Source organism: Brenneria sp. hezel4-2-4 (genome assembly GCF_013155275.1).
Lineage (GTDB): Bacteria > Pseudomonadota > Gammaproteobacteria > Enterobacterales > Enterobacteriaceae > Brenneria.
Genome location: NZ_JABJXS010000004.1, coordinates 288,357 through 346,027, shown reverse-complemented (window position 1 = coordinate 346,027; position 57,671 = coordinate 288,357). Strand labels below are relative to the sequence as shown.

Annotated in this window: 47 protein-coding genes (2 of these 47 cut by a window edge); 28 read left to right on the top strand and 19 right to left on the bottom strand. The window is 55.3% G+C overall.

Annotated features, from left to right (window positions below; genetic code table 11):
* Positions 1-270 carry the beginning of an LPS export ABC transporter permease LptG gene (lptG, locus tag HOY33_RS11275; RefSeq protein WP_172290303.1) on the bottom strand. The gene continues 801 nt to the left of window position 1, outside the view, so only the first 270 of its 1,071 coding nucleotides appear in the window; the start codon lies at positions 268-270; its stop codon lies beyond the left edge, outside the window.
* Positions 270-1,370, bottom strand: coding sequence for an LPS export ABC transporter permease LptF (lptF, locus tag HOY33_RS11270; protein ID WP_172290302.1), 1,101 nt, complete (start codon positions 1,368-1,370; stop codon positions 270-272). Before lptF ends, lptG begins: the two co-directional genes overlap by 1 nt.
* A gap of 280 nt (positions 1,371-1,650) precedes the next feature.
* Here lptF and pepA point away from each other — a divergent pair, with 280 nt between their 5' ends.
* The 5 genes from pepA (at position 1,651) to exbD (ending at position 8,363) form a co-directional block, all read left to right on the top strand.
* Complete coding sequence (gene pepA / locus HOY33_RS11265; RefSeq protein WP_172290301.1) at positions 1,651-3,162, top strand: leucyl aminopeptidase; 1,512 nt, start codon at positions 1,651-1,653, stop codon at positions 3,160-3,162.
* Between the two features lie 87 nt (positions 3,163-3,249).
* On the top strand, positions 3,250-3,699 hold the full coding sequence (locus HOY33_RS11260; RefSeq protein ID WP_172290300.1) for a DNA polymerase III subunit chi: 450 nt from the start codon (positions 3,250-3,252) through the stop codon (positions 3,697-3,699).
* Between the two features lie 12 nt (positions 3,700-3,711).
* Positions 3,712-6,567, top strand: coding sequence for a valine--tRNA ligase (locus HOY33_RS11255; RefSeq protein ID WP_172290299.1), 2,856 nt, complete (start codon positions 3,712-3,714; stop codon positions 6,565-6,567).
* A 338-nt stretch (positions 6,568-6,905) separates the two neighbouring features.
* Positions 6,906-7,937, top strand: coding sequence for a tol-pal system-associated acyl-CoA thioesterase (exbB, locus tag HOY33_RS11250; RefSeq protein ID WP_172290298.1), 1,032 nt, complete (start codon positions 6,906-6,908; stop codon positions 7,935-7,937).
* Between the two features lie 3 nt (positions 7,938-7,940).
* On the top strand, positions 7,941-8,363 hold the full coding sequence (gene exbD / locus HOY33_RS11245) for a TonB system transport protein ExbD (RefSeq protein WP_172290297.1): 423 nt from the start codon (positions 7,941-7,943) through the stop codon (positions 8,361-8,363).
* Between the two features lie 42 nt (positions 8,364-8,405).
* On the opposite strand, the gene HOY33_RS11240 is transcribed toward exbD, so the two are convergent.
* The 5 genes from HOY33_RS11240 to HOY33_RS11220 form a co-directional block, all read right to left on the bottom strand.
* Positions 8,406-9,425, bottom strand: coding sequence for a substrate-binding domain-containing protein (locus HOY33_RS11240; RefSeq protein WP_172290296.1), 1,020 nt, complete (start codon positions 9,423-9,425; stop codon positions 8,406-8,408).
* A gap of 31 nt (positions 9,426-9,456) precedes the next feature.
* Entirely contained in the window at positions 9,457-10,866 is a 1,410-nt protein-coding gene (locus tag HOY33_RS11235) for a sucrose-6-phosphate hydrolase (protein ID WP_172290295.1), read from the bottom strand.
* Entirely contained in the window at positions 10,866-12,236 is a 1,371-nt protein-coding gene (locus HOY33_RS11230; protein ID WP_172290294.1) for a sucrose-specific PTS transporter subunit IIBC, read from the bottom strand. The genes HOY33_RS11235 and HOY33_RS11230 overlap by 1 nt, the downstream gene beginning before the upstream one ends.
* An 87-nt stretch (positions 12,237-12,323) precedes the next feature.
* Positions 12,324-13,856, bottom strand: a complete 1,533-nt coding sequence (locus HOY33_RS11225; protein ID WP_172290293.1) for a carbohydrate porin — start codon at positions 13,854-13,856, stop codon at positions 12,324-12,326.
* 285 nt (positions 13,857-14,141) lie between these two features.
* A complete protein-coding gene (locus HOY33_RS11220) occupies positions 14,142-15,077 on the bottom strand; it encodes an aminoimidazole riboside kinase (protein ID WP_172290292.1) in 936 nt (311 codons plus the stop codon).
* 263 nt (positions 15,078-15,340) lie between these two features.
* Between HOY33_RS11220 and HOY33_RS20750 the strand changes: the two genes are divergently transcribed.
* The 5 genes from HOY33_RS20750 to HOY33_RS11200 all read left to right on the top strand — a co-directional run bounded on the left by HOY33_RS20750 (position 15,341) and on the right by HOY33_RS11200 (position 19,843).
* Positions 15,341-15,469, top strand: a complete 129-nt coding sequence (locus HOY33_RS20750; protein ID WP_256380227.1) for a hypothetical protein — start codon at positions 15,341-15,343, stop codon at positions 15,467-15,469.
* Positions 15,470-15,471: 2 nt separating this feature from the next.
* Positions 15,472-16,167, top strand: coding sequence for a polymer-forming cytoskeletal protein (locus HOY33_RS11215; protein ID WP_330527966.1), 696 nt, complete (start codon positions 15,472-15,474; stop codon positions 16,165-16,167).
* 209 nt (positions 16,168-16,376) lie between these two features.
* Positions 16,377-18,524, top strand: coding sequence for a YgiQ family radical SAM protein (locus HOY33_RS11210; RefSeq protein ID WP_172290291.1), 2,148 nt, complete (start codon positions 16,377-16,379; stop codon positions 18,522-18,524).
* A 186-nt stretch (positions 18,525-18,710) separates the two neighbouring features.
* Positions 18,711-19,175 carry a YhbP family protein gene (locus HOY33_RS11205; protein WP_172290290.1) on the top strand — a complete coding sequence of 155 codons (465 nt, stop codon included), beginning with the start codon at positions 18,711-18,713 and terminating at the stop codon, positions 19,173-19,175.
* A gap of 14 nt (positions 19,176-19,189) precedes the next feature.
* Positions 19,190-19,843, top strand: a complete 654-nt coding sequence (locus HOY33_RS11200; RefSeq protein ID WP_172290289.1) for an NAD(P)H-binding protein — start codon at positions 19,190-19,192, stop codon at positions 19,841-19,843.
* Between the two features lie 41 nt (positions 19,844-19,884).
* Here HOY33_RS11200 and nrdG read toward each other — a convergent pair whose 3' ends face one another.
* Both nrdG and nrdD read right to left on the bottom strand, forming a co-directional pair.
* Complete coding sequence (nrdG, locus tag HOY33_RS11195; RefSeq protein WP_172290288.1) at positions 19,885-20,349, bottom strand: anaerobic ribonucleoside-triphosphate reductase-activating protein; 465 nt, start codon at positions 20,347-20,349, stop codon at positions 19,885-19,887.
* Positions 20,350-20,406: 57 nt separating this feature from the next.
* Positions 20,407-22,545, bottom strand: a complete 2,139-nt coding sequence (gene nrdD, locus HOY33_RS11190; protein ID WP_172290287.1) for an anaerobic ribonucleoside-triphosphate reductase — start codon at positions 22,543-22,545, stop codon at positions 20,407-20,409.
* Positions 22,546-22,915: 370 nt separating this feature from the next.
* Here nrdD and HOY33_RS11185 point away from each other — a divergent pair, with 370 nt between their 5' ends.
* The 5 genes from HOY33_RS11185 (at position 22,916) to HOY33_RS11165 (ending at position 28,911) form a co-directional block, all read left to right on the top strand.
* Positions 22,916-23,821, top strand: a complete 906-nt coding sequence (locus HOY33_RS11185) for a homocysteine S-methyltransferase family protein (protein ID WP_172290286.1) — start codon at positions 22,916-22,918, stop codon at positions 23,819-23,821.
* A gap of 83 nt (positions 23,822-23,904) precedes the next feature.
* On the top strand, positions 23,905-25,449 hold the full coding sequence (locus HOY33_RS11180; protein WP_172290285.1) for an ABC transporter substrate-binding protein: 1,545 nt from the start codon (positions 23,905-23,907) through the stop codon (positions 25,447-25,449).
* Between the two features lie 14 nt (positions 25,450-25,463).
* Positions 25,464-26,450 (top strand): ABC transporter permease, encoded by a 987-nt coding sequence (locus HOY33_RS11175; RefSeq protein WP_172290428.1) that lies wholly within the window; start codon positions 25,464-25,466, stop codon positions 26,448-26,450.
* A gap of 63 nt (positions 26,451-26,513) precedes the next feature.
* Positions 26,514-27,335, top strand: coding sequence for an ABC transporter permease (locus HOY33_RS11170; RefSeq protein WP_172290284.1), 822 nt, complete (start codon positions 26,514-26,516; stop codon positions 27,333-27,335).
* Positions 27,328-28,911 (top strand): ABC transporter ATP-binding protein, encoded by a 1,584-nt coding sequence (locus HOY33_RS11165; protein ID WP_172290283.1) that lies wholly within the window; start codon positions 27,328-27,330, stop codon positions 28,909-28,911. Before HOY33_RS11170 ends, HOY33_RS11165 begins: the two co-directional genes overlap by 8 nt.
* Positions 28,912-28,914: 3 nt before the next feature.
* Here the strand turns inward: HOY33_RS11165 and HOY33_RS11160 are convergent, their stop codons facing one another.
* The 7 genes from HOY33_RS11160 to pyrB all read right to left on the bottom strand — a co-directional run bounded on the left by HOY33_RS11160 (position 28,915) and on the right by pyrB (position 35,008).
* Positions 28,915-29,652: a proteasome-type protease gene (locus HOY33_RS11160; protein WP_172290282.1), complete on the bottom strand. Its 738-nt coding sequence runs from the start codon at positions 29,650-29,652 to the stop codon at positions 28,915-28,917.
* Between the two features lie 22 nt (positions 29,653-29,674).
* Entirely contained in the window at positions 29,675-30,499 is an 825-nt protein-coding gene (locus HOY33_RS11155) for a transglutaminase family protein (protein ID WP_172290281.1), read from the bottom strand.
* Positions 30,496-31,425 (bottom strand): alpha-E domain-containing protein, encoded by a 930-nt coding sequence (locus HOY33_RS11150; RefSeq protein ID WP_172290280.1) that lies wholly within the window; start codon positions 31,423-31,425, stop codon positions 30,496-30,498. Before HOY33_RS11150 ends, HOY33_RS11155 begins: the two co-directional genes overlap by 4 nt.
* A complete protein-coding gene (locus HOY33_RS11145) occupies positions 31,419-32,858 on the bottom strand; it encodes a circularly permuted type 2 ATP-grasp protein (RefSeq protein ID WP_172290279.1) in 1,440 nt (479 codons plus the stop codon). Before HOY33_RS11145 ends, HOY33_RS11150 begins: the two co-directional genes overlap by 7 nt.
* 234 nt (positions 32,859-33,092) lie before the next feature.
* Positions 33,093-33,479 (bottom strand): 2-iminobutanoate/2-iminopropanoate deaminase, encoded by a 387-nt coding sequence (gene ridA / locus HOY33_RS11140; RefSeq protein ID WP_172290278.1) that lies wholly within the window; start codon positions 33,477-33,479, stop codon positions 33,093-33,095.
* Between the two features lie 113 nt (positions 33,480-33,592).
* Positions 33,593-34,057, bottom strand: a complete 465-nt coding sequence (gene pyrI / locus HOY33_RS11135) for an aspartate carbamoyltransferase regulatory subunit (protein ID WP_172290277.1) — start codon at positions 34,055-34,057, stop codon at positions 33,593-33,595.
* 15 nt (positions 34,058-34,072) lie between these two features.
* The gene (gene pyrB, locus HOY33_RS11130) at positions 34,073-35,008 is read right to left on the bottom strand and encodes an aspartate carbamoyltransferase (protein ID WP_172290276.1); all 936 of its coding nucleotides are present in this window, start codon (positions 35,006-35,008) and stop codon (positions 34,073-34,075) included.
* 467 nt (positions 35,009-35,475) lie between these two features.
* On the opposite strand from pyrB, the gene HOY33_RS11125 reads away from it, so the two are divergent.
* Positions 35,476-35,943 carry a YhcH/YjgK/YiaL family protein gene (locus HOY33_RS11125; protein WP_172290275.1) on the top strand — a complete coding sequence of 156 codons (468 nt, stop codon included), beginning with the start codon at positions 35,476-35,478 and terminating at the stop codon, positions 35,941-35,943.
* A gap of 45 nt (positions 35,944-35,988) precedes the next feature.
* On the opposite strand, the gene argF is transcribed toward HOY33_RS11125, so the two are convergent.
* On the bottom strand, positions 35,989-36,996 hold the full coding sequence (gene argF, locus HOY33_RS11120; RefSeq protein WP_172290274.1) for an ornithine carbamoyltransferase: 1,008 nt from the start codon (positions 36,994-36,996) through the stop codon (positions 35,989-35,991).
* A complete protein-coding gene (locus tag HOY33_RS20810) occupies positions 36,980-37,066 on the bottom strand; it encodes a hypothetical protein (protein ID WP_371734385.1) in 87 nt (28 codons plus the stop codon). The genes argF and HOY33_RS20810 overlap by 17 nt, the downstream gene beginning before the upstream one ends.
* Before the next feature lie 92 nt (positions 37,067-37,158).
* Here HOY33_RS20810 and rraB point away from each other — a divergent pair, with 92 nt between their 5' ends.
* Positions 37,159-37,584 (top strand): ribonuclease E inhibitor RraB, encoded by a 426-nt coding sequence (gene rraB, locus HOY33_RS11115; RefSeq protein ID WP_172290273.1) that lies wholly within the window; start codon positions 37,159-37,161, stop codon positions 37,582-37,584.
* Positions 37,585-37,663: 79 nt separating this feature from the next.
* On the opposite strand, the gene HOY33_RS11110 is transcribed toward rraB, so the two are convergent.
* Positions 37,664-38,167 carry a GNAT family N-acetyltransferase gene (locus HOY33_RS11110; RefSeq protein ID WP_172290272.1) on the bottom strand — a complete coding sequence of 168 codons (504 nt, stop codon included), beginning with the start codon at positions 38,165-38,167 and terminating at the stop codon, positions 37,664-37,666.
* 224 nt (positions 38,168-38,391) lie between these two features.
* Between HOY33_RS11110 and HOY33_RS11105 the strand changes: the two genes are divergently transcribed.
* From HOY33_RS11105 to HOY33_RS11055, 11 genes are all read left to right on the top strand, one after another.
* On the top strand, positions 38,392-40,170 hold the full coding sequence (locus HOY33_RS11105; protein WP_172290427.1) for a ShlB/FhaC/HecB family hemolysin secretion/activation protein: 1,779 nt from the start codon (positions 38,392-38,394) through the stop codon (positions 40,168-40,170).
* 42 nt (positions 40,171-40,212) lie between these two features.
* Complete coding sequence (locus tag HOY33_RS11100) at positions 40,213-47,232, top strand: hemagglutinin repeat-containing protein (RefSeq protein WP_172290271.1); 7,020 nt, start codon at positions 40,213-40,215, stop codon at positions 47,230-47,232.
* Between the two features lie 390 nt (positions 47,233-47,622).
* Positions 47,623-48,813 (top strand): VENN motif pre-toxin domain-containing protein, encoded by a 1,191-nt coding sequence (locus tag HOY33_RS11095; protein ID WP_330527955.1) that lies wholly within the window; start codon positions 47,623-47,625, stop codon positions 48,811-48,813.
* Between the two features lie 283 nt (positions 48,814-49,096).
* A complete protein-coding gene (locus HOY33_RS11090) occupies positions 49,097-49,294 on the top strand; it encodes a hypothetical protein (RefSeq protein ID WP_216660474.1) in 198 nt (65 codons plus the stop codon).
* A gap of 303 nt (positions 49,295-49,597) precedes the next feature.
* Positions 49,598-50,665 (top strand): alpha/beta fold hydrolase, encoded by a 1,068-nt coding sequence (locus HOY33_RS11085; RefSeq protein WP_172290270.1) that lies wholly within the window; start codon positions 49,598-49,600, stop codon positions 50,663-50,665.
* Positions 50,666-50,830: 165 nt separating this feature from the next.
* Entirely contained in the window at positions 50,831-52,444 is a 1,614-nt protein-coding gene (locus tag HOY33_RS11080) for a methyl-accepting chemotaxis protein (protein WP_172290269.1), read from the top strand.
* Positions 52,445-52,864: 420 nt separating this feature from the next.
* Positions 52,865-54,466 carry a nickel ABC transporter substrate-binding protein gene (gene nikA, locus HOY33_RS11075; RefSeq protein ID WP_172290268.1) on the top strand — a complete coding sequence of 534 codons (1,602 nt, stop codon included), beginning with the start codon at positions 52,865-52,867 and terminating at the stop codon, positions 54,464-54,466.
* Between the two features lie 126 nt (positions 54,467-54,592).
* Positions 54,593-55,525: a nickel/cobalt ABC transporter permease gene (opp1B, locus tag HOY33_RS11070; RefSeq protein WP_172290267.1), complete on the top strand. Its 933-nt coding sequence runs from the start codon at positions 54,593-54,595 to the stop codon at positions 55,523-55,525.
* 1 nt (position 55,526) lies between these two features.
* Positions 55,527-56,354: a nickel/cobalt ABC transporter permease gene (gene opp1C, locus HOY33_RS11065; RefSeq protein WP_172290266.1), complete on the top strand. Its 828-nt coding sequence runs from the start codon at positions 55,527-55,529 to the stop codon at positions 56,352-56,354.
* A complete protein-coding gene (locus HOY33_RS11060; RefSeq protein ID WP_172290265.1) occupies positions 56,354-57,214 on the top strand; it encodes an ABC transporter ATP-binding protein in 861 nt (286 codons plus the stop codon). The genes opp1C and HOY33_RS11060 overlap by 1 nt, the downstream gene beginning before the upstream one ends.
* On the top strand, positions 57,198-57,671 hold the 5' portion of the coding sequence (locus HOY33_RS11055) for an ABC transporter ATP-binding protein (protein ID WP_172290264.1). It continues 306 nt past the right edge of the window; the window shows 474 of its 780 coding nt (coding positions 1-474); its start codon is at positions 57,198-57,200; its stop codon lies beyond the right edge, outside the window. The genes HOY33_RS11060 and HOY33_RS11055 overlap by 17 nt, the downstream gene beginning before the upstream one ends.

Genomic DNA, 57,671 nt, shown 5'->3' with positions numbered 1-57,671 from the left:
CATCACCACCAGCTCACTGCGGGTGGCCAGCGTTCCGAGACCCAGCAAAGCACCGAGCAGCGCGGCCATTGGGAAGAAGATTTCAATGTCTTTGGGTACGCTGAGCAACGTATAAAGCCCGGCGCCGAATGCCGAATAGCCGCCTTGTCCGACCTTACGTAACTGATCGACAAACTTGATGATGCCGGACAGGGATACCAGCATGAAGAGGGTCATCATGATGGTATTGAAAATGGTTTTACCGATATAGCGGTCCAGTACGCCAAACATCAGGCCGCTCCTTGTAATTTAAGACGGGCGCGCACTCTGCGCAGCGGAACGCTGTCCCATAGGTTGAGCGCCACCGCAATGCCGAAATACACCAGGTTCGTCAGCCAGATCCAAAGCATGGGATCTATTTTTCCTTTGCTGGCGTTGGAGCGCAGCGAGCTTTGCAGCAGGAAGAAAATCAGATATAGCAGCATCGCCGGCAGCATGCTCAACACACGCCCTTGCCGCGGGTTGACCGCGCTCAGCGGAACCACCATCAGCGCCATGATGAATACCGATACAATCAGCGTTAAACGCCAGTGAAACTCGGCCCGCGCGTCATGCTCGTTCGAATGCCACAGCGCCCGAATACTCATCTGTTCAACATCGCTGCTATCAAGCGTCACCGTTTGGTGACCAATCACCGCCTGATAGTTGGTGAAGTCCGTGATACGGAAATCGCGTAACAGCGCGGTTCCTTCATAGCGGGAACCGTTATCCAGCGTCACCACCTGCGAGCCTTCGCTATTCTGCGTGACGTGTCCGCGATCGGCCACCACCACGGAAGGCCGAGCGTTTCCGCTGGGCCGCAACTGCGCCAGAAACACGTGTTCAAACTCCTGACCGCTGACGTTGCCGACAAACAGCACCGCGTTGCCGCCCTGAGCCGACTGAAACTGTCCTTCGACCAATGTTGCCATGCCGGGGTTGGCTTTTGCTTCCGCCAGCACCACTTCCTGATGCCGAGAAGACCAGGGGCTGACCCACAGCACGTTGATGGTCGCTATTGCGGCCGTCAGCAGCGCCAGCGCCAGCGCGGCTTTTAGCAGCACGCGTTTTCCCAGCCCGCAGGCATGCATCACCGTGATCTCGCTTTCTGCATACAGACGGCCAAATGTCATCAATAACCCAAGAAACAGGCTTAACGGCAAAATGAGCTGGATCATCTCCGGCACGCCTAATCCCAGCAGGGAGATAACCAAATTTGTCGGGATCTCGCCGTCAACGGCGGCACCCAGTATCCGCACTAATTTCTGGCAAAAGAAAATCAGCAACAGAATGAAAAGGATGGCCAATTGGCTTTTAAATGTTTCCCGTACCAGATATCGAATGATGATCACGCTTAATTACGCCTGTGAAAACTTGTCTTTTTGCAGGAAAATAGATAGTTTCTTCGCTAACTCGCCATTTATACTCATTTGTGGCAACCTCGTAGCTAAAACTGTATTACAACATACTGTGTTTAGGCTGTTGTATCAGAACCTGCTTATAGTCACCAAAACAGATTCGTTACGTCGTCAAGATTAACACAGGTATGTTAACGCAACGGCGGGAAAGTATTACGGAGTGGAACATTCTAGCCGTTGATCCCGCCTTTGTCTTTAAGATTCAGGAGAGTACATGGAGTTCAGCGTAAAAAGCGGTAGCCCGGAAAAACAACGCAGTGCATGCATTGTCGTCGGCGTGTTTGAACCGCGTCGCCTGTCCCCAATTGCCGAGCAGCTCGATAAAATCAGCGACGGCTATATCAGCGCGTTGCTGCGCCGCGGTGAATTAGAAGGCAAAGTGGGGCAATCATTGTTATTGCACCATGTACCCAACATTCTTTCAGAACGTATTTTGCTGATTGGCTGCGGCAAAGAGCGCGAGCTTGATGAGCGTCAATACAAACAGGTTATTCAGAAAACCATCAACGCGCTGAATGAAACCGGTTCAATGGAAGCGGTCTGTTTTCTGACCGAACTGCACGTCAAAGGGCGAAATACCTATTGGAAAGTGCGCCAGGCCGTCGAAACCGCGAAAGAATCGCTCTATACCTTTGATCAGCTCAAGAGCAACAAAGTCGAACTGCGCCGTCCGCTGCGTAAAATGGTGTTCAACGTGCCGACGCGTCGCGAACTGACCAGCGGCGAGCGCGCTATTCAGCACGGTCTGGCGATTGCCGCCGGTATCAAGGCGGCGAAAGATCTTGGCAATATGCCGCCCAATATCTGTAACGCCGCCTATCTGGCGTCGCAGGCGCGCCAACTGGCCGATACCTACAGCCAGAATATTATCACCCGCGTGATTGGCGAACAGCAGATGAAAGAGCTGGGCATGAATGCGTATCTGGCGGTCGGTCAGGGGTCTCAGAATGAATCGCTGATGTCCGTCATCGAATATAAAGGCGATCCGTCGGCGGACGCCCGGCCGATTGTGCTGGTCGGTAAAGGCCTGACGTTTGACTCCGGCGGCGTGTCCATCAAGCCTGCCGACAGTATGGATGAAATGAAATACGACATGTGCGGCGCCGCCACGGTTTACGGCGTTATGCGCATGGCCGCGGAACTGGCGCTGCCGCTGAATATTATCGGCGTGTTGGCGGGCTGTGAAAATATGGTCGACGGGCGATCTTACCGTCCGGGCGATGTGCTGACCACCATGTCGGGGCAGACGGTGGAAGTGCTGAATACCGATGCGGAAGGCCGTCTGGTGCTGTGTGATACCTTGACCTACGTTGAGCGTTATGAGCCGGATGTGGTCATCGACATTGCGACGCTGACCGGCGCCTGCGTGATTGCGCTCGGCCATCACATCACCGGATTGATGGCGAACCATAATCCGCTGGCGCATGAGCTGCTGAGCGCTTCCGAACAATCTGGCGACCGCGCCTGGCGTTTACCGCTGACCGATGAGTTCCAGGAACAGCTGGAATCCAATTTCGCCGATATGGCAAACATTGGCGGCCGTCCCGGCGGCGCCATTACCGCCGGCTGTTTCCTGTCGCGCTTTACGCGTAAGTATAGCTGGGCGCATCTGGATATCGCCGGTACGGCCTGGCGTTCAGGCAAAGCCAAGGGCGCTACCGGTCGCCCGGTGGCGCTGTTGTCGCAGTTCCTGCTTAATCGTGCCGGTCTGAACGACGTAGAATGATGGCAATCTGTCAGGCGCGGTAAGCGGCGTCTGAATAAACCTGCAATAACGGGCCGGGTTTTCCGGCCTTTATCAATAGTGTAGATAATGAAAAACGCAACGTTCTATCTTCTTGAACACGATAGCAGAAGCGGTGAGCTTAGCGCCTTTGAGGCGCTGGCCTGCTCGCTGGCGGCAGAACGTTGGCGCGCGGGAAAGCGCGTGTTGATTGCCTGTGAGAATGAGCAGCAGGCTGTCCGGCTGGATGAAGCGCTGTGGCAACGCGATCCCCATTCGTTCGTTCCGCATAATCTGGCGGGCGAGGGGCCGCGCCAGGGGGCGCCGGTCGAACTGGCCTGGCCCGAGCGGCGGGGAAATGCCCCGCGGGATCTGCTGATCAGCCTGTTGCCGCATTTCGCGGATTTTGCCACCGCTTTCCATGAAGTGATAGACTTTGTCCCTTACGAAGAATCCCTGAAACAGTTGGCGCGCGACCGCTATAAGGCCTATCGCAGCGTCGGCTTTCAATTGACTACGGCCAAGCCGCCAACTCACTGAATTTTGAGCATAATGGAAACGAAATATAACCCGCAAGATATCGAGCAGCCGCTTTACGAGCGCTGGGAAGAACAAGGCTATTTCAAGCCGAACGGCGACGCGAGCCAGGGAAGCTTCAGTATCATGATCCCGCCGCCCAACGTCACCGGCAGTTTGCATATGGGTCATGCTTTTCAGCAAACCATTATGGATACGCTGATCCGCTATCAGCGTATGCAGGGGAAAAATACGCTGTGGCAGGCGGGTACCGATCACGCCGGCATCGCCACCCAGATGGTGGTTGAGCGCAAGATCGCGGCGGAAGAGGGCAAAACCCGCCATGATTACGGCCGGGACGCGTTTATCGATAAAATCTGGCAGTGGAAAGCCGAGTCTGGCGGCACCATTACCCGTCAGATGCGTCGTCTGGGTAACTCCGTCGACTGGGAGCGTGAGCGTTTCACCATGGACGAAGGGTTGTCCAACGCGGTGAAAGAAGTGTTTGTGCGCCTTTATAAAGAGGATCTGATTTATCGCGGCAAACGTCTGGTGAACTGGGACCCGAAACTGCGCACCGCGATTTCCGATCTGGAGGTTGAAAACCGTGATGTAAAAGGTTCCATGTGGCACCTGCGCTATCCGCTGGCCGACGGCGTTAAAACCGCCGAAGGCAAAGATTATCTGGTGGTCGCCACCACCCGTCCTGAAACCATGCTGGGCGATACCGGCGTGGCGGTAAACCCGGAAGATCCGCGTTATAAAGACCTGATTGGCAAAGACGTGATCCTGCCGTTGGTTAACCGCCGTATCAAAATCGTCGGTGACGAACACGCCGATATGGAAAAAGGCACCGGCTGCGTGAAAATTACGCCGGCGCACGATTTCAACGACTACGAAGTGGGCAAACGCCATCAGCTTCCGATGATCAATATTCTGACGTTTGACGGCGATATTCGTCAGGAAACTGAAGTATTTGATACCAACGGCGAAGCCAGTACCGCTTACGGCCGCGATATCCCGGAATCCTTCCGTGGTCTGGAGCGTTTTGCCGCGCGTAAAGCCGTGGTGGCGGCATTCGATGAGCTTGGCCTGCTGGAAGAAATCAAGGCCCACGATTTGACCGTTCCCTACGGCGATCGCGGCGGCGTGGTGATTGAACCGATGCTTACTGACCAGTGGTATGTGCGCACGGCGCCGCTGGCAAAAGTAGCGATCGAGGCCGTCGAACAGGGTGAAATCCAGTTCGTGCCCAAGCAGTACGAAAATATGTACTTCAGCTGGATGCGCGACATTCAGGACTGGTGTATCTCCCGTCAGCTATGGTGGGGCCACCGTATCCCGGCCTGGTATGACGCCGACGGCAATGTCTATGTCGGCCGTGATGAGGCGGAAGCTCGTCGTGAAAATAATCTGTCTGACGATGTCGCGCTGAATCAGGACGAAGATGTACTGGATACCTGGTTCTCGTCCGGTCTGTGGACGTTCTCCACGCTGGGTTGGCCGGAACAGACGCCGGAGTTGAAAGCGTTCCATCCCAGCAGCGTGATGGTCAGCGGTTTCGACATCATCTTCTTCTGGATTGCCCGCATGATCATGCTGACCATGCACTTTATCAAAGATGAAAACGGCAAGCCGCAGGTTCCGTTCCACACCGTATATATGACAGGTCTGATCCGTGACGAGGAAGGCCAGAAAATGTCGAAATCCAAAGGGAACGTGATTGACCCGCTGGATATGGTGGACGGCATTTCTTTAGACGCGCTGCTGGAAAAACGTACCGGCAATATGATGCAGCCTCAACTGGCGGAGAAAATCCGTAAGCGCACCGAGAAGCAGTTCCCGAACGGCATTGAGCCGCACGGTACGGACGCGCTGCGTTTTACGCTGGCGGCGCTGGCATCCACCGGTCGCGATATCAACTGGGACATGAAGCGCCTGGAAGGCTATCGCAACTTCTGTAACAAGCTGTGGAACGCCAGCCGTTTCGTGCTGATGAATACCGAAGATCAGGATTGTGGTTTCAACGACGGGGAAAAAGTACTGTCGCTGGCCGATCGCTGGATCCTGGCTGAATTCAACCGCACGGTGAAAGCCTATCGCGAAGCGCTGGACAGCTATCGTTTCGATATCGCCGCCAACATTCTGTACGAATTCACCTGGAACCAGTTCTGTGACTGGTATCTGGAGCTGGCGAAGCCGGTGATGAATGGCGGAACGGAAGCGGAACTGCGCGGCACGCGCCATACGCTGGTGAACGTGCTGGAAGCGCTGCTGCGTCTTGCGCACCCGATCATTCCGTTTATCACGGAAACCATCTGGCAACGGGTGAAAGTGCTGAAAGGCATTACCGCCGATACGATAATGTTGCAGCCTTTCCCTGAGTACGATGCGGCACAGGAAGATACGCAGGCGCTGAACGATCTCGAATGGATCAAGCAGACGATTATTGCCGTGCGTAACATCCGTGCGGAAATGAACATTGCCCCGGGTAAACCGCTGGCAGTGTTGCTGCGCGATGCCAGCGCCGAAGCCCGGCGTCGGGTAGAAGAGAACCGCAGCTTTATCCAGACGCTGGCGCGTCTGGAAAGCATTACGCTGCTGCCGGCGGGTGATAAAGGCCCGGTTTCCGTGACCAAACTGGTCGAAGGGGCTGAGCTGTTGATCCCAATGGCCGGTCTGGTCGATAAGGCCGCGGAGCTGGATCGTCTGGCGAAGGAAGTGGCCAGAATCGAAGCTGAAATCGGCCGCATCGAAAGCAAACTGTCCAACGAAGGTTTTGTGGGACGCGCTCCGGAAGCCGTGGTTGCCAAAGAGCGTGAAAAACTGGATGGCTATTTCGTTGCCAAAGCGAAATTGCTGGAACAGCAGGCGACGATCGCGGCGCTGTAATTCCTTATCTGGATTGATGATTTTCTTATCGTCCTGGTCAGATAAAACGCCCGATGCATTGCATCGGGCGTTTTTTATCCGCATATAAATACCACCTCCTATGCCGGCGGATTTGATGCCTCAGGGCATTTTCTGTGCTGCCGACAAGCTTGTTCTCTCCTTTATGTATGCCCTTATTTCTGATGCAAACGAGGTAGCAGATCGTGCGTAAGTACGAAAAAAAATACTTCAACAACTATAAATAATAATGAGAATAACTATCAATTCGCTCAGGGTTTGATATTATTTCAGGCTGATTTCTTGTGTCATTAGTGATGGATTAACGGTGGAGGCACAGCGTGAATACGGCTGTCAGTAACATTAATCAACAGGTGTCATCAGCCTGGCAAAAAAAACGTAGCGCGTTCAGCGTATTTTCCGGTAGCGTGCTGGTTATTCTGCTTTTGACTGCCGGACTCAGTGGAAATGCGTTTGCAGCGCCTGCGGCAACGCCGCTGTCCGGTGAGAACAGCACCGGCGATACTGCGACATCGGTTATTCCTGATCTTTCCGCCGCCCCTGATTCTCCCGCTACGGCAACAACACCGGAAACACTGATCCCTTCACCGCTTTCACTGCCCATCAGCGCGGCGCCGGGTACGAATAACCTGATGCAAACCGATCTCTCTGTCTGGGGTATGTATCAACATGCCGATTGGGTGGTGAAGACGGTCATGATTGGTCTTTTGCTGGCGTCCGTCATCACCTGGGCGATTTTCTTCAGTAAAAGCGTGGAGTTGATGGGCGCCAAGCGTCGCCTGCGCCGTGAATATCAGGCTTTGGAACAGGCTAGAACGCTGGATGATGCGGCAACAACCGTAGAAGCTTTCAAAGCGGGCAGCGTGGCGCAGCGACTGCTGGCGGATGCGCAGAATGAAATAGAGTTGTCGGCCCGTTCTGACGACAACAACGGCATTAAAGAACGTACCGCTTTTCGTCTGGAACGTCGCGTCGCGGCGACCGGGCGTGATATGGGACGTGGTAACGGCTATCTGGCGACGGTCGGCGCGGTGGCGCCGTTTATCGGGCTGTTTGGTACGGTATGGGGCATCATGAATAGCTTTATCGGTATTGCCCAAACCCAGACCACGAATCTCGCCGTCGTCGCGCCGGGTATCGCCGAGGCTTTGTTGGCGACGGCGATTGGTCTGGTTGCCGCCATCCCCGCCGTGGTGATTTATAACGTCTTCGCCCGCTGGATCGCCGGCTATAAGGCGCTGGTGGGGGATGTTGCCGCACAGGTGCTGCTGCTGCTGAGCCGCGATCTGGATGTGGCGGCCAGCAATGACAACCGGGTGGCGTCATCGACGCATAAACTGCGGGTGGGATAAGCCATGGCCATGCACTTGAACGATGATGTGAGCGACAATGGCGAGATGCATGACATCAACGTGACGCCGTTTATTGATGTCATGTTGGTTCTGCTGATCATTTTTATGGTGGCGGCTCCGCTGGCAACGGTGGACATTCGCGTAGACCTGCCCGCCTCTTCCGCCGCGCCTCAACCGCGCCCGGAAAAACCGGTTTACCTGACGGTGAAAGCGGACAAGCAGCTCTACGTGGGAGACGATGCGGTTAACGAACCGTCACTGGCTCAGGCTCTGGATGCCAAAACCAACGCCAATAAAGAAACCACCATCTTCTTTCAGGCGGATAAAAGCGTCGATTATGAAACCATGATGCGCGTTATGGATGCGCTGCGCAAAGCCGGCTATCTCAAGGTCGGGTTGGTCGGCGCGGAATCCGCGGCCAAATAGTCTGCCGCCGAATAGCGGTCGACGTTCACGGCGGCGCCTGATTTACTGACGTGAATCAGGATGCCGCCAGTGTATCCGGGTCGGTATATAGCATTTGTCCTCGTCCAGCGGCTGCTGGTCGATTAAGCGCGTAATCATTTCAAAACTGCTTCTTGCCAGCGTTTCGCAATCCTGCGCGACGGTATCAATCTTCAACGGTAAACAGTCAAACAGATAGTGATCGTCAAAGCTGCACAGACGGATATCGCTTTCCATCAGGTTGTGCTGATTCAGGTAACGTAAAACCCCTTCCTGCAAACCGCAGGCGGCGACGAACAGCGCTTTGGGCGGGCGACCCAGCGTCGCGCAAAGCTGAGCGAACATCTCATAGCCGGAACTGGGATGGTAGCTGCCATGAATAATCCACTCAGGACGACATTCCAGACCCGCACGCTGTAATCCCAACTGGAACCCCGCCAAACGATCGCGGGTAGGGGAGATGCGGGATTGGCCGCCAATAAAATAGAATTCCTCGCGGTGCTGACGAGCGATACGTTCCACCATCTCCGCCGTTGACTCCACGGCCTCGGAGACCACCAGCGGCAAGGTGGAGTCGCCAATCACCCGGTCAAACTGCACCACCGGCAACTGTTGATTGATTTTCTGATATTCGCTATCGCTGAGCATGCTGGATGCGACAATCAGTCCATCAACCTGACGCTGCACCAGGCTGTTGACCGCCATCATTTCCTGACTGGCGTTTTCATCCGTACAGGCGATCAGCAACTGTAATCCCGCTTCGCGACACAGCATTTCCAGCTCGCGTGAGATAACGGCGAAGCCGTAGTTGGTCATTTCCGGCACCACCAGCCCCAGCGTGTTACTGCGGGAGGAACGCAACGAACGCGCATGGATACTGGGCTGATAGCGTTGCTCGTGGGCAATCAGCAGAATGCGATCGCGGGTGGCATCAGAAACGCGGAACTCTTTACTACGGCCATTCAGTACCAGACTGGCGGTGGATTTTGATACACCGGCCAGCGCGGCGATATCACTGATTGTTACGCGTTTAGTCTGTTTCACCGCTGAGTCTGCTGTTAGAAAAAAGGGGATGTTATTCTATCACGCATGGCGCTAACAGCCAGTGCTGTAGCGTTAGTCGTCCGGATCCGCTGAAAGAAAGGGTCGCGTCGCCTTCCGGGAAATAGCGGGTAGACATCACCGCGGCTCCCTCATTGATAAAAATTTCGATACTGGAGCGATCGCACAAGATCTGTAAATGATAAAGATCTCCACGCCAGTAGCGGTGTTCGGACTCGCCGGTGCGCAGATTACGCCGACTCAGGGTCAGACGTTCACCGTCCCAGCACAGCACCAACAACGAGGCGATCGTGAGCTGGAACTCCCCGTGGATCGACAATTGCACTTCCGCGCTCTCGACGGCAAGAGACGGGGCATAGTCGGCGGTGCCCTGCCAAACATAAGGCTCGCTGCGCAACTGTTGCAACTCGCGGGCAGGCTGTTGATAAATCCGGCCTTCACGTAGCGTAAGTTCCCGAGGGCAGGTCATGGTGTGCATCCACCCTTGTTTAATGGTCGGGGCGAAAAACTCGTTTTCGTCAGGGATACCCATCCAGCCAAACAGCAAACGACGACCGTCGGCGCTTGCTGTGGTTTGCGGCGCATAAAATTCGAAACCGAGATCCAGTTCGTTAAAATCCTGATGCGAATAATGGCCGTTCTGATAATCCAGCTTGCCGATAAAGTAGCCGGACTGAAAAGTATTGAGATAGCGTTCTTCTTCCGCAGCCAGCCCTTGCGGGCAGCAGATCAACACCTCCTGACCGCCCAGACTGAATAAGTCCGGGCATTCCCACATGTAGCCAAAATCACCCAGTCCGCCAAGCCGGGAACCGGCGATTTCGGCCACGTGTTCCCAACCGAGCAGATCGTTGGAGCGATACAGCAGCACTTTTCCCTGTAGCGCTTTATCCTGCGCGCCCAACACCATGTACCAACGGCCATCATGCTTCCAGACTTTCGGGTCGCGGACATGGCCGGTATAGCCTTCGGGCAGCGTCAGTACCGGCCCCAGTTTGTCGTATTCGCCATCGTTGTTCTCGCGGGCGAGACACTGGAAGGCCGTACGCGAGCCGTCGTCGTACTTGACGTTGCCGGTGTAAATCAGCGTAATCGCACCGTTATCCGCCACGGCGGAGCCTGAATAGCAGCCGTGGGTCTCATAGCTTTCACTGGGAACCAGCGCCACAGGCTCGTGTCTCCAGTGCACCAAATCGGCTGAGCTCCAGTGCCCCCAGAATTTTGCTCCGTGGGCACAGGCTAAAGGATTCCACTGATAAAACAGATGGTAACGCCCGTTATGATGAATGAACCCGTTCGGATCGTTGAGTAGCCCAACGTTAGGCGACAAATGCCAGGCCGGACGGTATGGATCATCATGAGTCTGATTTTGACCTGACATCAGGGCGTGCGCCATGCGCTTTAATAAGTGGACTTCTTTCATTATTCGCTATCCGTTTTATATTTCAGCAGGGATGAAATGATAAACGCTGTACTAAAGGCGATCAGCATACCAATCAGGTAGCTAAGCATAGAGCCTGCCTGTACGATTGCCAGCCCGGGGAAGCCGGTCAATCCTACCGCCGTCATGCTGACATGATTGAATACGACCCACGCGCCGCCGAGCGCACCGCCCGCAAGGGCTGCCAGGAATGGTTTGATAAAGCGCAGATTAATACCAAATATCGCTGCTTCGGTAATCCCCAACAGGCAGGAAAGGCCGGCAGGGACGGCGATGGCTTTGATTTTAGCGTCGCGAGTTTTGAAATACACCGCCAGACAAGCCCCGCCTTGCGCAACGTTAGCCATGGCCCAGATAGGCAACAGGAAGTTGACCCCGATATTGGGATTCCCCAACAGGCCGGCTTCAATGGCATGAAAACTGTGGTGAACGCCGGTGATAACAATCGCGGAATAGAGACCGCCGAACAGCAATCCGGCCAGCCAGCCAGCGTGGGCAATCAGCGTACTCAGTACGAAAGAGATGGCGTCGCCCAGCATACGGCCTGCCGGGCCGATGATCAGCAAGGCAATAAAGCCGGAAATAACCACGGTCAGGAACGGCGTAACAATGATATCCAACGCATCCGGCACGACTTTGCGCAGGCGTTTTTCCACCATACTCATGAACCAGACGGCCAGCAGAACCGGGAATACCGTGCCCTGATAACCCACCATGGCAATATCCAGACCGAACAGGTTCATGGTTTCGAAGCCGCCGGCCACGCCCCAGGCATTGGTCAGCGCCGGATGGGTGAGGATCCCCCCCAGCGTGGCGCCCAGATAAGGGTTGCCGCCGAATTCCCGCGCGGCGGTAAAGCCGATAAGAATAGGCAGGATGATGAAGGCGGCGGAGCTGAACATATCCAGCATAATGAAAATCGCGCTGCCGGCGTCGACCCAGCCGTAGGTTTTGATCAGGCCGAGCACGCCCATCAGCAGACCGGATGCCACAATGGCCGGAATGATGGGAACAAAGATGTTCGACAGCAGGCGCGCCAGCCGTTGCAGCGGGTTCAGTTTCCGGGCGGCCAGCGTTGCGGCCTCGGATTTGCTGGATTCACTGATACCGGCGACCTTAATGAATTCGGCATAGACTTTATTGACCAGGCCGGTCCCGAAAATGATCTGAATCTGCCCTGCGTTGTGGAAGCAGCCTTTGACCCCTTCGACATTTTCAATGGCTTTCTTGTTCGCCAGGCTGTCATCGTTCAGTACCAGACGCAGACGGGTGGCGCAGTGGGCGGCGCTGGCGATGTTTTCTTTTCCGCCCAATAAGGGGATAAGCGCTGTCGCTGTGGCGTTAATGTCCATTTTATTCCTCTTTTTTATTATCGGGATACTTGGTATCCCCTGCGCCGGTCATCAGTGGTGATAACCGGCGATCGTGCTATCCGATTATCAGAACCAGGTTTCCATCTGGACGCCGAAATTCCATTCGCCGCCAGCAGTGAAGCCGGTAGAGCCGAAAGTGTCTGTACTTGAGTAGTTATCCAGTCGTTTGTCCCAGTTCATGTAGCTGGCGAACAGACGCAGCTCAGGACGACTGAAGAAGTTGGCGATATCGCCTGTTTTAAACGTAGGAGCAAAGGTCAGCTTATAGAATCCGCCGCTGACCTTATTGAGATCGCTGTAGCCTCGTGGATCGAGATCCATATATTGATAACTGCCTTCATAAGCCAGCGCAAAGTTTTCGGTGATTTCCTGAATCAGACGGGCGTTAAACGTTATCCATTCATAGTTGTCGCCGCTGACGTAACGATCCTTGCTGGATTGCGCCAAAATAGACGGCGCGAAGCTCCAGTTTTTGCTTAATGGCGTCGTGCCGTAGGTCGCCAGACGCCAGGTGTCGGCATCATTGGTCAGGTTGCCATCCGAACCGATGCCTTTAACTTCGCCGCCTAAACCATGACCATAGAGGACGGCTACTTTCGCGCTACCTTCACGCAGCCCGTAGAAGCTATCGCCATGCCAGGCCGCCATCGCGTGGAAACCTTTATCGCCAGCGTTAGTATTGGTGACGGTATTCGCACTATTATTTCCGGTGTTTTCACGTACGTCGTTATTGTTCGCCGTTAATCCGCTCAGCATAAACTGGAACGGGCCGACATAGTTGTTGGCAGTGAAAATATAGTTTTTGATGTCATTATCCAGCGAGGTAATTGCGCCCAGATTGCGCCCATAGACGGAAAAGTTGCTTTTGAAGTTATCCGCCCATTTTACGTCGTAGATGCCGCCGCCGGTGCCGGCCAGGAAGATCACATCGGTGTCCAGCCAGTGAATATCGAAATTGTCGCGGTCAAAACGTTTACCCGCCCACAGCGTGGTGTCTTTCAACGCGCCGGTAAAGGTTGGCAGAGAACCTAATTCAACAAAGGCTTCCCGAACGTTAAGCTTGCTGTCATCACCCGTCCAGTCGTTATAGCTGCGTTGGCCGTCAGCCATCATGACTTTGAATCGGGTGGTCGCGCCGTTGTCCAGCTTTTGTTTGTGCTCCAGTTTCAACTCGACATAGGTGTCATCTTCATTGCCCAAGCGGCCAATATGTCCACCGGTTCCGCCTGCGGGAGACATGCCAGGCCCAAAATCGGCGTTTGAACTGACAGAAGAGTCATTTGCCAGTAAACCGGAGCGGGCATAGCCATGGAACTCGAAACCATCGGCGAATGACTTCTGGCTGGCCAGCGCGGTGGTGCGCTGCTCAACCTGCTGGGTTTTCTGTTCAGTTTGCGCGGTACGCGCTTCCAGTTGCCGGGTTTGTTTTTCCGCCGCTTCTGCTCTGGCTTCAGCGGTTTGCGCGCGATGTTCGGCTGCTTGCAGTCTTTGCTCGAGAGCGTTCAGACGGGCTTCAATACTGTCGGTACTGGCGGCAGAAGCGTAGAAAGGGCTGGAGAGGAGTAATCCTATTGTTACGGCAAGATAGTTTAGTTTCATTTTTTTGTTCTCTTTTGGATGGAGCTTTACTGTGTTGACAGAGTCCGTTTTGCTAAAATGCTAAACCGGTTTTTCAAGTGGAAAGTAAAGGCCGGATATCGGGTTGGCAAGAAATTTTACCAACCCGATTCTGTATCTGTGATCCTGGCTGCAAAACATCCCCTTTATCTTGCCGGATGCGGGAGAACAGGCCGCCTCTCGGTTACTTGGTTCTCGCGTCGCTGGAGGGAAAGGCCTGTCTGAATCCTGCAATCAATGGCGTGGAAAAGTCGAACCGCCGCGGCGTTAATGTCTGGCCAATGTGGTGGCGCGAAGCTGCTGCGCATAAGGCAGAGCCGTCATTGCGCCTTTCGCCGTCGTAGCCAGCGCGCCGCACAACTGGGCTTGCTCGATTACCCTGTCCCAGGAAACGGGCTGCGATAAGTCGTCATATTCGGCTAAACCTTGCAGCAGCCCGGCAACAAAGGCATCGCCGGCGCCGGTGGTGTCAACCGGGGTAACATAGGGCGCGGCAAACTGCTGTAGCCGCCGGCGATCGTGTAACCACACGCCTTCGCCGCCCAGAGTGACCAGCAGCAGTTTGACGGGATATTGCTGCATAAGCCGCTGAATGCCTTGTTCCACATCGGTGGTTTGGCTGAGAAACGCCAGCTCTTCCCGCGACAGTTTAACCACATCGGCCAGCGCCAAAGCCTGTGCGATGCAGTGCTGTAATTCCTGCCGGCAGGACCAGAGGTCTTCACGGATATTGGGATCGAAACTGACCCATCCCTGGGCGGCTTTTATGCGTCGCATCGCTTCAAACGCGGTGCTGCGAGAGGGTTCCTGTGATAAGGCGATAGAGCAGAGATGCAGCCATTCACCACGCTGGAATGCCGGTAAATCATCCGGTTGTAAAAACAGATCCGCACTGGGGCGAACCATAAAAGTGAATGAACGCTCGCCGGACTGATCCAGACTGACCACCACGGTAGAGGTGCGATAGCGGCCGTCAAGCGTCATGCAATCTGTTTCTACCTGTTCACGGGACAGGACGTTTTGCATAAAGTGACCAAAAACATCGTCACCGACCCGGCCGATAAACGCGCTACGCCCGCCAAGTCTGGCGATGCCCACCGCCACATTGGCGGGCGCGCCGCCCGGACACTTGATATAGCGATCTGCATCTTCTGGGATGAGGTCGACGACGGCATCACCCATTACCCAAATCTTATGTGCCATAGAATTACTCTTATCAGGGATAATAGAACTGGCTGCTAAAATAGAAGAATCGGTTTAGCTACGCAACAGATTCACGAAAGATGTTAGTGGAACGCCACAAAATAGCGGTTTTTTTCTCTGGAAAGTGAAGCGCATTTATGTGATGCGCTACGCAAATATTCGCTAGCGGCCTAAATAAAAGCGCGTTTTAGCCGATGCCTTAAAGGCAGTATTTGGGATTACCCTTTGTCTATCAGGAGCTAGGGCGAATAAGGAGAAGGCATATGAGCCGCCACACATCTTCCGGCATGAGATCCGACGCCATCATCGCTATTCGGCACGCCGCCTGCGCCATAAACACCACGGTTAAACCTATTGAAATAAACATTGCTGCGTTCCAGACGGTGCAATAACCGTGCGTAATTACAATCTGTTATGGGGGCTGTGGGCGATATGGGCCTTGCTGGTGATTGTCTGGCTGGTGGATATCCACATGGATTTATCCGCGTTGTTTTATGGCAAGGCGTTGGTTGCCGTTCTGGGATTCGCCCTGCCGGCGCTGATGGCGTTTTTTTACAAAATAAAAAGGAATCAGCCGATGTTTTCATTTGATAAAAAGAAAAAATCAAGCGATGAATCGCCAGGGAATGGTGACGTAACCCATCCGCCGGCGTTGGTTAATTCAGTCAGCCCTGCACGCGTCAGGAAAGACACGTTTATTGCTCAGGGCGCGCGTATGGCCGGCGGGCTGACGACGGACGGCAATATTACCGTGGAAGGGGAGATCGAAGGCGACGTGCGCTGCGGCGATACCATCAAGGTAGAACATGGCGGCAGGGTGAAAGGCGAAATGACGTCGCAGCAGATTATCATCAACGGCCAGGTTGAAGGGCGGGTTTCCGCCGGCGTGGTGTCCATTCTGGCGCAGGGAAGCGTGGTGGGAGAGATATTCTCGGATGAACTCTCCATTGAGAAAGGCGGCATATTTACCGGCCAGTCAAATCCGCAAACGCGGAGTCAGGAAAAACCGGCTTATGTGGAAAAGAAAAAAGGTAATGTCGTGCAAGAGAATATTGGCGTGTCGGCGGGGAATACTCCGGCGCTAAGCTAAACGGCGATAATCCTCATGCGCTGGGGGCGTCTTTCTGATCTTTCAGCGTACCTCAGCGCCGAAAATCTTGATCCGCCGCATGTCGGCAGCACTCTTATCAGCAGTTTTATATTTGTCCACGTATAATTTCCGCCCCCTGTATCCCGGTTGATAATCGAGCATATGTTAACCGGGCGTATAAAATCCATTTTCCGACAACGAAGAGTGCTATGCCAATCAGCCTGATCCAACCCGAACGTACCTTGTTCTCGTACCCGCGTTACTGGGCCGAATGTTACGGTACTGCGCCGTTTTTGCCGATGTCGCGGGCAGAGATGGATCAACTGGGGTGGGACAGTTGTGATGTGATCGTGGTGACCGGTGATGCATACGTCGATCATCCGAGCTTTGGCATGGCGATTATCGGACGGATGCTGGAAGCGCAGGGCTTTCGCGTCGGCATTATCGCGCAGCCGGACTGGACGTCGAAAAACGATTTTATGCGCCTCGGCAAGCCGAATCTGTTTTTTGGCGTCACCGCCGGAAATATGGATTCGATGATTAACCGTTATACGGCGGATCGAAAATTACGCCATGACGATGCGTATACGCCGGGTAATCTCGCGGGAAAGCGGCCGGATCGGGCAACGTTGGCGTACAGCCAGCGCTGCAAAGAAGCCTATCGCGATGTCCCGGTGCTCCTTGGCGGTATCGAAGCCAGCCTGCGGCGCATCGCCCACTATGATTACTGGTCGGATACCGTGCGGCGCTCGGTGCTGGTGGACGCCAAGGCGGATATGCTGGTCTACGGCAACGGCGAGCGCCCGCTGGTGGAGATTGCGCACCGCCTGGCGGCAGGCGAATCGATAAGCGATATTCAGGATGTGCGCAATACCGCCGTGATGCGTAAAACGGCGCTGACCGGCTGGACGGGCGTTGACTCAACCCGCCTCGACAAGCCCGGCCGCATTGAACCGATCGTCAATCCTTATGGCGAAGATTTGCCCTGTTCCGCAGGAGAATGCCTCGCGCCGGATGCGGCGCAGCCGATCGCCGTGCGGGCGGCAAAACCCAAGCCGTGGGAAAAAACCTATGTGTTGTTGCCGTCTTTCGAAAAAGTGAAAGGCGATAAAGTCATGTACGCCCATGCGTCGCGGATATTGCACCACGAAACCAATCCAGGCTGCGCCAGAGCCTTGATGCAAAAGCATGGCGACCGCTACGTCTGGATCAATCCGCCGGCGATCCCGCTCTCGACCGAGGAAATGGATGCGGTATTTGCGCTGCCGTTTCAGCGTGTCCCGCATCCTGCCTACGGCAATGCGGCGATCCCGGCCTACGATATGATCCGTTTTTCGGTCAACATCATGCGCGGCTGTTATGGCGGCTGTTCATTCTGTTCGATTACCGAGCATGAAGGGCGGATCATTCAGAGCCGCTCTGAGGCGTCGATTGTGAAAGAGATCGAAGAGATCCGCGATCGCGTGCCGGGATTCACCGGCGTTATTTCCGATTTAGGCGGCCCGACGGCCAACATGTACATGTTGCGCTGTCAGTCGCCGCGCGCCGAGCAGAGCTGCCGCCGGGCGTCCTGTGTGTACCCGGAAATCTGTGCGCACATGGATACCAATCATGAGCCGACCATCAAACTGTATCGGCGCACCCGCAGCCTGAAAGGCATCAAAAAAATCCTTATCGCTTCCGGCGTGCGTTACGATCTGGCGGTTGAAGATCCGCGTTATATCAAGGAACTGGCCGAGCATCATGTGGGGGGATATCTTAAGATCGCGCCTGAACACACGGAATCCGGGCCGCTGTCAAAAATGATGAAGCCCGGTATGGGCAGCTATCATCGCTTCAAACAGCTTTTTGACGACTATTCAAAACAGGCGGGAAAACAGCAGTATCTGATCCCCTACTTTATTTCCGCGCACCCGGGCACTCGGGATGAGGATATGGTCAATCTGGCGCTGTGGCTGAAAGAGCACCGTTTCAGACTGGATCAGGTGCAAAATTTTTATCCTTCTCCGCTGGCGAATGCCACCACCATGTATTACAGCGGCAAGAACCCGCTTGGCAAAGTGGATTACAAAAGCGAGGATGTGGTGGTGCCGCGGGGCGAGCGTCAGCGCCGTCTGCATAAAGCGCTGCTCCGCTATCATGATCCGGCGAACTGGCCGCTGATCCGCGATGCGCTGACCGCAATGGGCAAGAAACGGCTGATTGGAAATCGCCCCGACTGTCTGGTTCCCACCGCGGCGCCGGGGGAACGCGCCGCGGCGCGCGGCGGGAAGGACGGCGCATCTACTCGCCCCGCGCGAACGCGTTTTACCGCGCCGGCCGCAGCCCATAAATCATCCGGTAAAAAGCCGTCGTAAGACCGCCGGTCCGTATCGCTTCGACCGCGTTCATCGGCATCGGTCGGTAAAGTCGCTCGTCCCTGTTATCCTTGCCCTTGCCGGGAACTAAAACGATGCCGCTACGGTCAAGATAAGGCTGTCGTACCCGGCGGCGACCGGCAGGATATTGTCGAAAGTTAATGAGCCGTTTTGGCAGGAGAACCGATGGAGACCGAATACGCGCTTGATGCCATCTCCCGTTATTTGAAGAAGCTGCACGTACTGACATTATGCGTAAGCGATAATTCGGATTTATGGTGTGCGAGTTGCTTCTATACTTACGACGAACAGCAGGTGGCTTTTTATCTGATGACGGAGCCGCACACCCGTCATGGCGAGCTGATGCGCCGGCAGCCGCAGGTTGCCGGGACGGTCAGCGGTCAGCCGAAAAGCGTCATGCGAATTAAGGGCGTACAGTTCCGGGCGCAGGCCGAGCAGTTGCAAGGGGAAGACGAGCAGCAGGCGCGAGCGCGTTATAACGCACGGTTTCCGGTCGCCCGCGCGGCAACGACGCCGATATGGCGCTTACGGATAACCGAACTGAAAATGACGGACAACACGCTGGGATTCAGCAAGAAACGTCACTGGCAGCGAACGGCTCATGACGTGGCGATGTTAAAAGACAGATAACCAAAGGAGAATGTATGAGCCGGGTATTGCTGTTAGGGGCTACGGGTCTGGTAGGAAATGAACTGTTGCAACTTTTAAAGGCCAATCACCGGGTTGAAACGATTTACGCGCCTACTCGTAAGCCGTTGCCTTTTTCTGAAAAAGTGGTGAATCCCCATAACGCCGATCTCTCAGTGGCGCTTTCCCAGTTGATTTCTCCTATTGATATCGCTTTTTGCTGCCTGGGTTCCACGCTGAAGGCTGCGGGAAGTAAGCCGGCGTTCCGCTATGTGGATTACACGCTGGTGGTGGAGGGCGCCAAAACGGCGTTGGCGCTGGGAGCGAACCATCTGCTGGTGGTCAGTTCACTCAGCGCCAATGCGGCTTCTCCATTCTTTTATCCACGGGTCAAGGGCGAGATGGAGAAGTCGTTGCGTCAGCAAGGGTGGCAACATCTGACGCTGGCGCGGCCATCGATGCTATTGGGTGAAAGGGTCGACGGCCGGCCTCTGGAGAGCCTGACGGCGCCGATATTCCGCTTTTTTCCGGCGCAATGGCGGGCAATAGACGGGAAAACCGTGGCGCAGGCGCTACTGAATCAGGCCTTTTCGCCTGAGCCTAAAGCCAAGGTGACGGTGTTGGAGTCCGACCAGCTACGCGCGCTGGGCAAGCGGCAACCGCTGCATTAACCAGGCCGTTTTCTGGTTGCCGCGGTTGCGGAAAAGCGGCGTCAGCGCAGGTAATGAATAACCTGGTTGCTGCTGCCCCGCCAGATTAGCGCAGGGTCTTTCAGATCCTGCACAAACTTGCCGTCAACCAGGACGTTGATCAGATCTACAACCTGCCGTTGTTCCGCCGTCAGCTCCGCCAGTACATAACCCGTCCACACCCAGATGTCCTTACCGGGGCACTCCGCCCGTATCCGCTTCACCAGTTGCAGAATCTCAGGCACGTTCTGCGGGTGGAGCGGATCGCCGCCGGATAGCGTAATCCCCTGCCGGGGAATCGTCGTATCCTGAAGATCATTGATGATGCGATCCTGCAATTCCTGGGTAAACGGCTGGCCGGAATTAAGCCGCCAGGTGCTTTTGTTATAGCAACCGGCGCATTGGTGCACACACCCGGAAACAAACAGGGTGCAGCGTGTCCCGGGGCCGTTGACCACATCAACGGGATAATACTGGTGGTAATTCATGTGCGTAAAAGCCGCGTTTGATGAAAATAAGGCCGCGATTTTTGCGGCCTGAGAATATCAACCCAGTTGCCCATTACCTAAGTGTTTGATTCGGCGCTTGACCTCTTCCTGCTTACCGGCGTTAAACGGACGGGCGTCCGGGCTGCCGAGATAACCGCAAACGCGACGGGTGACGGATACGCGGGCCGAATTGTGATTGCCGCATTTCGGGCAGGTAAAGCCCTTGCTGGTGCATTCGAATTCACCGGTGAAGCCGCACTCGTAGCACTCGTCTATCGGCGTGTTGGTGCCGTAGTACGGTACGCGGATATAGCTGTAATCCCAGACGTCTTCCAGCGCTTTCAGGTTATGTTGCAGGTTCGGGTACTCGCCGTAGCAAATGAAACCGCCGTTCGCCAGCGGCGGATAGGGGGATTCAAAGTCGATCTTCTGGTAGGGATTGACCTTCTTCTCCACATCCAGATGGAAGCTGTTGGTGTAATAGCCTTTATCGGTCACGCCCGGAACCACGCCGAATTCCGCCGTGTCTAAACGGCAGAAGCGGTCGCACAGGTTTTCGCTCGGCGTACTGTACAGGCTGAAGCCGTAGCCGGTTTCTTTTTTCCACCGATCGGTGGCGGCTTTCAGATGCGCGACGATCGCCACGGCTTTTTCGCGCAGCATGTCGTTATCAAAAACATGAACCTCGTTGCCGAACAGGGCATTGATGGTTTCATGCAGGCCGATGTAGCCCAGCGAAATGGAGGCGCGTCCGTTCTTGAAGATGTCCGCGACGCTATCGTCCGCTTTTAGGCGCACGCCGCAGGCGCCTTCCATATACAGAATCGGCGCCACGCGCGCTTTTACGTTTTCCAGTCTGGCGATTCGCGTCATCAACGCTTTTTTCGACAGCGCCAGACGCTGGTCAAGCAACGTCCAGAAGCGAACTTCATCACCGTTGGCTTCCAGTGCGATACGCGGCAGATTAAGGCTGATCACGCCCAGATTGTTGCGCCCGTCGTGAATTTGCTTGCCGTCTTCCTCATAAATTCCCAGGAAGCTGCGGCAGCCCATCGGAGTTTTAAACGACCCGGTGACGTTAACGACCTGATCGTAGTTGAGAATATCGGGATACATGCGCTTGCTGGCGCATTCCAGCGCCAACTGCTTGATGTCGTAATTCGGATCGCCGGCCTTGTGGTTCAGGCCGTCGCGAATGGCAAACACCAGCTTGGGGAAAACGGCGGTTTTGTGGTTTTTGCCCAGCCCGGCAATACGGTTACGCAGAATAGATTCCTGAATCAGCCGGGATTCCCAACTGGTGCCCAGCCCAAAACCGAACGTGACGAACGGCGTCTGGCCGTTGGCGGTATGCAGCGTATTGACTTCGTATTCCAGCGACTGGAAGGCGTCGTAGCACTCTTTTTCCGTACGGGTACGGGCGTAGCTATCGGCGTCGGGAATATGCCATTCTTTGGCCACCGCCTTGTGCTTTTCATGACTGGCGGCCACAAACGGCGCCAGAATTTCATCGATGCGATTAATGGTTGTGCCGCCATAAATGTGGCTGGCGACCTGCGCGATAATCTGAGCGGTGACGGCGGTGGCGGTCGAGATGGATTTTGGCGGTTCGATTTCCGCGTTCCCCATCTTGAATCCTTTGGTCAACATGCCGTCCAGATCGATCAGCATACAGTTGAACATCGGGAAGAACGGGGAGTAATCGAGATCGTGATAGTGAATTTCGCCGCGTTCGTGAGCGAGCACGACATCGCGCGGTAAAATGTACTGCTTGGCATAGTGCTTGGCGACAATCCCCGCCAGCAGATCGCGCTGGGTGGGGATCACTTTACTGTCTTTGTTGGCGTTTTCGTTCAGCAGCGCCATGTTGCTCTGTTCAACCAGACCGCGGATTTCCTGATTGAGACGGCCCTGACGTTCACGCGCCACATCGCGATCATGACGATATTCAATATAGGTACGGGCCAACTGTTTGTAGTTGCCGGACATCAGCAGGTTTTCCACCGCGTCCTGGATTTCGCGAATATCCACGCGCGATTTACCCTGCATTTGTTGAGCGACCGCACAGGCTACGGTTGCGCAGTAATCCGCATCGTCGATGCCCGCCGCCTGTGCCGCGCGCTCGACCGCCTCTTTGATGCGTACTTCATCAAAAGGTACCTGGCAACCATCCCGTTTAATCACTACTGGTTTCACGTTCTGTTCCTCTGTCAGGTTATCCACAAGCGAAAACCACAGCGCACAAGGGCTGCGGGGGCTGTGGATGATATTGTGGATAAACACTATATATAGGTGATGTTTATAGGATAGGCACTATATATTGAATTTGCATAGGGGTGTTCGCACTTTTATTGCTGTAAAATTGACGTAGAGCAAAGAAAATCAAATGTCGTAGAGAATTCGTACTTGTACAAAATATGACCAAAAACCAACCACCGTCAGCGAAGGCTTGGCGGACGCGGCATTACAATGGATTACCGTTATTTAGCTATCAAGGCATCTAGACATCCAGATGTGTTTTAAGTAAGGTGAACGCACTTTTTATTGATTCGGCAGGGGAATGACCATGGCGGAAAGCATTCTGATTCTGGACGGGGGAATGGGGCGTGAACTGGCGCGTGTCGGGGCGCCTTTTCGTCAGCCGGAGTGGTCGGCGTTGGCGCTGATGGAATCGCCGCAACATGTTCGGCAAGTGCATGACAGCTTTATCGCGGCGGGCGCGCAGGTCATTACCACCAACAGTTACGCCGTCGTTCCTTTTCATATCGGCGATGACGTCTTCTCGGCGCGTGGCCGGGAGCTGGCGGAGTTGGCCGGGAAGCTGGCCCGGGACGCGGCGGATGCCGCCGGCGGCGTACGGGTGGCGGGCTCGCTGCCGCCGGTTTTGGGATCCTATCGCCCCGATCTGTTTGACGCCGAGGCCGCGGCGCCGATTCTGCGGGTATTGATTGAGGCGCTCAGCCCATATGTGGATGTGTGGCTGGCGGAAACGCAGGGCTCGCTGGCTGAAGTCGCGCTGGTGCGCGAGCTGCTGTCTGACGACACGCGCGAGCTGTGGTTCTCTTTCACGCTGGAAGATGACGTCGACCAACAGGGCCATGCCCATTTGCGATCCGGCGAAACCGTCACCGCCGCGGCTGAAACCGCGATCCGGCTCGGCGCGAGTAGCCTGCTGTTCAACTGTAGCCGTCCCGAAGTGATGGCGCCGGCGGTGAAACAGGCCAAATCCGTTCTCCTCCAGCGTCAGTCCGCCATTAATATTGGCGTGTATGCCAACGCCTTTGAACCTGAAGATAATCAGCGCGGCGCCAATGAAGGCTTGAGCCGCCTGAGAAGCGATACCCACCCGGAAGGCTACCTGCAACTGGCCCGGGAGTGGGCGGCGCAGGGCGCAACGATGGTGGGGGGCTGTTGCGGCATTGGCCCGGAGCATATCGCCCGTCTGGCGCAATCGTTGCCGCGTCAGGCATAAAAGACACGCTTTCCGTTTATTTTCGCTAACGATAATAACCATATCATTCCACCAGGATGGAATAACCAAGGGAATATAACATCATGAATCGCCGTCATTTTATCAAGGGAGCCTGCGCGGTTTCCGTCGCGGCCGCAACCGCGGGCTGGCCGTTGGGCTATGCCTGGGGGGCGCAAGCCAATGACACGCCGCAGAAAGGCGGGCACCTGATTGTGGGCGTGGACAACGCTTCCAGCACCGACCGTCTCGATCCCGCGTTCTGGTTTGAAACCTACATGTATTTTGTCGGCTCGCAGTTGTTCAACAATCTGGTTGAACTGGATGAAAAAGGCGAACTGATCCCCTCGCTGGCGGAGTCCTGGGAGAGCGCGGAAGGCGGCCGTACCTGGATTTTGAAAATCCGTTCCGGCGTAACTTTCCACGATGGTCGCCCGTTGACGGCGAAAGATGTGATTTACTCCCTGAACCACCATCGCGGCGAAAAATCCAGCTCGGCGGTAAAAGGCTATTTGGACCCGGTCACCTCGCTGGAAGCGACGGCGACACATGAAGTCACCCTTCGCCTTAACGAACCGAATGTCGAATTTATTGCGCTGCTGAGCGATGTGCACTTCGCCATCACGCCGGAAAACGAATCCTTTGATAAAGGGATCGGCACCGGCGCGTTTATTCTGGAAAGCTTCCAGCCGGGCGTGCGTACGCTTGTGAAGCGCAACCCGAATCACTGGAACAGCGAACGCGGGCACGTCGATTCGGTGGAGACGCTGGCGATGAACGATTCCACCGCGCGCGTGGCGGCGCTGGTCAGCGGTTCCGCCCATATCATCAACCGCGTGAACCCGCGCATTGTCAGCCGCATTGAAAAGATGCCGAATCTGCAATTGCTGCGCTCGCGCGATGCGTTTATTTTCACTTTCCCCGGGTTGGGCAACGTCGCGCCGTTCACCTCGCTGGATGGACGTCTGGCGCTGAAGTACGCCATCGATCGTCAGCAGATCGTCGATACCGTGCTGGGCGGTTACGCCAGCGTGGCGAACGATAACCCCGTCTTCCCGTCGAATCGCTATTTCGCCAAAGACATTCCACAGCGTCCCTACGACGCGGAAAAGGCCAAGTATCACTGGCAGAAAGCCGGATTCAACGGCCCGCTGGTGCTGTCCGTCGCCGATGCCGGTTTCCCCGGCGCGGTGGATGCCGGTCAGCTCTATCAGGCTTCCGCCCAGCGCGCCGGCATTCCGCTGACGGTGGAACGCGTACCGGACGATGCCTTCTGGGATAACGTGTGGATGAAAAAACCGTTCGTTTCTTCCAACTGGTCGATGCGCCCAACGGCCGATGCGCTGCTGTCGCTGGTGTTTACCAGTCAGGCGCCGTGGAATGAATCGTTCTGGCATGAGCCGGCTTTTGACCAACTGGTGCAGTCTGCGCGCGGCGAACAGAATGAAGACACGCGCCGTCAGATTTACCACGATATTCAACTGATGTTGGTGGAACAGGGCAGCGAGATTATCCCGCTGTATGCCGATGCGTTGGATGCGTGCAGCACCAAAGTCAAAGGCCTGAATGCCATCCCCGGCTTCCCGCTGAGCGGCAATCGCGCCGCGGAGAAAGTGTGGCTGGCAAGCTGAATACAGGTAATGTGATGTTAGGTAACGGCTGGTTTTTTAGCGCGCGATCCCCACTGCTGATGATGATTATGCGTCGTCTGCTGGTGGGCGTGGCGATGATTGCCGTGGTGTCGGTGCTGATTTTTGCCGGCATTCAATTACTGCCGGGCAACCCGGCGGCGGCTATTCTGGGGCAGTCCGCCACGCCGGAAGCGGTGCAGGCGCTGAACCTGCAACTGGGGCTAGACCAACCGGCCCTATCCCGTTATCTCTCCTGGCTGGGCGGGATAGTACAGGGGGATTTCGGGCAGAGCTTCACCAGCCGCCAGAATATCGCTCCGGTGCTGCTCGCGCGTCTTGAAAATACGCTGTTTCTGGCCGGCGTCACCGCCGCGGTGGCGGTGCCGCTGGCCTTGCTGATGGGATTCCTTTCCGTGCGCTATCAGGGGAGTTGGCTCGATCAACTGATAAGCCTGTTTACCCGTACGGCGGTGGCGCTGCCGGAGTTCTTCTCCGGCTATCTTCTGATCCTGATTTTCTCTATTACCTTGTTCTGGCTGCCCAGCAACAGCAGCGTGAGCGACGGAATGCCGTTATCAGCACGACTGAGCGCGATAGCCTTGCCCTGTATCACGCTGGTGCTGGCGGTGCTGGGACATATGAGCAATATGACCCGCGCGGCGCTGATCAACGCGCAGAACGCCGCCTATGTCGATACCGCCTTGCTGAAAGGCATTTCGCCTTCCGCTATCTTGCTGCGTCATGTGCTGCCGAATGCCTGGGGGCCGATTATCAACGTTATCGTGCTGAACCTGGCTTACCTGATGGTCGGCGTGGTGATCGTGGAGAACGTTTTCGTTTATGCCGGGCTGGGGCAGTATATGGTCGACAGCATCAGCAAACGCGATATGCCGGTGATCCAGGGCTGTGCGCTGGTGCTGGCGGCGATTTATATCTTGTTGAACCTGGTTGCGGATGTGGTGGCGCTGATCGCCAATCCCCGTCTGCGTCATGCCCGCTGATCCCCGGAACAGAGTAAGCCATGCGAGAGAATGCACTATGCTGAGAAAAAGGGCGCCGACTGAATGCCTGTAATAAAACCTTCCGTACTGCTCGGCCTGCTGGGGCTGGGCGGGTTTATTTTCGTGGCGCTGCTGGCGCCGTGGATTGCTCCTTATCCGGCTGAACAGGTGATCGGCGGCGCCTGGCTGGGGCCGACGGATAGCGCCCTGCTGGGGACGGACAATCTGGGCAGGGATCTGTTCTCGCGCCTGATCTGGGGGACGCGTACCTCGCTGGCGGTCACCGCGCTGGCGGCGCTGCTGGCCTTCTTGCTTGGCACGCTGCTGGGGTTTTTGGCCGGCGTATGCGGCGGCTGGGCGGATCAGTTGATTTCGCGGGTGAATGACGTGCTGATGGCGATCCCGACGCTGATTCTGGCGCTGGTGGTGCTGGCGATGTTGCCGAAGAGCACGTTGACCATCATTCTGGTGCTCGGGGGGCTTGAAGCCACGCGGGTATTGCGGGTGGCCCGCGCGCTGGCGGTAGATATCGCCGCCCAGGAATTTATTGAGGTGGCGCGGATGCGCGGCGAATCCATGCGCTGGATCCTGTGGCGGGAAATCTTGCCGAACGCATTGACCACGCTGGTGGCCGAGTTTGCCATGCGCTTTATCTTCATCCTGCTGTTTCTTTCCGCGCTGTCGTTTCTCGGCATGGGCATCCAGCCGCCGACGGCGGACTGGGGCGGATTGGCGCGCGACAATAAAGACGGCATCCTGTTTGGCGTCTGGGCGGCGCTGGTGCCGGGGGCGGCCATCGCCCTGCTGGCGGTGTCGCTGAACGCGGTGGCCGACTGGCTGCTGAGCCGTAACGAACGCAACTGGCGCGGAGGCCGGCATGGCTGATTTATTGCGCGTTGAACAACTGCGCGTGGCGGCCGGCGATCAGACGCTGGTACAGGACATCTCTTTCAGCCTGAAAAAAGGCGAAGTGCTGGGGCTGATTGGCGAATCCGGCGCCGGGAAATCCACCATCGGCCAGGCTATTCTCGGCCATTGCCGTCATGGCATGCGGATTCAGCACGGGAAGATCTGGTTTCACAATACCGATCTGGCGGCGCTCCCGGCGCGGCAACTGCGTAAAATACGCGGCAGGCGCATTGCCTACGTGGCGCAGTCGGCCAGCGCGGCGTTTAATCCGGCGCAAACCATCGGCGAACAGGTGATTGAAGCCGCGGTACGCCATCGAGTGCTGTCTCGCCGCCAGGCCACCGAACGGGCGCTGACGCTGTTCGAGCAGCTTTCCCTGCCGCAACCGGCGCTGTTTTTCAAACGTTATCCGCATCAGGTATCCGGCGGCCAGCTTCAGCGGGCGATGATAGCGATGGCGATGTGCGCCGGCCCTGAGCTGATTATCTTTGATGAACCGACCACGGCGCTGGACGTCACCACGCAACTGGGGGTGCTGAAGGCGATCGACGACATTATTCGTTTAACCGGCGTCGCCGCGCTGTATATCAGTCACGATCTGGCGGTGGTGGCCCAGCTCAGCAACCGTATTATGGTGTTGCGTCACGGCCGTCAGGTTGAAACGGGCGAAACGGCGCAACTGCTGGCCCAGCCCAAAGAAGCCTATACCCGGCAACTGTTGCAGGTGAGAGGCGAGCGCAAGCAGCCTCAGCCGCCGCTGAACACGGCGCTGCTGGATATCCGTTCGGTCAGTGTTCACTACGATCGGCAACGCGTGCTGGATTCGGTTTCCCTGCAACTAAGCCGCGGACGGACGCTGGCGGTGATCGGCGAATCGGGTTCGGGGAAATCGACGTTGGGCCGGGCGGTGTGCGGGTTGCTCGCTCCGAGCGACGGCGACATTTCGCTGGCGGGCGAACCTCTGCCTGCGAGACTGGCGAAGCGTACCCGGCGGCAGTTGCAATCGATACAGATGATCCATCAGCATCCGGATACGGCGCTGAACCCTCGCTTGACGGTGGGCGTGCAGATTGAACGCGCCATCGCCTGCCTGACGGATTTACCCGCGGCCTTGCGGCGCGAGCGCGTTGGTGAGTTGCTGCATCAGGTGGGGTTGCCGGCGACGGTTGCCGAACGCTATCCGGCATCGCTTTCCGGCGGTCAGAAGCAACGCGTCTGCATTGCCCGGGCGCTGGCGGCTTCGCCGGCGGTGATCGTCTGTGACGAACCGACCTCCGCGTTGGATCCGCTGGTGGCGCGCGATGTACTGGCGCTATTGGCCAGGATTCAGCAGGAGACCGGGGTCTCTTATCTGTTTATCACTCACGATCTGCATGTGGTTCGTGAAGTGGCGGACAGCGTGGCGGTCCTGAGAAACGGGCGGATTATTCGTCAGGGCGCGGCTGACGACGCGTTATCGCCGCCGCTGGATGATTACACGCAGCGGCTGCTGAATGCCGTACCGGAAATGCGCTGCGGCTGGCTACAGCAGGCGATGGCCGCTGCCGATTGACGGCTATTGGGTTATCTCAGGGAAGGGCGGCAACTGCCGAAAGGTATGCAGCAATCCTTCCGCCCACGCCTTACGGATGGTGGTGAAATAGGCGTTATGCTCGGTGATGCGCTGTTGTTTGCTGACGTCGAAGCTGTTATTGCGATAAATCATCACATCCAGCGGCAGCCCGACGGACAGGTTGCTGCGCAGGGTGGAGTCAATAGAGATCAACGCACAGCACATGGCCTGTTCCAGTGGCGTATCCATGCTTAGCACGCGGTCGATAATCGGTTTGCCGTATTTGCTTTCGCCGATTTGGAAATAAGGCGTATCGCGGGTGGCTTCGATAAAGTTGCCTTCGGGATAAATATGGAACAACCGCGGTTCTTCATCACCAATCTGACCGCCCAGCAGCAGATTGCAGCCGAAGTTGGTATTGCTGCCGCTCTGCTGGGATTGGCTATCGCGGTGGATCACTTCACGCACGGTTTCTCCCAGCAAGGTGGCGGCGTCATACAGGGAACCGACCTGCATCAGGTTCGGCGTGTGCTGCGCCTCGATGCGGGCGCTGAGCAGGCTGATGATACTCTGGGTGGTAGCCAGATTGCCGGCGCATTGGAGCACCAGCACGCGCTCACCGTCATGATGAAAAACATGCAGTTTTTTGAACGTTGCAATGTGATCGACGCCGGCATTGGTGCGGGAATCGGAAGCGAATACCAAACCGTCGGACAGACGCATGGCCACACAGTACGTCATAGAGTACCTTTTGGTTAAAAATTTACTGTTGCTGCTGTACCTGCTGTTGCTGTTCAAACAGGCGGACTTCAGCCTCTGAAAACATCTCTTCACACCCGCCGCCGAGCCGCGTGCCGCGTACCGGACAGGCATCCAGATAATCCATGCCTACGGCCAGCCACAGGTGTTGATGGAGCTGCCGGGTGTTATTGGTAATATCAAATCCTTGCCAGCGCTCGTTCAGCCAGATTTCGGCCCAGGCGTGCATGGCCACATGCTGGGTATCCTGACTATACACGTAACCGCTTACGTAGCGGGCCGGAATATTCAGGCTGCGGCAGCAGGCCAGGAAGACATGGGTATGATCCTGACAAACGCCTTTCTGCATGGCGAAAGCCTCCGCCGCGGTATCCTGAACCTGCGTGGCGCCGGGAGTATACGGCATTTTCAACTGTAATTCCGCCATCAGCGTGTTCAGACTTTCCTCCGGCGCATCGGGCCGGTAATAGCGTTTTGCAAACGCACGAATGCTGCCGTCGGCTTCGGTCAGCGGCGTGGTGCGCAGAAACACCAGCGGCGAGAGCGTATCCTCCATGCTGGTCTGGTAGGACTCTTCTGCATTATCGGCGATTTCCACCACGCCTTGAGCGTGAATGGTGATGTCGTGATGCGGAACATCGAGGGTCAGCACGTGCAGGACATTACCGTAAGCATCGGTGGTGGCGACGGCTGAAGCGGGCAGCGTCAGGCGCCACTCGCGGATCTGCTGGCGGGCTGAGTTCTGCGGCGTCAAACGCAGGTACTGGGTGCTGAATTTCACCTCTTCATCATAGTGATAATGCGTCAGGTGATTAATGGTCAGTTTCATAGCGCCTCCAGATAGGTATGGCGGATGCTGTCAGCCAGTTCATTGATTTTACTAATGAAGTGATTCAAATAAGTATCCAGACCTTCGGCGATGATGTCGTCAAGAGAACTGAAGCGCAGTTCGACGTGCAGAAGATGGGCAAGACGGTGGGGAACCTTGGCCCGCTGACTGCCGATCGCCTCCAACTGCTGCACCAGATCGCCGATACAGGCGTGCAGCGAACGCGGCACATCCTCACGCAACACCAGTAATTCGGTGACGGTTTCACGGCTGATCGGCTGGCGATAGATGCTGTGATAGGCTTCCCGGGCGCTTACGGCCCGCAGCAGCGTATCCAGCCGGTAGTATTCCCGTACCGGATCGGGATCGCTGTTCAACTGCTGATCTTTCAGGCTGAGCAACTGGGCGGTGGCGTAGGCGCGTTCGATCAGGGTGCCAAGCCGAATAAAGCACTGGGCGTCGTTACGCAGCAGGGTGCCGAATATCGCGCCCCGAAAAAGGTGGGCCCGCTCTTTCACCCAGTCAAAGAACGCATCAATGCCGATTTTATCCACCCCCTGATGGCGCAGATTGCGGATATCGATGCGGGTGGTGTTGATACATTCCCATACTTCCGAGGACAGGCTGCCGCGCACGGCATGGGCATTGTTCCAGGCCATTTCAATACAGTTGTAGATACTGCTGGGGTTCTGGCTGTCCAGCGCAAAAAAGTTCAGCAGGTTATCCATGGAGAAACGAGCGTAACGATGCTGAAACAGCTCATGCGTATGGGTCAGGTTCAGCGGTAGCGCCAGATCGCGCTGCTGCTGACTGTGACGCGGCATCATGGAGAGTTTGTAGGTCACGTCCAGCACGCGGGCGAGGCCTTCCGCCCGCTCCAGATAGCGGGCCATCCAATACAGTTCACTGGCTGTGCGGCTTAACATGATTCGTCCTCCTCCATGACCCAGGTATCTTTGGTGCCGCCGCCCTGTGAAGAGTTGACCACCAAGGAGCCTTCCGTAAGCGCCACGCGGGTTAAACCGCCGGGGATCAGCCGGATCTCCTCTCCCGAAAGGGCGAATGGGCGCAGGTCAATGTGACGGGGAGCCAGTCCGTCCTCGACGAAAGTAGGGCAGGTGGACAGCGCCAGCGTTTCCTGGGCGATGTAATTGTGCGGGTTAGCCAACAGCCGCAGGCGGAAATCCTCAATCTGCTGGCGTGTCGCCCGCGGGCCGACCAACATGCCGTAGCCGCCGGCGCCGTGAACCTCTTTCACCACCATGCTGTCCAGATTGTCGAGCACATAGCTCAATGCTTTGGGATCGCGGCACTGCCAGGTGGGGATGTTGCCCAGAATCGGTTCTTCGGACAGGTAAAAACGGATCATGTCCGGCACGTAAGGATAGATGGACTTGTCATCCGCCACGCCGGTGCCGATCGCGTTGGCCAGCACTACGCCGCCGGCGCGATACACCGACAGCAGACCCGGCACGCCGAGCATGGAATCGGCGCGGAAGGCCAGCGGATCGAGGAACGCGTCATCCACGCGGCGATAAATCACGTCCACCTGGCAAGGGCCTTCGGTGGTGCGCATATAGACGGCCCCCTCTTTGACGAACAGATCGGCGCTTTCCACCAGCTCAACGCCCATCTGCTGCGCCAGAAAGCTGTGTTCAAAATAGGCGCTGTTGAAGCGTCCCGGCGTCAATACCACCACGGTAGGGTCGTCCACCAGCGTGCTTTCGCGCAGCGTTTGCAGCAGGTAGCTGGGGTAGCGTTCGACGGGGGCGATATGTTGGCTGGCGAACAGATCCGGGTACAAGCGCATCATCATCTTGCGATTTTCCAGCATATAGGAGACGCCGGACGGGGTGCGCAGATTGTCTTCCAGCACGTAATAATTGCCGTCGCTGTTGCGCACCATATCGATACCGGTGATATGGGCGTAAATATTGTTGTGTAAATCCACGCCCTGCATACAGGGTTGGTATTGATCGTTCGCCAGCACCTGTTCGTGGGGAATAATGCCGGCTTTGAGAATATGCTGCTGATGATAGATATCGTAGAGAAACGCATTCAGCGCCTGTACCCGCTGGCGGATGCCGAGATCGAGCTGACGCCATTCATGGGCGGGAATAATCCGCGGTACGCTGTCGAAAGGAATTAAACGCTCGGTGCCGCCTTCTTCGCCGTAGACGTTAAAGGTGATGCCGACGCGGTGAAACAGCAGTTCAGCCTGCTCCTTTTTCTGTCTGATGGCCTGCTGGTCGGTTTGTTGCAACCATTGCCAATAGGAATTGTAGTGCTGGCGTTGCCTGCCTTCTACGGAGAGCATCTCATCGTAGTAAGACGGTGTCGGAAGCGTCATTTTTATCATGGTCATCCCCTGCATCACGCTTAATAGCGATAATAGTGCAATGCATAAAATGCGCCATTTCAGCGAAACGTGTCGCCATCATTATTTAGCCAACGATTTCGCACTCTATTGGGGCGGCCGTTGACGTGCCTGCACCGCGGCGGTTCGCTTCAGGGAGTAAGGCGGAGAGCGAGACAATAAAAAAGACGCAACCATCATGGTGCGTCTTTTTACATTTATGACCAATGACAGGGCTTAGCGACGAACGGCGATCGCTTCAATTTCGATTTTCACGTCTTTTGGCAGACGAGCGACTTCAACGCAGGAGCGCGCCGGGAAAGGCGCATCGTGTTCGGTAAAGAAAGCTTCATAGGCCGCATTGACGGTGGAAAAATCATTCAGATCCTTAACGAACACCGTGGTTTTGACGATATCGGAAACCTTCAGACCGGCGGCTTCGACAATCGCCTTGACGTTAGTCAGCGACTGGCGCGTCTGTGCCGTAATGTCGTCGGCGACCAGGCCGCTTTTCGGGTTAACCGGAATTTGACCGGAAGTGATGATCATGCTGCCGAGATCGACGCCTTGTACATAGGGGCCGATGGCGGCGGGAGCCTGTTCGGTGCTGATGGTGCGTGACATGGTATCTCCTGATTGGGACGTAAAAGGAACGCGAGTGCTGCCATTATTCAAAAAAGCCCTGCTTCAGGCAATGTCTGCGAGCGGGGCAATCGAAGAAAGCGCGGCAGCGATGCTTAGCGATCCTGCAAGACAGCCTGACGCTCGAACTCTTTTTCGCAGTATTTACATTTCAGATGGACGTCGCCTTCACGCTGTTTGACCCTGAACGAAGACGACACCGGTTCGCTGCGGCTGATGCAATTGCTGTTCGGACAGGTTAAGACATCGTCGATATGATCGGGCAGCGTCGGCGCCAGTTTGCGCACCACATCGTAATCATCGATCTGATTAACGGTGGCCTGCGGCGCATACATCGCCAGTTGATTGGCCTGTTGCTCGGTCAGGAAGACGTTCTCAATCTTGATCAGATCCTTGCGGCCCAGTTGGTTTGAAGGCAGGTTCAGACCGATGGTGATGCGCTGGTCGGTTGCGGTCAGCTTGAATAACGTCAGCAGCTTAAAACCCACCTGTGCGGGAATATGGTCGATAACCGTGCCACGCTTGATGGCTTCCACCTGTAATTTATTATCGTGAGTCATGACTCTTCCTCTCTCTCACAGAACCAGTTCGCGATTCAGTACCAGCGCCAGCAAAGCCTGACGCGCGTAGATGCCATTTCCCGCCTGTTGGAAATAGTAAGCGTAGGGCGTTTTATCCACATCGATAGTGATTTCGTCGACGCGCGGCAGGGGATGCAGCACTTTCAGGTTGGCGCGCGCATCGTTCAGGTCGGCGGCCCGCAGCACGAACTGAGACTTGATGTTGATGTATTCCGACGGATCCAGACGCTCTTTCTGCACCCGCGTCATATACAGAATATCCAGCTCGGAGACCACTTCCTCAATGCTGTTGTGCAGGCTGTAGGGAATATTTTTTTCTTCCAGCATGGTCAGAATGTAGTCCGGCATCGCCAGTGCGTCCGGGGCGATAAAGTAAAAGCGGTTGCCGTCGAATTTCGCCAGCGCCTGCGTCAGCGAATGCACGGTGCGCCCATATTTCAGGTCGCCCACCATGGCGATATTGATGTTGCTCAGGCGTCCCTGGGTTTCCTGAATGGTAAACAGATCGAGCAGCGTTTGCGACGGGTGCTGGTTGGCGCCATCGCCGGCGTTCAGTACCGGAATGCCGCCGGAAAATTCCGCGGCCAGACGGGATGCCCCTTCCTGCGGGTGCCGCATGACGATCGCATCCACATACTGGCTGATAACCGAGATGGTGTCGGCCAGCGTTTCGCCTTTTTTGCCCAACGAAGTGTTACTGCTGTCGGCGAAGCCCACCACCGAGGCGCCCAGACGATGTATCGCGGTTTCAAAGGATAAGCGCGTACGCGTCGATGCTTCGAAAAAACAGCTGGCAATCACTTTGTGCTTTAACAGCTCAGGCTGCGGGTTGGCTTTCAGGCTGGCGGCAACCTGCAATGCCAGTTCCAACTCCCCTCGGCTGAGGTCGTTAATTGAAATGATGTGTTTTTGATAAAGCGGATTGACCATTTTTGTTTTTCTCCTTACGGTTAGGCCGGAAAACAGATATCGCGTCTGACGTGCCCTGGATAACAGGCAAAAAAAAGCCCCTCACTGAGGGGCCTTTATGAATGATCGGTCAAGCAACGGAAAGGAAAACGCTGGCTGGCTACCGGATGGCAGCTGTGGTTGATAACCAACAATCGCAGCGATTTTTTTTATGCAGCAGTGCATGATCCCTCCCGGCAAATTGTCGGGAATTATACGCGCCGATGAGGCTAATTCAAGCGAAAAACGTGATTTTTTACGCATGGCAATCGGTTGCGGATGAATATCTCCCACGGCAGGAAATGCAGGTCACCGACGGCAAAATAAAAGTATGAAATTCAGGTCACCTTTTCAGAATAACGTGCTGGCGGGTATGCTGTTCAGCGCGTATAACATGGGTAAAAATTCAGTTTATAAAACGCGGTTTTATTTTAAAACGGGAAAAAATTATGATCACAGGCAATATCCATCACCTTGAGTTGGTTCCTTATCTGCCGGCAAAACTGCGCGACGCCATCGAGCACGTTAAGCGGCATATTACGGCCCAGACGCCGCTGGGTAAGCATGATATCGACGGTGATAACGCATTTGTGCTGCTCTCCAATGACAGTACCGATCTGTTTGAAAATCGCCGCGCCGAGTATCACGCCAAATATCTGGATATCCAGATTATTCTGTCGGGCGTGGAAGGGATGACGTTCAGCAACCTGCCGGCCGGCAAGCCGGACGTTGACTGGCTGGCGGATAAAGACATCGCTTTTTTGCCGTGCGGGGAACAGGAAAAACAGATTGTGATGCGGGAAGGCGACTTTGTGGTCTTCTATCCGGGCGAGGTGCATAAGCCGTTATGTGCGGTAGGGGAGCCTGCGCACGTGCGTAAAGCGGTGGTGAAGATTGACGCATCGCTGGTGCGGTGATCGGCGTTGCGCCACCCCGGCCCTTCGCCGGGGTGGCGCAGATCGCTAATCCTGGCTTAACGTCGCCACCATTACCGCTTTAATGGTGTGCATCCGGTTTTCCGCCTGATCGAAGACGATGCTGTGCGCGGATTCAAACACCTCATCCGTGACTTCCATGCCGCCGTGCAGTCCGTACTGCTCCGCCATCTGTTTGCCGAGCGTGGTCTGATCGTCATGGAACGCCGGCAGGCAGTGCAGGAACTTCACCTGCGGGTTGCCGGTTGCGGCGATCATCGCCATATTGACCTGATAGGGCTTCAGCAGCGTAATTCGTTGCCGCCAGGTTTCTTTGGGTTCGCCCATCGACACCCAGACGTCGGTGTAGATGAAATCGACGTCCGCCACGCCGGCGGCAATATCTTCCGTCAGCGTAATGGCGCCGCCGGTTTGTTTGGCGGCCGCCTGACATCCCTCGACCAATCCCTCTTCCGGCCAGCAGGCTTTAGGGGCAATCAGACGTAAATCCAGCCCGGTCAGCGCCGCCGCTTCCAGCATGGTGTTGCCCATGTTGTTGCGGGCGTCGCCCACATAGGCCAGTTTCATCGCCGACAGCGGCTTGGCCGGCAAATGTTCCTGCATGGTCAGTAAATCGGCCAGCAACTGTGTCGGATGGCATTCATCCGTCAGCCCGTTCCAGACAGGGACGCCCGCATAGCGCGCCAGCGTTTCAACGATTTGCTGACCGTAGCCGCGATACTGGATACCGTCGTACATTCTGCCCAGCACCCGCGCGGTATCCTTGATGGATTCCTTGTGTCCGATTTGACTGCCGCTGGGCGCCAGATAGGTCACCTGCGCCCCCTGATCGTATGCAGCAACTTCGAAAGAGCAACGAGTGCGGGTCGAATCTTTTTCGAAGATGAGTGCGATGTTTTTACCTTGCAGGCGGCGGATTTCAGCACCGCTTTTTTTATCGGCTTTGAGTTTCGTTGACAGAGCTAAAAGATCGGCAATTTCTACTGGCGTAAAATCCATTAATCTTAAAAAATGACGCTTATAAAACGGTTTCATGAGGCATATCTCCATGCAGCTCAACACCAATGGTTGAATTAAAATTCACTTTATATGTGTAATTATTCAAATTCAAGTGTCGGCGGCAAACTTTATGGTGGAGACCGCCGCAGGGCTGTGGGACAATGACGAAATACTACGCCGATTAATGAGGACTGAGGCATGGCAAACCGCGAATTGCTGGAAGAACAACGTGAAGAGACACGCCTGATCATCGAAGAACTGTTGGATGACGGCAGCGATCCCGATGCGCTCTATACCATTGAGCACCATTTCTCAGCCGAAAAGTTTGAGGTGCTGGAAAAGGTCGCCGTGGAAGCGTTCAAATTAGGCTATGAAGTGACCGATGCGGAAGAACTTGAAGTGGAAGACGGCGTTTTGCTGATGTGCTGCGATGCCATCAGCGAAGTGGCGTTGAACGCGGAATTGATCGATGCTCAGGTCGAACAGCTGTTGACGCTGGCCGAACGCCACGGCGTGAACTATGACGGCTGGGGCACCTACTTTGAAGATCCCGATGGCGAAGACGGAGAAGAAGGAAACGACGAAGATTTTTATGATGAAGACGATGATGGAAAACGCCATTAATCGTTAAGCCCGGCCTCATTTAAAGCCGCGGCGGCGAAAGTTTCCGCGGCTTCCTCTCTCTTATCTGACGGTTGCCAGCTTACAACTGCTTAAGCATGGTCACTTCACAATCGGTATGCCCGGTATTGCCCATGGCATGGGGAATATGCTCAAACCCTAATGATCGGTACAGCCGGATGGCGCTGGTTAAGTGGCCGGTGGTTTCCAGATAGCAGCGGCGAAATCCCCGCTGGCGGGCAAAATCCAGCGCCAGTAAGGCAAGCTTTCTGGCCAGGCCTTTGCCGCGCAGCACGGGTAAAAAATACATTTTCTGTAATTCGCAAACATCCTCATCGCCTGCCGCCAGCGGCGCGATACCTCCGCCGCCAACCACTTCACCCTGATATTCAATCACCCAGTAGGCGCTATTCGGGCGATTATAAAGCTCAAACAGGCTATCCAGATCAGGATCGGATACCGTGTAGCCCTTGTCCGCCGTCAAACCGAATTCAGCGGAAACGCAGCGGATAACACCGGCGATAGCGGCGTTGTCTTGTGCTGTGATCGGGCGCATCCGAAGGGTGACAGGCATTGCGGTCATCATGATATTCGCTCTTTTTTTTACGGTATTGGCTAATCAAATAGGTTCCAGGCTGATTGTAATACCATTTCACACAGTAATGAAATTCAGTCTCTGGAATGGCCGGATCGACGGCAAGACTGAACAGCGACGCGCCATCCATTTCGAATAAGACAGTTCCCATTTCCTGACGCAGGTTAGCGATGTGAAAATGTAACCAATTATTTATCACTCCCGGTGAGAGCATGATGACAAGGATCGTTTATTTTTATTTTTTATATATAAAAATCAATTTATTAAATAAATATCATTTTATCGGGTCTCATTTTTTACGTCAGTTACTGTTCACGATCCCTTTACCTTTCTTTGCAGTCGGCGCCGATGCGGCGACGCCCGTCGATCCGCAACGGATCGATAACCAACAGATTAATCAGCAGCAGATCAACCAGCAGGAACGGCAACGGGCGCAGGAGCGTCAACTGGCGCCGTCGGCGCCGGATGTGCGTTTACAGCCTCCCGGCCGCTTTCTCACCCGCCTGCATTTTCCGGTCGAAATGACGCCCTGTTTTCCGATTAAAAAAGTCGAGCTGCAAGGTACGGAGGATTTCCCCGGCTGGCTGCCCTTGCAGCGGTTGGCCGATCAGGCGGTAAATCAGTGTCTGGGCGGTAAAGGGATCAACCTGCTGATGAGCGCTTTGCAGAACAGGCTGGTCGATCATGGCTACGTGACGGCGCGGGTGTTGGCGCCGGCACAGGATCTGAAAAGCGGCACGCTGAAGCTGGTGGTGATGGCCGGTAAAGTCGGCAACATCACGCTGTCGCCGGACAGCGACGATTATATCCAACTCTACAGCGCATTGCCCGCGCGCGAAGGCAAGCTGCTGGATTTGCGCGATATCGAACAGGGGCTGGAAAATCTGCAACGCGTGCCGACCGCACATGCCGATATGCAGCTGATCCCCGGGGGACAGCCGGGGGAAAGCGACGTCGTGGTCAGTTATAAGCAGGATCGCCACTGGCGGCTCGGGGCTTCCCTGGATGATTCCGGCACCAAAAGCACCGGCCGTTATCAGGGCGGCCTGACGCTATTCCTCGATAATCCTTTTTCTCTCAGCGATACGTTTTACCTCTACGGCAGCCGCGATCTGCAAGGGCTCGGCGGCAAGGGCAGTAAAAGCTACGTCGCGCACTACTCGGTTCCTTTCGGCTACTGGCAGGCGGGCGTGACGGCCAGCGGGTATGACTATCACCAGACTGTCGCCGGGTTGAACGAAAACTATGTCTACAGCGGGGAGAGTGAAAGTCTCAACTTCCAGCTCAGCCGCGTCCTGCACCGCAGCGGCAGCCAGAAAACCTCCATCAGCTACGACGTGATGACCCGTGAATCACGCAACTTCATCAATGATACGGAAGTGGAAGTGCAGAAGCGTAAAACTTCCGCCTGGCGTCTGGGTTTGCAGCATCGCCACTATATTTCGCAGGCGACGCTGGATGCGGCGGTCAGCTATCAGCGCGGCACCCGGTGGTTTGGTGCGCAGCCAGCGCCGGAAGAAGAGCGCGGGGAAGGCACCGGGTTAGCCAAAATCGTGCAGTTTTACACGGAACTGGATGTCCCATTCGCGATGTTTGATGAGGCTTTCCGCTACAACGTCCAATACCAGCGTCAGCTAGCCAGCACGCGTCTGACGCCGCAGGATCAGTTTTCCATCGGCAACCGTTGGACGGTTCGCGGTTTTGACGGCGAGCTGACGCTTAGCGCCGATGAGGGCTGGCTGGTGCGCAATGAGCTGGCCTGGCGCACGCCGCTTCAGAATCAGGAACTGTATCTGGGGGTGGATTACGGCGAGATCGGCGACAACAGCCCGGAGATGTTGCAGGGCCGTCATCTGGCGGGCGGGGTAATCGGGGTGCGCGGCAATGCGTTTAAAACCGGTTATGACCTGTTCGCCGGTATCCCGCTTTCCAAGCCCGACGGCTTCGATACCAGCCCGGTAGTGCTGGGTTTCAATCTGAATTGGCAGTACTGACGTGTTTGTTGAGAAACTTCTTTCTGTGAATGGATAACGAGAATGAATAAGCACCTGTATCGTATTGTTTTTAACCGGGCTCGCGGCATTTTGATGGTGGTGGCGGATATTTGCCGCGGCTGCGTCAACGGTTCCGGCTCTTCCGGCCCTGGCCCGACGCTGAGCCAAATGATCGGCCGCCTTTCGCCGCTGACGTTCCTGATGCTCGGCGCGATGGGTTTTGTTTCGCTGGCGCCCGCCGCACAGGCGAGTATCGTGGCGGACCGCAATGCGCCCGGCAATCAGAAACCGACCATTTTACAGACGGCCAACGGTACGCCGCAGGTCAATATTCAAACCCCCAGCGCGGGCGGCGTGTCGCGCAATGTCTACAGCCAGTTCGACGTCAATAACCAGGGCGCGATCCTCAACAACTCGCATAAACAGGTGCAGACGCAGCAAGGGGGATGGGTGGCGGGAAACCCCTGGCTGGCGAAAGGCGAAGCTAAAATCATTCTTAACGAAGTCAATTCACGCGATCCCAGCAAACTGAACGGCTATATCGAAGTCGCCGGGAAAAAGGCGCAGGTCGTGATTGCCAACCCGTCCGGCATCAGTTGCGACGGTTGCGGCTTTATCAACGCCAACCGGGCGACGCTGACCACCGGCAAAGCCACGCTGGAAAACGGCCGGTTGAAAGGCTATCAGGTCGAGAAAGGAAAAATTCAGGTACAGGGCGCGGGCATGGATACCAGCCGCCAGAACTATACCGATCTGATCGCGCAGACCGTGGAGATTAACGCCGGGATCTGGGCTAATGAGTTAAACGTGACCGCCGGGCGCAACAACGTCAGCGCCGACCAGCAACAGGTGGAAAAGCGCGGCGGCGCATCAGCGTCTGATGCCGCCAAACAGGATCAGCCGAAGTTGGCGGTGGATGTGGCGCAACTGGGCGGCATGTACGCCGGTAAAATCCAACTGATCGGTACGGAGCAAGGCGTCGGCGTGCGCAATGCCGGCGCGATCGGCGCACAGGCGGGCAGCGTCGTCATCACGGCGGACGGACGTATTGAAAACAGCGGCAGCATCAACGCCACGCAGGATATCCAACTGGCGGGGCGCGAGCTGGATAACAGCGGCAAAGTCTATGCGCAACGGGATGTGGCAGTTCAAACGCGGCAACAAACCGTCAACCGGGGTGTGCTGGCGGCGCAGCGTGATGCCGCGCTTAACGCGGGCGGCATCAATAACCAGCAGGGCGCGGTGCTGGGGGCCGGCATCAACAGCGACGGTTCCGTGGCCGACAGCGGCAATTTATCGCTGGCCGCCAGCCAGCGCATTGATGCGCAAGGCCAGCATCTGGCCGGCGGCGGCTTGAGCATGACGGCGGCCGACGTAAACGCGGACGGCAGCCAGACGCAGGCCACGAACGTGGCAATCAACGCCGTCGCCGGTTCGGTTTCCAGCCGCAAGGCGAAAATCAGCGCGGACAACGCGCTTAACGTGACGGCCGCGCAGGCGGTCAGCAACACGGAAGGCACGCTTATTGCCGGGAAGTCGCTGACGGTAAGGGCCGATAGCCTGAGCGGCGACGGGCAACTGCTGTCGCTGGGCGATATGTCGCTGACGTCCGCGCAGCGTTTTGATAATCACCGCGAGGTCATCGCTGACGGCAAACTCGATTTGACGGTGACGGGCGACGTGACAAACCGCCATAAAATTCAGTCCGGTGACGATCTGACGCTGACGGCTAACCGCCTCGACAATCAGGCCAGTGGTGAAATCAGCGGCCTGAAAACGCGACTGGCCCTGACGGATACGCTGACCAACCGCGGGTTGATTGACGGCGGCCAGACCCGTATCGACGCCGATACGCTGAACAACATCGGCAGCGGGCGTATTTACGGCGACTGGATCAGCTTACAGTCGCAGACGTTGAACAACCTGGATGAGACGGGGATCGGCGCCTCCATCGCCGCGCGCCGGGGGTTGGATTTGGGCGTCGGCACGCTGAATAACCGGCAACATGCGCTGATCTACAGCGACGGCGTGATGACGCTGGGCGGCAATCTGAATGCGGATGGGCTGGCGACAGGTCAGGCCGATACGATTAACAACCATAGCGCCACCATAGAATCGGCGGGCGATATGGCGTTGTCCGCCCGCAACATCAATAACGTCAACGATCGTCTGGTGACGGAAGTGGTAACCACCTCAAGCTATATTGACGAGGCGGTGCTCAGCGGGCACGCCACGCGCTATAGCTGGAGCGATATCGGGTTTACGCGCAACAAATATGGCGTTCATACCGCGCATATGCCGGACGGTTACGCCGATGAGCGGTTTTATCGCTACATGTATACCCGTACCGTTAGTGAAACGCGCGTAAAAGAGAGCGATCCGGGGCAAATCCTGTCCGGCGGCAATCTGTGGCTGACGGCGACGCGGATGACCAACAGCGATAGCCGGGTTGTTGCCGCGGGCTTGCTGATCGACGGTATCAAAGAGCTGAGCAATCTGGCGACGTCGGGCGAGCGCATCACCACCGACATCGGTTGGCAAGAGCGCTGGTATGCCAGAAAGAAAAAGAACTGGCGCGGTGTGACAAAAACCTCGCAGGGCATTGACGGCGATCCTTATGCGCCGAATGCCAAAGTCGAGACTATCGACCTGAAAGCCGGCGACTGGCGGGAGCAGGCCGCTTTCAACGGCTCGGGCTATGCGGTCACCGCGTTGCGCACCGCAGAAGTCGGCCAGCAAGACGCCATGCCGACGGTCAAACTGCCGGGCAGCAGTCTGTTTACCCTCCAGCCGGCGGCGGAGAGTCGCTATCTGGTGGAAACCGACCCGCGCTTCGCCAATCAGAAACAGTGGTTGAGTTCCGACTACATGTTGCAAGCGTTCGGGCAAACCGAGGGTAAAGACAAGCGGCTGGGCGACGGTTTTTATGAGCAGCGGGAAGTGCGCGAGCAGATTGCGCAACTGACCGGGCAGCGTTATCTGGCGGGTTATAACAGTGATGAAGAGCAGTATAAGGCGCTGATGGACGCGGGGATCGCTTTCGGCCGGCAGTTCGGCCTGACGCCGGGCGTGGCGTTAAGTCAGGAACAGATGGCGTTGCTCACCACCGATATGGTGTGGATGGTGAGAAAATCGGTCACTTTATCGGACGGCTCCGCGCAGTCGGTGCTGGTGCCGCAGGTTTACGCCAAAGTGCGGTCGAATGAACAAGTTGGCGCGGGCAGCCTGCTGGCGGGCAATAACGTCTCTGTCGGCCTCGCGGGCGGTATGTTGAACAGCGGCCGCATTGTCGCGCGGGACTCGCTGTTTATTTCTGCGGATGCGCTGGATAACCAGGGCGGTTCGCTGCTGGGGAAACAGGTCGCCTTGCAGGTTCGCAACGATCTGAACAATATCGGCGGCGTTATTCAAGGGCAAGAGAGCCTGACGGCGTTGGCCGGCGGCGACATCAACAGCGCCAGCACGCTGAGCGGAAGCGTGGACAACCGCATTCTGGATCGCGTGGCGGGGCTGTATGTGGAGAATGATCAGGGCGCGCTGACGCTCTCGGCAGGCAACGATATCAATCTGACGGCCAGTCAGGTCATCAATGCCGGCGCCGGCGGCGAAACACGTATCCACGCCGGGAACAACCTCAATCTGGCGACGCTGACCACCACGGAAACGCTCAACAGCGATTGGGACAGCAGTAATTACCGCCACTATGCCGCCCGTGAAGATATCGGCAGCGAGATCGCCGCCAACGGACGGATTGTGCTGAGCGCCGGACAGGATTTGAACGCCACGGCGGCGTCGGTAACGGCGCAGCAGGGATTGCAGGCTCAGGCGGGTAACGATATCACTCTGACCAGCGGCCGCTCCTCCTACACATTGACGGAACACAGTAAGCAGAGCAGCAGCGGGATGCTCTCGTCAGAATCGCGGGAAACGCACGACAGTATTGACCATCAATCCGCCGTCGGCAGCACATTCAGCGGTGAGACGGTGGCGCTTAGCGCGGGCAATAACTTACAGCTTAGCGGCAGCGCGGCGGCGGGAACACAGGATGTGCTGTTGTCGGCGGGGCGCGATCTCAGGGTGACGACCGCGCAGGAAAGCCATCGGGAAACCCACCTTAAGGAAGAGAAAAAATCCGGCCTGATGGGCAGCGGCGGCATTGGCTTCAGTATTGGTCAGGCCAGCCAGAAAAGCACCACGGATACCGATGGCAACAGCGAGAAAGCCAGCACGGTAGGCAGTGAAAAAGGCAACGTCACGCTCCAGGCGGGTCAGGCGTTAAGCGTGCAGGGCAGCGATCTGATCGCCGGGCAGGATCTGCGCCTGAGCGGCGAGGCGATTGCCATCACGGCGGCGGAGGATCGGCAGATCCAGCGGCAAACCTACGAACAGAAGAAAAGCGGTCTGACGCTGGCGCTGAGCGGGACGGTGGGCAGCGCGTTGAATACCGCGGTGGCAACGGCGCAGACGGCCAAATCGACCGAAGATAGCCGCCTGAAGGCGCTGCAAGGCGTGAAGGCGACCTTGAGCGGCGTACAGGCGGTACAGGCCGGGCGCCTGGCTTCCGCACAGGGCGACGATGCCGCCAATAATAATATGGTCGGCATCAGCGTTTCACTGGGCAGCCAGTCGTCACAGTCGGAACAGACCGTTGAACAGCGCGTCGCACAGGGCAGCAGCCTTAACGCCGGACGTAATCTGTCGCTTACCGCCACCGGCGGCGGTCAGAGCGAACAAAGCGGCGATATCCGCATTCAGGGCAGCCAACTGCGCGCCGGCCAGGATTTAACGCTGGACGCCGCGCGTGATATGCAACTGTTGTCGGCACGGAACAGCCAGCATACCGCAGGCAGCAACAAGAGCCAGGGCGGCAGTATCGGCCTGAGTCTTGGGGTGGGCGGCGGCGGCGCAAGCCTGAGCGTGAACGCCAGCATGAATAAAGGCAAAGGCAGCGAACTGGGCGAAGGACTGAGCCATACGGAAACGCTGCTGGACGCGGGGCGTCAGGTTGGTTTGCGCAGCGGGCGCGACGCCACGCTTCAGGGCGCGCAGGTCAGCGGCGAGCAGATAACGGCAAACATAGGGCGTAATCTGCTGCTGCGCAGCGAGCAGGATAGCGACGTCTACGACAGCAAGCAGCAAAATATGAGCGCGGGCGTCAGCATTCCTATTTATGGGGTGGGGACGGCATCGGCCAGCTTTAGCATGAGCAAGGACAAGCTGCACAGCAACTACCAGAGCGTGCAGGAGCAGACCGGGTTGTTTGCCGGTCAGGGCGGTTATGACATCCGCGTCGGCGAGCATACGCAACTGGATGGCGCGGTCATCGGTTCGACGTCGGGTGTGGAGGAAAACCGGCTGGAGACGGGCACGCTGGGCTTTAGCGATATTGAGAACAAGGCCGAGTTTAAGACCTCGCACAGCGGGGTGGGCATCAGCACCGGCGGGCCGATAGGCGACCAGATGGTGAGCAATCTGGCGTCCAATTCGCTGATAAGCGGGAATAACCGGGGCGACGCCGAGAGCACGACGCGGGCTGCGGTGAGCGACGGGCAGTGGGTTATTCGTGATGAAGCCAACCAGCGGCAGGATGTAAGCCAACTGAGCAATGACGTGGAGCACGCTAATCAGACGCTGAGTCCGATTTTTGATAAAGAGAAAGAGCAGAAACGGCTCCAGCAGATGCAGCTTATCGCCGACATCAGCAATCAGGTGATGGATATCGCGGGAACGGAAGGGAAGATAATCGCCACGAAAGCGGCGAAGGCGGAAGCAGAAGCGAAAATGGGCCGACTCAGCGATGAAGATGTGAGGACGGCACGGGAGGCGCTGGCGAACGGGAAACAGCCGAACCTGAACCCCACGGATGCGGACATCCGCCAATCGGTATACCAGACGGCGTATAATACAGCCTATAATCAGGCGCTGAATGACTCAGGTTTCGGCACCGGCGGGGCGGTTCGTCAGGGGATAATGGCGGTCACAGCGGCGGCGCAGGGACTGGCGGGCGGCAATATCGCGCAGGCGATAGCGGGCGGTGCGGCGCCGTATCTGGCGACGGAGATTAAAAAGGCGACCACGGATGCGAATGGAAACACCAATGTGGCGGCGAACGCAGTGGCGCATGCGGTGCTGGGGGGTATTGTGGCGGAAGCGAGTGGTAACGGCGCATTGTCGGGCGCCGTGGGCGCAGCGGGCGGAGAGCTTGCTGCGCGGGTAATCGCCGAGCAGTTATACCCGGGCAAAAAGGCATCAGAGCTAAGCGAAAGCGAGAAACAGACGGTGAGCACGCTATCGCTACTGGCAGGCAGCCTGGCGGCCGGTACGGCGGGAGATTCCACGGCGAGCGCGGTGGCGGGTGCGCAGGGTGGGCAGAATGCGGTGGAGAATAACAACTTCAACCTAAACGCTATTGCGCCGAAGGGATTGCAAGATGTTGGAGTTTCGATGGCATCGTTGCATACCAACACCAACCTGACGGATGAAAACGGCAACGTGTTGAATCCGATAACGGAAGAAGAACGGCAGTATGCGATGCATAAACTGGTGACGGGGACGATGCCGGAAGGGCAGGATATCTCGAAAGCGATAGTGGACGGTTATACGAACGGCGTGCTGATAGCCGGCGCATGGTATCTGGGGCCAGCGGCGTCAATAGGCAAAGTGGCGGTTGGTTCTGCGCTGAGTGGCGGCGCGAATGCCGCATATCAATGGTATGACCTGAGTCAGCCGGGTACTGAAAATAAAACCTATGATTACTGGAGCACCACGGCGGCGCTAGTTACTGGCGGATTGGCTCCGGGGCGTAATATTTTGCCGAACGTGGGTATAGCGATGGGAAGCGCGGTATTTACGGATGGGCCAAGTGCGGGGGCTATTGGTAGTGCTGCGGCAGGTTCTTGGGCTGGCGGCGCATTTGGGAAATATGCACCTGAAGTTGTACAAAAAGCGATTGGCAGTAATCCTGTTCCCGAATTTATTTATGAAGTCGGAGGGGCTTTTACATCTGAAGTAGGAAGTAAGGCAGCGGAAGATCTCATAGATCGGGTTGGAGAGAAAAAATGAGAGGCAAGTTTACCTCAGCGGTATGTTTATTCGTTTACTGCCTCATATTTTTTTGGGTTTTAGGTTTTGGCTATCGTTTAATTATAGGTTCACTGTCTTATCTGCTGACGGATGAATGGGCTATAACGAAAGCGGAGTTAGTTAGGATATTTTATTTGGGGGGTATGACTGGATGTATTGCATGGCTAGGCATTTTGATTTTTAAGTTATTGGATAAATTTAAAAAGAAGCCGCCTTCAGGCTCTTAGTAATATGATCCCGGCCATTTGGCCTAGATCGTCACTTTTACCCGCCAGAGCCTAAGTTCCACCTCAATCACCAGTTTACCCCGTTCCGTATCTGGCGACGGAGATTAAAAAGGCGACCACGGATGCGAATGGAAACACCAATGTGGCGGCGAACGCAGTGGCGCATGCGGTGCTGGGGGGTATTGTGGCGGAAGCGAGTGGTAACGGCGCATTGTCGGGCGCCGTGGGCGCAGCGGGCGGAGAGCTTGCTGCGCGGGTAATCGCCGAGCAGTTATACCCGGGCAAAAAGGCATCAGAGCTAAGCGAAAGCGAGAAACAGACGGTGAGCACGCTATCGCTACTGGCAGGCAGCCTGGCGGCCGGTACGGCGGGAGATTCCACGGCGAGCGCGGTGGCGGGTGCGCAGGGTGGGCAGAATGCGGTTGAGAATAATTACCTGAGCTTTGATGAGGCTCGCGCTTTTGATAAAGAAATGACAGCTTGCAAGGCTTCCGGTGACGACTGTGATGCGGTAATTCGTAAATACGACTCGTTAAATAAGGAAAACAGTGAAGAGTTGCAACAGGCGCTGGCGACAGATCCTCTGGTTGTTCTGAGTGGTGAAACTAAATGGAATGTTGAAGGCGGGTTGTCTGCTGCTGAACGGCCTGATTGGCTATACGGTTCGTTGGATAACCGGGATGTAAGGGATTATGTTGCATCCAATAACAATTATGACCTTAATTATATTAATAGTCATACTACTAACGGTGATCGTGCTTTGGCGTTTATTGGTGAGCCAGAAAATTTCTGGGGATTGGTCGCGGGGGGGAGATCGTTATTTTCATCGTCAACAACGATGAGTGATAAATTAGTTGGTGGAGCTTTAAGTTATGGTGCGAATGGTCTAGTACAAATCTCTAGTGGAAATACCGGAGATAAATTTGATTTAGTTAGCTTTGGGTTTTCTGGGCTAACCGGTGCGGCAACCACCGGTAAATCTTATTATTCAAACCAACTTATTGGTGCGGGTAGTGCTTATGCGACTAGCCAAATTACAGGACAAGATAGTCAAGCCGCTGTGATGGGTAGCATGATAGGTACTGGAGTAGGTTATGGTATCGGCTCTGCCATTACCAATAAATTAGAAACTCAGTACATTAAAAATTACTTTGGAATGGAGGCCAGTAAGAACGCTTTAAAATATACTGATAATTCCTTTGGCCCTGGTTATTTGTTTAAAGGTGGGGCAATGAGTCCAATTCCAGGTATGTCTGGTGGTGGTGTCGGTTCTTTAATGTCAGAAGCTGCTAGTAGTGCTGCTCAAAAGGAAGTTCAAGGAGGTGATAAGTGAAACACCCTCTTTTATTCCTTTTGTTTTTAATCATCACTTATGCTGTTGTGTGTGCTGTTGGTCTAGTAATTACGATATGGATCGTTCTATCACATCCAATAACTTTTCAACAGGTTATACACTATAGCAAGATCGGTGTATTTGGTGGTGGATGGATAGGTGCGGGAATATGGTTTTCATATTATCTAAAATGTAGAAAAAATCTTAAGTAATTGTTGTGGAGAATAACAACTTCAACCTAAACGCTATTGCGCCGAAGGGATTGCAAGATGTTGGAGTTTCGATGGCATCGTTGCATACCAACACCAACCTGACGGATGAAAACGGCAACGTGCTGAACCCGATAACGGAAGAAGAACGGCAGTATGCGATGCATAAGCTGGTGACGGGGACGATGCCGGAGGGTCATGATATTTACTCTTGTTGTTGCGATATCAGGGTTCACATCAGTGCTGGCGATTGTAATCCCATTGAATCCTGATTTGATGCAATGACCGGTTGCTGCTGTCGGGAGCGGGTTAAGCGTAATAGCGTGCCAGTGGTGCGTCGATGAACTGGCTCGTTGTGTATCAGACTGTCGGCGTGGATGTTCAGGCAAAAGGATTAGGCATGAATGTCAGAGATCTCATTGTATTAAAAACTGGTTATATAATGTTTTGTCATAAATAAAACTATTAGATAATAATATTTTTTTCATTATTAGCACGCTTACCATATTGGGATTTTTCCTAAAAAACATTAACATCAGTGCTTTCATATTCCATGATTTCCAAAGAGTTGTTTTATGGATAACCGTATAGTACTAGGGTTGATGGGTGCATTTCTGTTAACGTTGTCACTCTTAACGCACGCACAGGCCAATTTCCCGTCTCCTCAAGAAGCCGATTGGATTGTTCCCGAGTTCACGTTCAATAGTGGAGAGAAACTTAAGGATCTCCGAATTCACTATTACACCATTGGCGATCGCAACAAACCCGCCGTTTTATTACTGCACGGAACCAATCAGCCGATTAAGGCATTGTTGGCAAATGGTTTCGGCGGGGAGTTGTTTGGTCCCGGCCAGGCGTTGGATAGCAGTAAATACTTTATTATTATGCCTGAAAGTATTGGGTCCGGAAAATCATCTAAACCCTCTGATGGATTACGGATGAAATTTCCTCAATATGATTATAACGATATGGTGGAAGCGCAATATCGTTTGTTAAAAGAGGGAATGGGCATTAAACATTTGCGCCTGGTAATGGGTTATTCCATGGGCGGCATGCAAACCTGGATATGGGGTGAAAAACACCCAGACATGATGGATGCGCTGGTGCCGATGGCATCATTGCCGAATGAATTATCCGGTCGTAACTGGATGATGCGGCGCATATTAATTGAGTCCATCAAAAATGATCCGGCTTGGAATAATGGTAATTACACACAGCAACCGCCGGCGCTGAAGACGGCCAGCATTATGTTCAGCATTGCCACTACCGGTGGGACGCTGGCTTACCAGAATAAAGCGCCGACCCGTGCTCAAGCCGATAAGCTGGTGGAAGATCGTCTGGCTGCTCCGTTAACCAGCGATGCGAATGACTTTATTTATATTTGGGGTTCGTCCGCCAATTATAATGCGGAACCGGAATTGGGGAAAATTAAAGCCCCGGTTTTGGTTATTAATTCTGAAGATGATGAACGTAATCCTGTTGAAACAGGAATATTGGATAATGAGCTAAAGAAAATAAAGCAAGCTGATGTGTTTCTGATCCCTGCCAGTAAAGAAACCAGCGGGCATGGCACGATGATGTCAGCGAGGTTTTATAAAGATAAACTGAAAGATTTTTTAGAAAAAAATCCATCTCATGAATAATAAGTAATCATTATTGACCGGCATAAAAATTTTTTCTGTCGGTCATTATTCTTTTGGGGTTTTTCTTTATTTTATTTTTATTGCGGTTGTATGTGAATAACTAAATGGCTCCGGTTAGGGGAAATGTTCATCCTTTTTTCATTTATCAGGTAATAAGGATAGTTTATGTTTCGCAAGATAAAGATCCGTACCGCACTCAGTATTATGGTTTTTTCATTAGCCGCATTATTGCTCTTCGTCGGCGTTTTGGGATTAGTCGCTCTTCAATCGGGAAATAAATCATTCGGGCAGGTCGATAAAGAAGTTCTGCCCGGGCTGGTGGCGCTGAACGAAAGTTCTGAATTATTGCTGCGTGCCCGGCTGGATTTACGTCTTTATGAGTCGCTGATGGGAAAAGGCGACACCGAGGCAGCCAAGGTGGCGTTGGGACGGGCTAAAGACAAAATTAATGGCGCCAATGGGAAATGGCGGCAATATCTGACGTATCCGCAATCCGAGCAGGAAAGAGTTATTTCATCAGAGATGGCCACGAATCGCGACACCCTGATGAAAACCTTTATCGAACCCGGCGTTGCCGCGCTTGAAGCCGGAAATCTGGATGAATATCGCCAACGCGCCGGTAAGTCCACGGTGCTCTACGCCGCATTTGATAAATCGTCCAAAGCGCTGGTGAGTTACAAACTACAGAGCATTGATAACTCCTACGATGATTCTAATGACCGTGTTAAAAGCATGGAAGTCATTTTGTATAGCGCCATTGCATGCTCCGTGCTGCTGGCGGCGCTGACCTGGTCCATCGTGACGAATCTGGTGGTGAAGCCACTGAATCAGGCGATTGCGGTTTTTGACCGTATCGCCGAAGGCGATCTGCGGGCCAAAATTGATATCCGCGGGAAAAATGAAATTGCCCAGCTGTTTTCGGCGGTTCAGCGCATGCGCGACGGGCTGGAAAACATGGTGTTGGTGGTGCGCAACGGGACGGACGCGATCGGTATCGGGGTGGAAGAGATAGCATCGGGCAATATTGATCTCTCCAGCCGTACAGAGCAACAGGCCGCCTCATTGGATGAAACCGCATCAAGCATGGAACAGATCATGGCGACGGTGAAAAACAACGAGGACAACACTCGCAAAGCGAATGACCTGGCGCAGCAAGCTTCTGATTCCGCGTCCCGTGGCGGTGATGTCGTATCGGAAGTGGTCGATACCATGCGCTCGATTAAACAGAGTTCCGCCAAGATTTCCGATATTGTCGGCGTGATCGACGGCATTGCTTTCCAGACGAACCTACTGGCGCTGAATGCGGCCGTGGAGTCTGCCCGAGCCGGTCAGTATGGTAAAGGGTTTGCTGTGGTGGCGTCCGAAGTGAGAACACTGGCCCAGCGTAGCGCGACGGCGGCGAAAGAGATCGGCACTATGATCGATGCTTCGCTCAGCCGGATTGATAAAGGTGCCGGGTTGGTTGAAGTGGCCGGTAAAACCATGGATGAGGTGTTGACGGATGTGAAAAAGGTCGTGGATATCATGGGTGAGATCATGGTGGCTTCCGGTGAACAGAGCCGGGGAATTTCGCAGATTAATATAGCCATCAATCAAATGGATACGGCGACCCAGCAGAATGCGACCCTGGTATCGGAAGTCGCGACATCCGCCAGTTCTCTGCAAGAACAGGTTGCCAACCTGCAACAGTCCGTGACCCGTTTCCAGATTGAGAGAGAAAGGACGGAAATTCCGGTATCGGAGTTGCGTCAGAATCTCGCGTTGGTGGATGCCTGCTAAGTCTTTAAATCCCCCCGTCGCCTGCTTTCGTCAGGGTTGCCCCGGTAAGCGAAAACAGGCGATAAATCTCAGATCCCCGCTATCGACGATATACGCCGCCGCTCGTCCTCTTTGCCGGCGAGTCAGGGCGCTCAAGGCACTCTGGCGTTCTCTGCTTCGTCCAAAAGCCGAAGTTCGTAACGCGCTATAGCGGTATCTACATGAAAAATTAGAGTGTTATTCCCTCAAAACCTATTGTGCGGAAATTGCCTGGTATTAAGCCGATGTCAAGCATGGATGTCGTTCAATTTCTCTGCGCTAAATCATATTTTCTTAAACGATAATCAGTATCATTTGAACGGCCTTATGGATAAAATATGGCCTGTTTTACGTTGATTTTTTTCCGCGCTTTGGTGCTTTTTAGGTAAATGGATTATTACTATGTATAAATTGAAAAATGCTCTTCATGACGGGAAAAGCAAATCCCGTCGTCTCGTTACCTCTCTGCTGCTCTGCCTCTCCCCTGTATTCGCCAATTCTGTCGTCGCACAGGAGCCTCAGTCGCTGACTTTTGCCAATTTCCGCGATACCCGCGATCTCAATCCGCATATTTATTCCGGTGAGATCTGGGCGCAGAACATGTTGTATGAGTCACTGGTCAAGGTCACGCCGCAAGGGATTGAACCCTGGCTGGCTGAAAAATGGGAAACGTCGGCGGACGGTAAGGTCTATACCTTTACGTTGCGTTCCGATGTCAAATTCAGCGATGGCGCGGCATTCAACGCACAGACGGCGAAACAGAATATCGATGCGATACTGGATAACCGCGAACGTCATGGCTGGCTGGAGATGGTGCGCATCATTGATAAGGTTGAAGCGCTGGATGAACATCGTCTGCGCTTTACCTTGAAAGAAGCCTACTACCCTTTCCTGATTGAGTTGGCGGTTACCCGGCCGATGCGTTTTATTTCTCCCGCGGCAATGAAAGAAGGGGGAACCCGGCACGGGGTGAACGCGTATATCGGCACCGGCCCCTACGTGATGAGCGAACACAAAACCGACGAATATGCGGTATTCACGCTCAATCCTCTTTACTGGGGCGAAAAGCCGAAGTTGGAAAAGGTGGTGATGAAAGTCATCCCGGATACGCAAACCCGCTTGCTGGCTTTGCAGAAAGGCGAAATCGAGCTGATTTACGGTAAAAATATGATCGATGCCGATGCTTTTGAACGGCTGAGCAAAGACAAAAAATTTACTACCCAACTGTCTGAGCCGGTTTCGACCCGAATGCTGTTGATGAATACGACGTCGGAAAATCTGAAGGACATGCGTGTACGTCAGGCGTTGCAACATGCGGTAAATAAAGTTGATATCGCGGAAGGGATTTTTAACGGCAGTGAAGTCCCTGCCGATACGCTGCTGGCGAAAAATGTGCCGTACAGCAATATCGATCTCAAGCCTTATGCCTACGATCTGGATCAGGCAAAAAAACTGCTGGATGCGGCAGGCTGGCAACAGAAAAGCGGGCAAACCTGGCGGCAGAAAGAGGGCAAACCGCTGTCCGTTGGAATTTACTATGACAGTAATACCGCTTCACAGAAGGTTATCGCCGAATATCTGCAAAATGAATTCGCTGAGCTGGGTATCGAACTCAAACTGCATGGCGAAGAGGAACAGGCATATCGCGACCGTCAGAAAGCCGGTAAATTCGATATCGTATTCAACATCTCCTGGGGAACGCCTTACGATCCGCAGTCGTTCTTGTCTGGCATGAAATTGCCGGTCTATGGCGATTACGCGGCGCAACAGGGACTGACGCAGAAAACGCAGATTGATAGCAGCATTACGCGCGCGTTGATCACCACCGATGAGAAAGAGCGGCAGGAACTGTATCGCTATGTACTGACCACGTTGCATGAAGAGGCGGTCTATATTCCGCTGACCTATGAACGTAACCGGGCGGTGCATGTGAAGAGCCTGAAAGGCGTCGCGTTCAATCCATCGCAATTTGAGATCCCGTTTGATCGCATGTACCGCGACTAAGCCCTGATAGATCCGTTATCTGTCGACAGACGCCTGTGGGCGTGGGTTGCGGGTAACGGATAGATCCCAGCCATGCCGCTTGCGGTTTCTCTATATTGCCGGATCTGCGAAATTATAGGTTGTTGTGTGAAAAGATATCTCTGTCGTCGTTTGCTGCTGACGTTACCGATTTTGCTGGGGATCTCATTCCTGTCTTTTTTGTTATTGAATCTGGTGCCAGCCGATCCGGCGGAAGTCGCGCTGCGGGTGAATGAAATTATTCCGACGCCGGAGTCCATCGCCGAGATGCGTCAGCAGTTGGGATTGGATCGTCCGTTTCTGATCCGCTACCTCTATTGGCTATATGATGCCGTGCGGCTGGATTTCGGTTATTCCTACATCAACAATCGCCTGGTGCTGGATGAGCTAGCCCGCTGTTTACCGGCGACGCTGGAGCTTGCCGCGCTGTCTCTGGTCATTATTCTGTGCGTCAGCGTTCCACTGGGGGTATTGAGCGCCGTCTATAAAGACAGCGTTTTCGATCGTCTGATCCGCACGCTGGTGTTCCTCGGAACGGCAATGCCCAGTTACTGGCTCGGGCTGCTGCTTATCTGGTGGTTTGCGCTATCGTGGGATTTGTTGCCGACCAGCGGCAGCGGCACGTTCTCCCATATCATTCTGCCTGCCGTCACGCTGTCCATGGTTTACGTGGCAATCTATATCCGCTTGATCCGCAATAATATGCTGGAAAATATGCAGCAGTATTATGTGTACTATGCGCGCGCCCGCGGATTGAAGGAAAAAAGCATCATTCTGCGCCACGTCCTGAAGAATTCGCTGCACAGCAGTATTACCGCGCTGGGGATGAGTATTCCGCAATTGCTGGCCGGCACGGTGATTATCGAAAATATCTTTGCCTGGCCGGGGGTCGGCCGGTTATGTATTTCGGCGATTTTCAATCGTGATTATCCGGTGATCCAAGCCTATATCCTGATGATGGCGGTACTGTTTGTAATATGTAATTTGCTGGTGGATATCGTTCAGCGCTGGATGGATCCCGCTCTGCGGCAAGAGGGATAATATGCATTTTTCGCACAAACTATTGCGCGATAAGGTCGCGCTGCTCTGCCTGCTGGTGATTATCGCCGTGGTGGTTATCGGTATTTTTGCCCCGTGGTTGGCGCCTAATGATCCCAATAAAATCAATATTGCGCGCAAATATGCCGACGTTAGCGCGCGCTTCCCGCTGGGTTCCGATCATCTGGGGCGCTGCGTGTTGTCGCGCCTGATGTTCGGCGTGCAGACCACGCTTTTTCTGGCGCTGCTTACGATGGCGATCACCATTGTCATTGGCTGCGTGTTTGGTTTTTTATCCGGCTATGTTCGCGGCCGGCTGGATGAAGTCATGATGCGCTGCTGCGATATCATGCTGTCGTTTCCCAGCCAGATCATGATCCTGGCGATTGTCGGGATCCTAGGCGTGGGGATCGTTAATGTGATCCTGGCTAATATTCTGGTGAAGTGGGCATGGTACACCCGCATGATCCGGGGGATCGTGATCAAGCACGGTCAAAAAAACTATATCCTGTTTTCGCGCGCCAGCGGTACGCCGCTGTGGTTTATCCTGCGGCGTCATCTGTTGCCGAATACGCTATCGGAGATCGTGGTGCTGGCGACGCTTGATACCGGTTGGGTGATCCTGAATATCTCGGCGCTGTCGTTTCTCGGGTTGGGCGTACAGGCGCCGACGGCGGAGTGGGGAACGATGTTGAGTGAAGCGCAGAAAGTGATGATGAGCCATCCGACGCAAATGCTGGCGCCGGGGCTGGCGATTTTGGTGGTGGTGGCGGCATTTAATCTGCTGGGCGACTGTTTGCGTGATGCGTTTGACCCTCGGGAGTCTCACTGATGAGCGATCTATTACGGGTAGAGAATTTGCGGGTCGGGCTTCAGTCCGGGGGGCGTGGTCTGCTGCATGATATTTCTTTCGCGCTGCCGCGCCACGCCTGTCTTGGCATCGTCGGCGAAAGCGGCAGCGGTAAAAGCCTGACCTGCCGTGCGCTTATGGGGCTGCTGGGCGCGCCGTTTACCCAGTCGGGACAGGCCTGGTTGAATGGATCGGATCTGCTGGCGCAGGAGCCGGAGGCGATGCGTCGCCTGCGGGGTAAAACTATCGGCATGATCCTGCAACATCCGATGAGCGCGTTCGATCCCTTACAGACGCTCGGCGGCCAGATGGTGGAGACGTTTCGGACGCATCTGGCGCTGAACAGGCGCGACGCCCGCGAGATGGCGCTGGAGATGATGGAACTGGTCCGGCTGCGTGATGTCACGCGGTTATTTGATAAATACCCCAGCCAGATCAGCGGCGGGATGCTGCAACGGGTCATGATTGCCATTGCGTTGGCGCTGGAGCCGCAATTACTGATCGCTGATGAGCCTACTACCGCGCTCGATTCGGTGACCCAGTTCGACATCATGGAGGAATTTCGCGCGATTCGCGAACGTCTGGGCACCACCATGATCTTTATTTCGCACGATTTCGGCGTGGTCAATCGCATTGCCGACCGGGTGCTGGTAATGCATCAAGGGTGTGCGGTGGAACAGGGCGATGTTCGGCAGGTGCTGCATCAGCCTCGGCATCAACATACCCGCTATCTGGTGGCGTCGCGTCAGGCGTTGCAGCAGCGTTATCAGACACTGGTCGATATGTCGCAAAACGATCGGGAAAGGCCGCGTCGGGAGGTAGAAAGTGAACACATTGGTTGAAGTGAACGACGTGCATCACGGCTATCGTTCCCAGGATGGCGCCGCCAAATGGTTACCGGTACTCAACGGCGTGTCGTTCGACGTACGAGCCGGCGAGTGCCTGGGCATTATCGGCGAGAGCGGCAGCGGTAAGAGTACGCTGGGGCGTATTTTACTGGGGCTGGAGGCGCCTAAAAGCGGGCAGGTCAGGCTGGGCGATCAGCAGTTGTACGCGCCGCGGCGGTTCTGGCAATCGCAACGTAAAAGACACTTGCGGGTCAGCGCGGTTTTTCAGGATTACACCTCGTCGGCCAACCCTTTTATGAACGTGTTGAGCATTGTGTCCGAGCCGTTATTGGTTCAGGGAACCCCCCGGCGTGACGATGTGCGGCGGCAGGTGATTACGTTGCTGGAACAGGTCGGGCTGACGGAGGATGTCTGTGAACGTTTTCCGCACCAGCTCAGCGGCGGGCAGATG

Excerpts from the sequence above, each read along its gene's own strand:
- pepA (WP_172290301.1), top strand. The coding sequence starts at position 1,651 with ATGGAGTTCAGCGTAAAAAGCGGTAGCCCGGAAAAACAACGCAGTGCA.
- HOY33_RS11260 (WP_172290300.1), top strand. The coding sequence starts at position 3,250 with ATGAAAAACGCAACGTTCTATCTTCTTGAACACGATAGCAGAAGCGGT.
- HOY33_RS11255 (WP_172290299.1), top strand. The coding sequence starts at position 3,712 with ATGGAAACGAAATATAACCCGCAAGATATCGAGCAGCCGCTTTACGAG.
- exbD (WP_172290297.1), top strand. The coding sequence starts at position 7,941 with ATGGCCATGCACTTGAACGATGATGTGAGCGACAATGGCGAGATGCAT.
- HOY33_RS11235 (WP_172290295.1), bottom strand. The coding sequence starts at position 10,866 with ATGAAAGAAGTCCACTTATTAAAGCGCATGGCGCACGCCCTGATGTCA.
- HOY33_RS11230 (WP_172290294.1), bottom strand. The coding sequence starts at position 12,236 with ATGGACATTAACGCCACAGCGACAGCGCTTATCCCCTTATTGGGCGGA.
- HOY33_RS11225 (WP_172290293.1), bottom strand. The coding sequence starts at position 13,856 with ATGAAACTAAACTATCTTGCCGTAACAATAGGATTACTCCTCTCCAGC.
- HOY33_RS11220 (WP_172290292.1), bottom strand. The coding sequence starts at position 15,077 with ATGGCACATAAGATTTGGGTAATGGGTGATGCCGTCGTCGACCTCATC.
- HOY33_RS20750 (WP_256380227.1), top strand. The coding sequence starts at position 15,341 with ATGAGCCGCCACACATCTTCCGGCATGAGATCCGACGCCATCATCGCT.
- HOY33_RS11210 (WP_172290291.1), top strand. The coding sequence starts at position 16,377 with ATGCCAATCAGCCTGATCCAACCCGAACGTACCTTGTTCTCGTACCCG.
- HOY33_RS11205 (WP_172290290.1), top strand. The coding sequence starts at position 18,711 with ATGGAGACCGAATACGCGCTTGATGCCATCTCCCGTTATTTGAAGAAG.
- HOY33_RS11200 (WP_172290289.1), top strand. The coding sequence starts at position 19,190 with ATGAGCCGGGTATTGCTGTTAGGGGCTACGGGTCTGGTAGGAAATGAA.
- nrdG (WP_172290288.1), bottom strand. The coding sequence starts at position 20,349 with ATGAATTACCACCAGTATTATCCCGTTGATGTGGTCAACGGCCCCGGG.
- HOY33_RS11185 (WP_172290286.1), top strand. The coding sequence starts at position 22,916 with ATGGCGGAAAGCATTCTGATTCTGGACGGGGGAATGGGGCGTGAACTG.
- HOY33_RS11180 (WP_172290285.1), top strand. The coding sequence starts at position 23,905 with ATGAATCGCCGTCATTTTATCAAGGGAGCCTGCGCGGTTTCCGTCGCG.
- HOY33_RS11175 (WP_172290428.1), top strand. The coding sequence starts at position 25,464 with ATGTTAGGTAACGGCTGGTTTTTTAGCGCGCGATCCCCACTGCTGATG.
- HOY33_RS11170 (WP_172290284.1), top strand. The coding sequence starts at position 26,514 with ATGCCTGTAATAAAACCTTCCGTACTGCTCGGCCTGCTGGGGCTGGGC.
- HOY33_RS11165 (WP_172290283.1), top strand. The coding sequence starts at position 27,328 with ATGGCTGATTTATTGCGCGTTGAACAACTGCGCGTGGCGGCCGGCGAT.
- HOY33_RS11160 (WP_172290282.1), bottom strand. The coding sequence starts at position 29,652 with ATGACGTACTGTGTGGCCATGCGTCTGTCCGACGGTTTGGTATTCGCT.
- HOY33_RS11155 (WP_172290281.1), bottom strand. The coding sequence starts at position 30,499 with ATGAAACTGACCATTAATCACCTGACGCATTATCACTATGATGAAGAG.
- HOY33_RS11150 (WP_172290280.1), bottom strand. The coding sequence starts at position 31,425 with ATGTTAAGCCGCACAGCCAGTGAACTGTATTGGATGGCCCGCTATCTG.
- HOY33_RS11145 (WP_172290279.1), bottom strand. The coding sequence starts at position 32,858 with ATGATAAAAATGACGCTTCCGACACCGTCTTACTACGATGAGATGCTC.
- ridA (WP_172290278.1), bottom strand. The coding sequence starts at position 33,479 with ATGTCACGCACCATCAGCACCGAACAGGCTCCCGCCGCCATCGGCCCC.
- pyrI (WP_172290277.1), bottom strand. The coding sequence starts at position 34,057 with ATGACTCACGATAATAAATTACAGGTGGAAGCCATCAAGCGTGGCACG.
- pyrB (WP_172290276.1), bottom strand. The coding sequence starts at position 35,008 with ATGGTCAATCCGCTTTATCAAAAACACATCATTTCAATTAACGACCTC.
- HOY33_RS11125 (WP_172290275.1), top strand. The coding sequence starts at position 35,476 with ATGATCACAGGCAATATCCATCACCTTGAGTTGGTTCCTTATCTGCCG.
- argF (WP_172290274.1), bottom strand. The coding sequence starts at position 36,996 with ATGAAACCGTTTTATAAGCGTCATTTTTTAAGATTAATGGATTTTACG.
- rraB (WP_172290273.1), top strand. The coding sequence starts at position 37,159 with ATGGCAAACCGCGAATTGCTGGAAGAACAACGTGAAGAGACACGCCTG.
- HOY33_RS11110 (WP_172290272.1), bottom strand. The coding sequence starts at position 38,167 with ATGATGACCGCAATGCCTGTCACCCTTCGGATGCGCCCGATCACAGCA.
- HOY33_RS11105 (WP_172290427.1), top strand. The coding sequence starts at position 38,392 with ATGACAAGGATCGTTTATTTTTATTTTTTATATATAAAAATCAATTTA.
- HOY33_RS11100 (WP_172290271.1), top strand. The coding sequence starts at position 40,213 with ATGAATAAGCACCTGTATCGTATTGTTTTTAACCGGGCTCGCGGCATT.
- HOY33_RS11090 (WP_216660474.1), top strand. The coding sequence starts at position 49,097 with ATGGCATCGTTGCATACCAACACCAACCTGACGGATGAAAACGGCAAC.
- HOY33_RS11085 (WP_172290270.1), top strand. The coding sequence starts at position 49,598 with ATGGATAACCGTATAGTACTAGGGTTGATGGGTGCATTTCTGTTAACG.
- HOY33_RS11080 (WP_172290269.1), top strand. The coding sequence starts at position 50,831 with ATGTTTCGCAAGATAAAGATCCGTACCGCACTCAGTATTATGGTTTTT.
- nikA (WP_172290268.1), top strand. The coding sequence starts at position 52,865 with ATGTATAAATTGAAAAATGCTCTTCATGACGGGAAAAGCAAATCCCGT.
- opp1C (WP_172290266.1), top strand. The coding sequence starts at position 55,527 with ATGCATTTTTCGCACAAACTATTGCGCGATAAGGTCGCGCTGCTCTGC.
- HOY33_RS11060 (WP_172290265.1), top strand. The coding sequence starts at position 56,354 with ATGAGCGATCTATTACGGGTAGAGAATTTGCGGGTCGGGCTTCAGTCC.